We start from the raw sequence: 57,671 nt of genomic DNA on the forward strand, positions 1-57,671 counted from the left end.
CCAGATCCACAATCGATTGAATCAAGTGTTAGAAAGGGTCTGAAAGATATAGTTAGATCCTCAATTACAAGAATGGAAGATTGGAAAGTGAATCCAAGAAACAATCAGATATTGCATGAATTTTACTATGAGAATGGATTGAGTAATGAAGTTGTAGAAAGAATCGAGGACAAGATAAACGTTTCAATTCCATCATTTTTTGAAAGTGAAACATTCGAAGAAGTGATACTGGATGGTGGGACTAAGTTTGATATTGCTGAACGTTTTCGGTCATTTAAAATTTCAGGGATTAAAGTGAATCTTATGGTTGATTTGGCTTACGATTCTGAAACAGGCAATGTTAGAAAAGTAATCGATTGGAAGACAGGTTCAAAGTCATATGATGACCAATTACAACTAACTACCTATGCTTTGTACTACAATGACCTCTTTAGAATACCAGAAGAGAAAATTCAGGTGAAGAACGAGTATCTTTGTGACCCACAGGAACAGCTTACAACAAGAGGCTATCAAGTTTCAAAGGAAGACTTAGATAGAACAAGAGAGCTAATTATGGATAGCTTCCAGCAAATATATACGTTTTTAGTTGAAGAAGAAATTGAGAGTTTAGAAGATGTGTTGTTTATTGAGGGATGTTCTAATGAAAAAGTATGTTCATTTTGTAATTTTCGAGAGGTTTGTTTTAACCGAAAGACATTTTTATAATGGGTTGAATAAATCACTATCTATTTATCTATGATATAAGGTTCAAACGAACAAGGATTCTATTTAGAAATATCAACAGGTTGAATCATTCGATGGTTCTTTTGTTTAGGAGGAGATGTAATGAAAGAGTTAGGTGGAATTGGTTTGGAGGTTTCTGATGAATGGGGATTGCTTTTTAAGAAATATCGTGAGAGAAAGAATCTCTCTTTAAAGCAGTTAGAACTGTTAGTAGACATTAGCCCCTCATATATGAGCAGGATAGAACGCTCGGAAAAAAAGGAACTAAGTTTTGCCAAAGCGATTCGAGCGGCCACAATCTTAGAAATTCCATTCGATGTTTTAGTAAATACAGCATTTCGGTCATTGGAAGTTGGTGAAAATGATGGAAGTGTAGATGTTGTTGACTTACTTTTTCAAAATGAACTATCAGCGAATGGAGAAATATTAAGTAAGGAAGCAAAAGAGTGTATCATTACAATTTTAGAATTCATCTTTTCTATTAAATGGGATGAAAAAACAAAGGTGAAAGAACTTTGGCAGTTATCTGAAATGTTCGATGAACTAAAAACATATGCGTAATTAAGGAAGCGGGGGAGTAGTAATTTCTCCCTTGCTTTGTTAAGAAGGAGAGGATTGGTATGAGTAAGAATGGATCTGATAAAGAGAGGATATTTTCACTTAGTCAATTACATCAAAATGCTAAGGTTTTGACAGAGGTTATAGGATTCAAGTTACATGAAATAAGGTTAGAAAAGTCATTTGGAACAACAAAAGTAGACATTTATGCTATTGACCCTGAAAGAAAATTGGAGATATTTTGTGAATGTCAGGTGAATTCATCAGATGAAACTCACCTTCAAAAAATTCTTGATCTAATTGATGCGATGAAAGAAGGAATTATAGTTTGGTGTGTATTAAGTTTTAAAGATGAACATTTAAAAATAGTGAAAGATAAGGTTAGGAATGCTCGCCAAAAATACATTAATTTCTATGCAGTTAAAATAACAGAGGAAATAATAACGAAGTTAGAATGGTTAAATAGGCTATATAGATTACACGTTATTGAGAATTTAGGTGTACTAAACCATATTGAAAGACCACTCAATCTAATTGATAAGATTGAAACAATACCTACTACATTCGTTGGTGAAGCATGGTTAGGAGAGAGGCAGTACGATACTAATAAAAATGATGAAGTTATCGAATATATGCTGAATCGGTTCAGAGAGATAATCCCGTATTATCCAAATTTTTATTATGAGAAAAAACCACAACGATATGGGCCTAAGATTCATATCGGAGCAGGTATTTCAGGAGTAACTTATGTATGCTCGTTAAGGAGTAGAAGAAATGTTGCTTATGCTGAAATACATTTCGATAAAAGTAGGAAAGACTTATTTGAAGAATTTTCACTTCACTTACAAGCAATGCAAAAGTATATACATCCTGCTCTTCGAATAAAGGATAGGAAGATTGGGGTTTATTTCAGACCATTTAATAGTCATGATGAAACAATTGATCAAATTGGAAAGATATTAGGTAAGATGATTGAATACTTCTCTCCGTATACATTTAGGGGGAGTAGATAATTGATAATTTTAATATGTTTTTGTGAGGGAGTTACTTAATTAAATGTAGCTCTCTTTTTTGTCGATCTCTTTGCCTTTTTATTGAAGTAAGAATAAAATAAGAATAGAGTATAAAATGGTTTGTTTTTGAGGTGATAAAGTGGAAGTGAAATTATTTTACAAGACGCAAAGAGAGCTTGCGACTGCAATTAATTCAATTATTGATGCTTATTGGGAAAATCAGATAAATGAAGATGCTTTGATAAAAAATGTGACAAGTATCTATGAGAATAACGAAAATAAGGTATTAAAGGATAATAAATTTACAACTGTTTTAAAACAGCAATGTGGCAAGAGACGTTTGGAAGTAGTTGAAAAGGTATTAAATATTGGCAATATGATGGCAAAGTAGCCATTTGGAAAGGAATTACATATATGTCTAACGAATTAGAATATAATGCAATTATGACAGGTGCTTCTTTTTTGTTTTTTGAATTCAAACAAGTAATTAAGTTAAAGTTAGATGGATTAACTGAAACAGAAATTCGACAGAAGATAGTTTCAGATAATATCTTTCAATATGAGAAAACTTCAAGCTTAAAAAGAATGATTCCTTCGTTACTAAGACGAGTAGATGTCTTAGAACAATCCCTTATGAGTATGGTCTTAGAAGAGCCGTTAGAGGTAGGTAAAATAATTAATTTATATGCAATCATGAAAACAGATCGATTGTTTTTTGAGTTTATGAATGAAATTATTAAGGAGAAGCTTCAAGCGAATGAATATTTTCTTGAAAAGAAAGATCTTAATTCATATTTTACATATAAAGCAGAGCAAGATGAAAGTATAGCAAATTGGTCGCAATTAACAGTTAATAAACTAAAGCAAGTGTATTTAAAGATATTGCTTGAAACGGGTTTAATAAAGGACAAGAAATCAGGTGAATTAAATAGGTTGATTATAGATGGACAAGTAAAAGAACATCTAATAAATATCGGTGAGAAACAATATTTGCTGGCAATGGGTGAATGAGAGGTGATAGTATGGCGAATTTGAATGCAAGACTCGACAAAATAATTCCTAAGATAAAAGAAACTAAATTCATTGATGGTAGAGGTCTTGGAAATGAAATTAGCTTCTATGTATTCGATTACGAGCCAGAAGGAGAGCTTGTTGTACGGGACTACATTACACATATAAAAAAAGAGTTTGCCCATGAAGGCTCTAATAGAAAGATTATAGAGTTCGATCTATATAAAATGCTTATCGAGATCGCAAAAGAACGTCGAATATTCGATAGAATCTTTCAAATGGAAGAAAATCAAGGGAAAGAAGCTTTATTTAAAGCTATGGCAACATTTGCAAAACCTGATATTATCCTAAAGAAAATAGACCAACAGATTGGAGATCATAACGTTGTCTTTTTAACTGGAATTGGAAAAGTCTATCCGTTTGTTAGGTCACATAATATATTGAATAATCTGCAAGAAGTATTGGACAAGACACCTGTGATTATGTTCTTCCCTGGAAAGTATGATGGTCAATCTTTGCAGTTATTTGGGAAGTTTAAAGACGATAATTATTACCGAGCATTTCGGTTAGTGGATTAATCATTTATATAGGGGGATTATCATGCTGTTAAAAGAAATGTTCCAAAAAGATATAGAACGTGACATAAAAGGTGTTATTAAGGTTGCTCAAACAGATGAAGAGCATATTCATCAAGAGCTTGACGAGTATGTAGTGACCAGAGAATTAAACAAGCATCTGTCTAAATTCTATGAAAACTATCAAAAGGGAATAGATGGTAAGACAGATAAGATGGGTGTGTGGATTTCAGGATTCTTCGGGAGTGGTAAGTCACACTTCTTAAAAATCCTCGCATATCTACTTGAAAACAAAAATGTGCAAGGAAAGAAGGCAATCGAATTTTTTCAAGATAAGCTCCAAGATCCTATCATTTTAGCCAACATGAATAGAACGGCTGATATTGAAACAGAAACGATTCTATTTAATATCGACTCAAAAGCTTCGTTAGACAGTAAAGAGAAGAATGATGCAATTCTTCGTGTTTTTATGAAAGTTTTCTATGAACATCGTGGATATTACGGGGATATTCCTGGCGTTGCTGAAATGGAAAAATACTTAGATAATAATGGTGTGTTGGATCAGTTTAAAGCTGAATTTAAAGCATTAGCGGGAGAAGAATGGGTAGATCGCAGAAATACGTTCTACTTTGATGAAGACTATGTAGTGGGGGCTTTGACGAAAGTAACAGATATGTCTGAAGCGACAGCACGTAACTGGTTTGAAAATGGTGTAAACAACTTTGAAATTAGCATCGAGAAATTTGCTAAAGATGTAAAAGAATATATCAAGCAAAAGGGTAATAATTTTCACCTTGTATTCTTAGTAGATGAAATCGGACAGTTCATTGGTGACAGTCGAAACCTGATGCTTAACCTACAAACAGTAGCAGAGGACTTAGGGACTCATTGCGATGGGAAGGTATGGATTATGGTAACTTCCCAAGAAAGCATTGATAGCATAGTAAAAGTAAAAGGGGATGACTTTTCACGTATTCAAGGTCGTTTTGATACAAGGTTATCTTTATCTTCTATATCTGTTGATGAAGTTATTAAGAAGCGTATTTTACTTAAAAAAGATTTTGTATCCGATAAGCTTAGATTACTGTACCCTGAAAAAAGTGCGATCTTGAAAAATCTTATTAGCTTTAAAGAACAAACGGCTGATTTAAGAGGATATGACGATGCGGATGAATTTGCAAATGTTTATCCTTTCATTCCATATCAATTCAAGCTATTACAGAATGTATTTGAGCAAGTAAGGAAACACGGTTCATCAGGCAAGCATCTATCAGAAGGGGAACGCTCAATGCTATCTGCATTTAAAGAAGCAGGTCTGCAATATAAAGATGCAGATGAAGGTACGTTAATTCCTTTCTATGCTTTTTATGACACGATTAAAGAATTCCTCAATCCTTCTATTTCAAGGGTAATTGAAGGAGCATATGAGAATCCTGTCTTAAAAGATGATTCGTTTAATATGAACCTTTTGAAAGTGTTGTTCATGATTAAATATATTAAAGAATTACCTGCCAATATGGATAATATTGCAACCTTGATGGTCACACATATTGATGAAGATAAGTTGGAATTAAAAGAAAAGTTAAAAATATCACTTAGAAAGTTAATTTCTCAAACACTTATTCAAAAAAATGGTGATTATTATATTTTCCTAACTGATGATGAACAGGACATTAACAGGGAAATTAAATCCATGAATGTTGATGAAGAGATGGTTAAACGAGAGCTTGCCAATTACATTTTTCAGGATCTTTATGACGATAAGAAGTTCCGTTACTCTTCTCAATATTCATTCTCCTATAATCAGAAAATGGATGATAAAAACTATGGAAATCAAACGTCTGCGGTAGGAATTCATATTCTTTCACCACTATCAGATCATTACGAAAAATCAGAGCAACAATTATTGATGATGACTTCTGGTACAAGTGAAATGCTTGTGAAGTTAGGGGCAAGTGACTTATATGTTGAAGAAATGGAAGAAGTATTAAAGATAGAGGAATATCGAAAGAAAAAGAATATCACACAGCTTCCTGAAAATATTCAGAACATATTAAATAACAAACAAGTAGAAGTTCGTGAGCGTAGAAGACGAATTCGTGAATTGTTAGAGGATGCAATTAAAGGGAGCATATTTTACATCAATGGAGATAGAGCAGACGTTAAAGGCTCAACCGTAAAAGAGAAGTTGAATACAGCTCTTAAAGGTTTAGTTGATAATGTTTATACAAAGTTGGGCTATGTTGCTGACTTCTTAGAAAGCGAGCGAGAGCTTATCCCAATCTTATCTTATCAAAATGAGCAATTAACACTTGATACTGGCGAATCAAAGAGTAGAAATATTAGAGCAATAAAAGAAATGGAAGAGTTTATTAAGCTACAAGCTGATATAAATAAGCAAGTACGAGTGAAAATCTTGTTGGATCGTTTTTCCGACAAACCGTATGGCTGGAGAGCTTTAGAAATTGCAGGAATGATTGCACTACTTCTTAAAGAACAAAAAATTCGTATCCGTTTTAATGCAGAATACTTAGAGCCAGAAGTAAATACAAACACCATAGTGACTGTTCTTACAAAGTCTACTGATGCTGACAAAGCGATTATCATTAAGCGTATAAAAGTAGATGAACAACTGATACAAACGGCAAAACGTATATGTAGAGAGCTGTTTAATAAATCTGACCTGGCTGATGATGAAGATGGCTTAGTGAAAGATATTCGTGCTTTAATAGAGAAACAAATTGCTGAAATTATCGCATTGAAAGATCGCTATGAAGGTCGTAAATATCCAGGAATGAGTTTATTGGATAAAGGCTTAGAATACTTTGAGGTATTTAATAAAGGATTAGATAATGCATCATTTTTTATAAAACTTAAAGAAATGGAAGATGACCTGCTGGATTGGGAAGAGGACATTATCTATGTCAAAAGCTTTTTTGAAAATCAGAAAGACATTTTTGATAAAGGGTTATATGCATTAAAAAAATATGATGAAAACAAAGCTTATTTATCATCAGATGACTCACAGGAAGCTTTGAAGAAATTACAATCTATTCTCACAGACCCAATTCCGTATAGAAAGATTAAAGAAATACCTGAACTCGTGAATCAAATTGAAGAGAATATCGGGTCGGTTCTTAATGAGAAAAAAGCAAACGCCAAAGAAAAAATTAAAGTGGATCAAGACTATCTTGTTTTGTTAGCTAAGCAATATGGTGTAAATCCTGCAACTAAAGAGAAAGTAGAAGCTTATTATAATGACCTACAAGCGAGTGTGGATACATTTAAGGATATTTATAAGGTGGATGCTACAATATCGCAAAGTGCAAGCTTTAAAGAGAAATATGAAAGAGTGATCGACAACGAAATCAAAGAGTGGCAACGAAGAAAAGAGCAGGAAAAAGCACCAATCGGAAGAGAGACTGGTGAAACAGAAACTTCAACAACACCAGTTACAACAATACAAAAAGAAAAGGTAAAGGTTACACAAGTCTTAAATATACGTACATTAACATCGGAAGAAGATGTAGACCAATTTGTAAATACGCTCTCAACAAAGTTAAAACAAATAATCAAATCCAATAAACACATTGAGTTTATTGATTAAGTAGGTGTAATGGTTATGAATAAAACTGGATTGAAAAATTTTGCAATTAGTGCGAGGCAAGAGCTATTAAAGAAAGTACAATCCAAAGCGTTAAAAATAGGAATTTCAGCAGAAAACATTCAGAAAGCAAATATAGAAAGTTCGGATGCCGTCTTTATTGATGGCAGACAGCTTTCGCAGGAAGAGAGAATTCAAAGAGAGAAACTTATTGAACGTATTAAGTTAATCGGGTTTGATCGAGTTATGGAAGAAGTGGCATATACTTGGTTTAACCGTTTTACAGCACTTCGCTTCATGGAAGTAAACAACTACTTACCTACAAAAGTGCGTGTTCTTTCATCGGTTGATGCTAATAGTGCAGAACCAGATATGATGAAAGAAGCAATGAGTCTTGATCTGGACTTGGACAAAGAGTACATATATGACTTGAAGTTAAACAATAGTACAGAAGAATTATTTAAGTACCTTATCATTAAGCATTGTAATGATTTGAATCGTTATTTACCGTTTATGTTTGAAAAAATTGATGATTATACAGAAATCCTTTTTCCAGAGGGTTTACTTGCAAAGGATTCTTTTCTTCATGAAATGACGGATGTAGAAAAGATAACAGAAGAAGATTGGAGTCAAATTGAAATTATTGGTTGGCTATACCAATTTTACATTGCGGAAGAAAAAGATAGAGTATTTGCTAACCTAAAAAAGAATGTAAAAATATCGAAAGAAACATTACCTGCGGCCACTCAATTGTTTACTCCAAAATGGATAGTTAAGTATATGGTAGAGAATTCTTTAGGGAAAATTTGGGTTGAAGGAAATCCAGAAAATAACTTGAAATCACAATTGAAATATTTTCTTGAAGAAGCAACGCAAGAGGATCAGGTAAAAAAAGAGCTTCAAAAAATACGAGATTCACAAAAAAATCCAGAAGAGATTACATTTCTCGATCCGAGTTGTGGAAGCGGACATATACTTGTATATGCATTTGATATTTTTTATGAAATGTATATTGAAAAGGGATATATTCCACAGGAGATACCCAAGCTTATTTTAGAGAAAAATTTATATGGATTAGATATTGATGATCGTGCAGTGCAATTAGCCTCATTTGCAATAATGATGAAAGCGAGAGAGAAGTCCCGTAGAATATTTAAAGAGAAAGTACAGCTCAATGTCTGTGCCATACAGGAAACAAATTGGATTACAGAAGAAGTTATTGAATTTGTATCTAAAAATCAGATGATTGTTGGTAATGAAAGTGTTACAAATTCACTTAGAAACATTGCAGAGAAGTTTTGGGATGCAAAGGAATACGGGTCAATTATAAATGTTGGACCCATAGATTTAGATATATTGTATAAACTGATACATACTTTAGAGAATGTACCAACAGACCTCTTTGACTTATTGATTAAAAATAAGATAAAGGAAAATCTCCCCAATATTATTATGCAGTCGAAGATTTTAAGTAGCAGATATAGTGTTGTTTGTACAAATCCTCCTTATATGGGGCAAAGCGGTATGGGACCAAAGTTATCTAAATATGTGAAAGATAATTTTCCTGATTCCAAAAGCGATTTAGGCACAGTATTTATGGAAGTTTGCTCGAATTTAACGTGTGAGAATGGTTATTTTTCAATAATTAATATTCCTTCATGGATGTTTCTTGGTAGTTTTGAAAAGTTGAGAAGAAAACTGATAGAAAATACCACATTTTCATCACTATTACATTTAGGAAGAGGAATATTTGGTGCTGATTTCGGTACAACTGCGTTTGTAATTAGAAATTCAATTATTCAAGATTATGTAGGATCATACAAAAGACTATTTGAAAGTCAATCTGCTGTTGATAGTTTAGAGAAGAAAGAGAACAGATTCTTCACAGATGTGACATACACTAACAAGCAAAAGAACTACCTTCTGATTAATGGTTCTCCTATTACATATTGGGCAAAAGATATTGATTTAAAGATATTTAAAGAAAATAGTAAATTAGGTGAACTTGCAGAGCCAAAACAGGGATTGGCAACTGCTGATAATAATAGGTTTTTAAGACAATGGCATGAAGTCTCGTATGAGAAAATAGGATTAGGTTTTAAGAACAGTTTTGAGGCTCAAAAAAGTGAACTTAAATGGTTTCCCTATAATAAAGGCGGAGCGTTTAGGCGATGGTTTGGTAATAGTGAATATGTGATTAATTGGGAAAATGATGGTTATGAATTAAGGAATTATAAAAACTCTGTTATTAGAAGTCCTCAATTTTATTTTAAAGAAGCTTTAACATGGTCTAAAGTAACTATTGGAGGATTTTCAATAAGATATATTCCAAATGGATATTTATTTGACGTAGCAGGATGTTCAATTTTCTTTGATAAAGAATCCGAAGATAACATTTATTATTTCTTAGCACTTTTGAATAGTGTAGTAACAAAAAGGATATTGGCATTTTTAAGTCCTACAGTAAATTATGAAGTTGGTCATATTGCGAGTATTCCAATTAAGTATATAACTAATGAGAATGTGGTTAGTTTAAGTAAGGAATGTTTAGATTTAACAAAAAATGATTGGGATTCTTATGAAACTTCTTGGGACTTCCTACAACACCCTTTTTTAACTTACAGAAATAATGAAAACAAGATTAATTCAGCATACAAAAATTGGGTAAAGTATACTGATTATAGATTCAATAAAATTAAAAGTAATGAAGAAGAGCTAAATAAATTCTTTATTAGTATCTATGGTTTAGAAAGAGATGTTTCATCAGATGTTCAAGATAAAGATATAACGGTAAATACAGCAAATATAGAGAGAGATGTAAAGTCGTTTCTCTCATATGCAATAGGTTGTATATTTGGTAGATATTCCTTAGATGAGGAAGGATTGGTGTATGCAGGTGGAGATTTTGACATTAGTAAATATAATATAATTTCTGTTGATAAAGACAACATTATTCCAATATTACCTGGAGCTTATTTTGAGGATGATATAATTTCCAAAATAACGGAATTTGTTAAGGAATCATTTGGTGAAGGATTTCAATCAGAGAATTTAGAGTTCATTGCAGAAGCTCTTGGTAAGAAAAGGGGTGAAACTGCAAAGGAAACGATAAGAAGATATTTTCTAAATGATTTCTATAAAGATCATGTCCAAACATATAAAAAGCGACCTATTTATTGGTTGTTTACATCTGGAAAACAAAAAGCATTTAATTGTCTTATCTATATGCATCGCTATGATAAAACGACATTATCAAGAATTAGAACGGATTATCTTCATGAATATCAAACTCGACTTGATTCAGAGAAACAAGACCTATTACAATTAATTGAAAGTGATGCTTCAACAAAAGAAATAAGCAATGCTAAAAAAGAGTTAAAAACCTTAGATAAGAAGATTGAAGAATTGAAGGAGTATGATGAACTATTACACCATATGGCAGATATGCAAATGGAAATTGACTTAGACGATGGTGTTGCTGTCAATTATGAGAAGTTTAAAGGACTCGTAGCAAAAATATAGTAAAGTCATCAGGGGATATATTGGCTATGACAAGATGGCTGATATATCCTTATTTATATGAAGCATTTATAAGTAAAGGGGTGACGAATTTGAATATAGATCAAATCATCACGACATTAACGAATTATTTTAATGAACCATTAAAAGATGGTGAGCAAAGAAAGATTATCTTCTGGATAGATAAGGATTATGAGTTTACAGAAGAAGTCGAACAATTAGAAATAGAACAAGTAATTGTTCATAAATTAACTGATAGAAACCAATTTCATACAAAGTACATACTTGAAGAAGAAAACCCAACCTCAAATTATTTAATATATTCAAACCAAGAGTTATCAACAGAGGATAATTGGCTTGTTGATACAGTTCTATATTCAAAGGTTTTTTATGCTGATAAAATCTCCATGCTTTTAGGAGAGTTAAACGTTGAACCTTCATTAAGGGCTACTATAAAGAAATATGAGAAGTTCTTTAATAACAAAGACCGATTAAAGAAATTTAAAACTTATGATATTCAGCTTGATACAGTCGAGTCTATAGAAATATCTATTCTGGGAGTTTTATGTCAGACTAAAACGCCTGATGTTGAAGCGATTGTAAGAACAGTGCTTATGGACAGTATAGTTGATAGTGAAAACAAGTATATTGAACAAATGGAGAAGTTTTTTGATGTAAATGTGTTCTGGAACTTTGTTGCTAATAGGTATGGCTATCTTCGAGAAGAAAAGTCATTGAAGACATTGTTCATTCACCTAACTGTTACAGCATTGAGCCATTCTATTGATGATCAATATATCTCAAATCTTCAAAGTTATATTGCCGAGCGTAACAAATCAAATGGCTTAGTATTTATAGATCATTGGATGCATCATAAATCAGACTATGAAATTTACAATGAATATGCAGAGCTTGTAGAGAAAGATATACAAATTTCTGACCTTGTTAATCAAATTCCATTAGAAGTATTTAAACAAGCAGATATATTCCCGTACTTTGATAAAGCTATTATCATTTACATAGCCAATAGTCTATCCACAAATCTTGAAGATTATGAAGAGTACACAAAGCTTATCAAACTGCGTAGAGCAAAGCATTTTTATGAAACGTATCAACCTATTTATGAAGCTTTATTTTATACAGTAAAAATACATGAGTTTTATAAACAACATAGAAACGGCATTCCACAAGGACAAGTTTTTGATATGTTTACATCTTACGTAAACGAGTATTATGAAATGGATAGGTACTATCGTAAGTTTTACGTTGCGTATGATCAAGAAAGTAATAATGAGCTTATAAAGAAGCTAAAAACGATGGTAGAGAATATATATACAAACTGGTATATGGCAGAATTAAATGCAAATTGGTCAAAAGCTGTGAAAACAGAGTTAAAAGAGCAGTGGTCTTTACCAGGTGTTAATAATCAGCAACATTTCTACCGTAATAATATTGCATCAAGGATTAATAATGGAGAGAGAGTATTTGTTATTATTTCAGATGCGATGCGATACGAAGTCGGTGTGGAATTAAGTGAACGATTAAATTCTGAAACATTAGGAAGTTGCGAAGTTCAGAGTTTGCTTGGGGTTGTTCCCTCTGTAACAAAACTTGGTATGGCATCACTCCTGCCATATAAAGAATTAGATTTTGACGAAAACGGCCGAGTAATAGTGGATGGGAAGCACAGCTCTGGAACTGAAAATCGCCAAAAAATACTTGAATCAAAAGTAAATGATAGTGTGGCTGTTCATTTTCAGGAAGTTTTAGCGATGAACAAGTCAGGAAGAAGAGAGTATTTTAAAGGGAAGAAACTAATTTATCTTTATCACGATACGATTGATGCACATGGAGATAAGGCATCAACAGAGGTGTACACATTTAATGCTGTTGAAAAAGCTATGAATGAACTATATGACCTTATCAAAATCATTCGAGATGATTTAAGTGGGACAAACGTGTATATTACAGCAGACCATGGCTTTTTATATCAACGTGATGCTCTTGAAGAAAGCGATAAAATAAACCAAGTTGCTATGAATAAGGTTGAGGTAAAAAGGCGTTATATTCTTTCAAGAGATAAGCAAGAAGAACCTGGACTTCTTGATCTTGATTTATCTTCTATTGTAAAGAATGAACAGCAATTAACAGCTTATGTCCCTAATTCTACGATTAGATTCAAAATGCAAGGATCAGGCGTTAATTTTGTTCATGGAGGAGCAAGCCTACAAGAAATCGTTGTTCCTTTATTGGAGTTTAAAAACAAACGACAAGGACAAAAAGGTACGAAAGCCATCACTAAAGTAGATGTGAAGCTTACGAACACAACAAGGAAGATTACAAATAGCATCTTTAACTTATCATTCTTCCAAACGGAAAAAGTAGCAGATAAAACAATTGCAAGAACAGTTCTAATTTATATGGTCGATGAAGAGGGAGCAGTCATTTCTAATGAAGAAACAATTATTGCAGATAGAACATTCGATCAACCAGAAGATCGTACCTTTAAATTACGATTTGTATTGAAGTCTATCCCTTATGATAAAAGTAAAACGTATTATTTAATTGTCAAAGATACGGAGACGGATGTAGCGGTCGATAAGATTCCTTTTAATATAAACTTAGGGATCGTCAGTGATTTTGATTTTTAGAGAGGAGGCATGTGTATGGCAGAGCAGGAGTTACAACATATGAGTTCGGTTGAATTAGATAGAAAGCTAAATGATGTTTTTGCAGGGCGAGTAGTTAGAAAAGACTTAACAAAGCTCATAAAAGAGGGTGCTAACGTACCTGTATATGTCTTAGAGTATCTCTTAGGCATGTATGCGGCCACTGATGATGAAGAAAGCATTCAAGAGGGTGTACAACGAGTAAAGAAGATCCTTTCAGATAACTTTGTAAGACCTGATGAAGCTGAAAAGATTAAATCTCGTATCAGAGAGTTAGGGCAATATTCTATTATTGACAAAGTTACGGTTGTATTAAATCCTAAGGCAGACCAATACGAGGCGGAATTCTCTAATTTAGGATTAAAAGGTGTTCCTATACCTGCAAACTTTGTAAAGGAGTTTGATAAGCTTTTAGCAGGTGGAATCTGGTGTATGGTAAAGATCGACTACTACTATGACGAAGAATTAAAAAATGTAACCCCATTTAGTGTGAATGGCTTGAAACCTATACAGATGCCTAACATGGATATGAATGAGGTTTTTGAAGGGAGAAAGAGTTTCACGAAGGAAGAATGGATCGATGTACTCATTCGTTCGACAGGTATGGAGCCAACCCAATTAGAAGACCGAGTGAAATGGCATTTATTATTACGACTCGTACCACTTGTTGAAAACAACTATAATATGTGTGAGCTTGGTCCTCGTGGAACAGGTAAGTCACATGTGTATAAAGAAATTTCCCCAAATTCAATATTAGTATCGGGTGGACAATCTACTGTAGCTAATTTGTTTTATAATATGTCATCAAGGAAAATTGGATTAGTTGGTCTTTGGGACTGCGTTGCCTTTGATGAAGTTGCAGGGATTAAGTTTAAAGATAAAGATGGTATTCAAATTATGAAAGATTATATGGCATCTGGTTCTTTTGCGAGAGGGAAAGAAGAGAAAACCGCATCGGCATCGATGGTCTTTGTTGGAAATATTAATCAAAGCTTAGATTCTCTTATTAAAACCTCTCACTTATTTGCTCCGTTTCCAGAAGAGATGGCAAATGATACAGCGTTCTTTGACCGAATGCACTACTATTTGCCTGGTTGGGAGATCCCCAAAATGAGACCTGATTTCTTTACGGATCGTTATGGCTTTATAGTGGACTACATAGCTGAATTCTTTAGAGAGATGAAGAAACGCTCTTTCGCTGACTCTATTGATAAGTATTTTAAATTAGGAAACAACTTAAATCAGCGTGATACTGTAGGTGTACGTAAAACTGTTTCAGGTTTAATGAAGCTCTTGTATCCAAACGGAGAGTACACGAGAGAAGATATAGAAGAAGTGCTACAATACGCACTGGAAGGAAGACGCAGAGTTAAAGAGCAATTAAAGAAAATCGGCGGAATGGAATTTTTCGACATAAACTTCTCTTATATCGACAAGGACACTTTGACAGAAGAATATGTTAGTGTTCCAGAACAAGGAGGAGGGAAATTGATTCCAGAAGGTATTGGCAAACCAGGTCATGTCTATGTAGTAGGTCATGCTGATTCAGGTATGATAGGTGTCTACAAGCTTGAAAATCAAGTCGTGAGCGGTACAGGAAAGTTTGATAAATCAGGTCTTGGTTCACATAGAGGTGCAAAAGAGAGTTTAGATACAGCATTTCGCTACTTTACAGCCAATAGTAAGAGCATTAGTAACACCATAAGCACAAAAACAAAGGACTACTTAATGCATATTAGCGATTTACAGGGCATTGGGCTGACAGATGAACTTGCTATTGCAGAGTTAATAGGTTTATGTTCGGGAGCGTTAGAAAAGCCTGTGCAGGAGTCTATGGTAGTTATCGGTAATATGACAGTCGGTGGCACAATATCAAAAGTAGAGGAATTTGCTAACGTGCTTCAAGTCTGTGTTGATGCAGGGGCAAAGAAAGTCTTAATACCTGCTTCATCAGTTGTTGACTTGCAGACAGTACCATCGGATCTATTAGTAAAAGTACAACCTATTTTTTACTCTGATGCGACAGATGCAGTATTTAAAGCATTAGGGGTAAGTTAATTTATAATAAATAACAACAAAAAAGGATTGGGTGATGTATGCCAATCCTTTTTGTTTGTGTCTAAACAGGTTCAAAACAGATTTTTAATTAAATCAATATCTTCATCTCTTAGTTTTTGTTCAGTTTGATCATTTGAATCTGTTTGTTCCTTTTCAAAAACGGGTAAAGCTTGTCCATCTACTAATGCATTCAGTAGTTTTTCCAACTTTTCTTCAAGCCTTTGAATCGTCTCTTCATTTTCTAACTCCTTGTCTATTATTCTACATATATAATCACTCCGATTAGCTTGCTTTGATAAATGCTCATATACGTGCTTATACTCTTCTCTAAATGAAATAGATAATCGTAGTTTACTGCTTTTTGTCACCTTGTTTCGCCTCCAAAACTCTCTGGTAAGAAAGGACATTGGCGAATTGTGAATCAGAGTGAATAATGGCAGAAGGGAAGTGTTGAAGAAGGTATGGTTTTAGCAAGAGGCTACCACCACCAGTGAAGACAATATTTTGCATGGAGGAAATTGAAATCTTTCGGCTTTTAGCAAAGTTGGCAAGTTGCTTGACGTGTGCATGAATTAACTGCTCTATCAACTGTGTACTACCTTCTTGTTTCTGACCTTCGAGGTAAACGCACTTGTCATGAAGGATCTGATCTATATCATCATCAAAAAATGAGATTCCATATTCTGTTGTGAGTGTTTCTGCTATCTTTGCTTTTAAAATGTTAATGCCGAGTGTAGCAGTTAGCATAGTGTCGATTTGTGGGACAAGGTTATTTGCTTCAAGGAAACTAACATTTAGGCTTCCAATATCAGCAATTAGAACTCGTTTATTTCTATACTCGTTTGCGTTGTGATAAAGAGGAAGGCACTCTGGCAAAACGGTAATAGAGGAAATTCGGAATGAGAAAGCCTTGTTATTGACCTCTAACCCTATGACCTTAGCATCCTGTTGTATAAACTGTGCGTAGTTTTGCCTGTTCCTATTGTTTTTATAAAGTGAAGTAGGTGTGTTAATGGCAAGGTGAACATTTGCTAATGGTGAAGCTCCTACTTTATCAAGTACCTTTGCAATAGCAAGATAAATACATATTAGATGTTCGTTTGTTTGCTTCGTTAAGTCATAGTTTGTATGGTCGCTTGATAGTGAATCACCAACGATATAGGTTCTATCATTGTATTTAACAGAATCGCTATTAGAAAATAAGTCAGTTGTAACGTCTGATAGTTCAGCGACTTTTGTGTGGAAAATACCTTTCTCAATGATGTTATCTTCATTTCTCCAAGTAAATTTGCTACTACTTTTTCCGCTGTCAATCGATATTAAATAGTTGTTGTACATTAATTTCTACCTCCTAATATTGTTTTTATGTTATATGCGACAACGTGCGACATTATAACAGAATAATCAAAGAAGATTGCTTGATTTGGTCGAACAAATGTCAGATCATGCGATAAAGTCGGATAATGAACAAAGCTCGAACGTGGTAAAGCACAAACCTCGTTTTGTTCCTTCTCAAATTCTATTAATATGTGTTGTGTAAGAAAAATAAAAAACAAGGAGGCAACAAAAATATGATTCAACAAGATATGACAAAAGAATATTATTTTAAAGAATTAGAGGAAGTGATTCTAAACGAAGGAAATTGGAACCCTAATGTATTTGAGGTATTTAACCACGAAGCAGGAACAGGTAAATCGAGATTTGTACAGCAGTTGTTGGGGAAGATGTCAAAGTTAAATTCGTACAGAGTGTTTTATGTACAGCGTTTTGTAAGAGACGATGAACTGCTTCATACTGTTCAGAGAATAAACGAATTTGCAGAGAAAGAAGTTGCTATACCCACCAATAATTAAGGGATTCGCAAACGTAAATTGGAATTAAAACCTTCCATAATAGAGAGTAGATGTAAGGGCTAAGTAAAGGTATATTAGAAAAAAAAGGCGTGATTTTAGGGAAGGTTACTATTACAGATGAAAAGTGGGAAAAAGAAGTGGGAAAAGGCGTGAGACTTAGATGGAGAAGGGATTGAGGGGGATTAGAGATGGAATGGAACGATGGAAGAGTAATATTACGGCTATATACGTCGTTTAAGTAAAACAAAGGCGGATGCTTGCTTTAAATAAACCACCGGTATCCATTGATGCCGGTGGTTTTTCATTTTTCTTCACTATCAACCAGGGCAGTTCCATGACATCAACTACCAAGCTAACAGACATACAGCCTGTCATTATAAAACGTGGTCAATGGTATAATACTCTCATAATGAGTGAGGGTATTTATTACATACAAAGATACACTTGAGGAAAGGACTTTGCACAAGATGGACAATTATACTTTTAGAAAAGCAGAAGCAATTGATGTTGAAAATATAATACAATTGATAGAAAAGCGGATTAAGTGGATGGATACAAATAATATACAGCAATGGAACAAGACAAATTATTTTGACTCCTACCCAAGAGCCTATTTCTTTAAGAAAGTCACTGCAGGCGAGCTGTATGTCATGGATGATCAACTGACAGGCAAAGCGGCCGGTGCGGTTGTATTGCTGGAAGAAGATAAGCGGTGGGCACGGGATGGTTCCAATAGTCTTTATATACATAACCTTGTCAGTGATACAGGGGTATCAGGAGCAGGGCGTATGATGATAAAGAGCTGCGAACAGATAGCAATTGATAATGCTTATGATGCGGTCAGGTTGGACTGTCAGGCATCCAATATCAAGCTTAACGAATATTACAAAAAGCAGGGATATTGCTATTCCGGGGATGTGAAGGATGGCAATTATATAGGGAAGAAGCGGGAAAAGAAAATGGGGAAGTATTTATAGGAATTCAAAGCAATTACTGATTTAATTTGCTGGGTATTTGCCTGTTCTCAGTGTTTTCTTGGTGTAAACACCCTTGCTGAGATCTTTTACTGTTGTAAAATGAAGGAGAAAAGCCGTCACCCCGACGGCTTTTTTGTATTTGAAATGCCAACACGCTTCATCCATACTCAACAGTTACAGGGCGGCCCTGAATTAAGATATCAGTGATCACTTTTTTATTTTGCTTCAATCGGTTTGGGAATCACTCTATTAGAGAATAAGAATAGAAGTTAGAGAAACAATAGGTTTGTCATTACAGGTGCGACAAAGTTGACTTTCATCTTTATTGAAGGGGAGCAGATGTGTCATTTATGATTGAATAAGGTATTATTGCAATTTTTATTATTTATGATGAAAGGAAGTATATATATGGCTCAATCAAATGTAAAAGTTAGAGTGCAGAAGTTCGGTAACTTCCTGAGCTCCATGGTACTGCCGAATATTGGTGCTTTCATAGCATGGGGTCTGATTACAGCGTTATTCATCCCAACCGGCTTCTTTCCAAATGAAAGCCTTGCCAATTTAGTTGACCCGATGGTTAATTACCTGCTGCCTTTATTAATTGGTTATACGGGCGGTAAATTGATTTACGATCAGCGGGGAGGAGTCGTCGGTGCGATTGCAACAATGGGTGTCATTGTCGGTGCCCCTGAAACGCCGATGTTCCTTGGTGCGATGCTGATGGGTCCGTTAGGCGGATACGTCATCAAGAAGTTTGATCAGCTGATCGAAGGGAAAATCAGGTCCGGCTTTGAAATGCTCGTCAATAATTTCTCTGCAGGAATCCTCGGTGCCATCGTTGCGATATTGGCTTACCTCGGCATAGGTCCAGCAGTCGATGCTTTCACAGAAGTACTTGTGACAGGAGTTGACTGGCTGGTAGATGCAGGTTTGCTGCCTTTGACAAGTATTCTGATCGAACCTGGAAAGATCTTATTCCTGAACAACGCTATTAACCATGGTATTTTGTCCCCGATTGGTTTGGAACAATCTGAATCGACAGGGAAATCGATCATGTTCCTATTGGAAGCGAATCCTGGACCGGGTATTGGTGTCCTGCTGGCATTCATGTTCTTCGGGAAAGGTACGGCGAAACAGTCAGCGTCTGGAGCCGGAATCATTCATTTCTTCGGAGGGATCCATGAGATCTACTTCCCTTATATTCTAATGAAACCCAAGCTTTTCCTTTCCGTCATCCTGGGCGGAATGAGCGGTGTGTTCACTCTGGTATTGTTAGGCGGAGGTCTTTCTGCGCCTGCCTCACCGGGAAGCATTATCGCTATTACAGCTGTAACCCCTAATGATGGAATGGTTTATGTGGCAAACTATGCAGCTGTCCTTGTAGCAGCAGCTGTTTCCTTTGCGGTCTCTGCTGTGATACTGAAGACGAGCAAGGAAACAGATGAAGATATAGACAAAGCAACGAAGAAAATGGAAGAAATGAAAGGCAAGAAGAGTTCTGTTGCCGGCCATGTGTCAGGAGCACAAGCTCAAGGGACACTTCCTGAAGAAGTCAACAAAATCGTCTTTGCATGTGATGCCGGTATGGGATCAAGTGCAATGGGTGCTTCTCTCCTTCGCAAGAAAGTGAAAGAAGCGGGCTTGGATGTATCTGTTACAAATACAGCAATCAGCAGCATCCCTGCTGATGCTCAAGTCGTCATCACACAAGAAGAGCTGACGCCAAGAGCACAAAATAAGATGCCGAATGCCTATCATATTTCAGTGGATAACTTCTTATCCAGCCCTGAATACGACAAGTTGATTGCAAGCCTGCAGGATGGCATCACAGAGGAACAGGCTGAACTTGTTGAAGAGTCGGAAACAGATGCTGCCGGCACAGAGCCGAATGCAGATAAAGATGATGATCTTTTACTGGAGGAAAATATCTTCATCGGAAAAAAATTCGCCGACAAAGAAGAAGCCATCCGATTTGCCGGGGAGGCATTAGCGAAAGCCGGCTATGTGGAAGACAGCTATGTGGATGCCATGATTGACCGTGAAGGGATTACAACCACTTATATGGGGAATAACGTAGCAATCCCCCATGGTACGGAGGAAGCCAAGAAGGCGGTTCTTAAATCAGGCTTTACAGTCATTCAAGTTCCTGATGGTGTCGACTTTAACGGAGAGCAGGCGAAGCTGATCTTCGGTATTGCCGGGAAAGATGGTACACACTTGGAGATCCTGTCAGGGATTGCCGTCATCTGTTCTGAGCAGGAAAATGTCGACCAAATGGTCCAGGCGAAAACAGCAAAAGAATTGAAAGATATCATCAACAGTAAATAAGGATTACATGAGAAAGGCGGGGGTTACCTGCCTTTCTGTTCTGCGTTATGAAGGAATGGCTGGCAAGAAGGGAAGCTTATAGAAGAAATGAGTGGATAAAGATGCTGATTACCTCCAGGGAGAAATCCATCATTGATGTAATAATCAGGACTTCGGGTAAGCATACGGTCTCTACATTGGCAGATTACTTGAACGTCAGCGGGAGAACCGTACAGCGGAATCTGAAGTCGGTAGAGAAGATACTGAAAGAATATAACTTGGAGTTGAAACGGACCACAAGCGACGGCCTTTTTATTGATGGAACGAATGAACATATTTATAAGCTGATCCAAAAGTTAGCCGATATTGTCCCTACAGATGAAACACCTGAGGAAAGGAAGTTAAGCCTGCTGATCATTTTGCTTCACGAAGGGCCTTATTTTAAAAAGCAGGTGCTCGCGAGCCAGCTGGGAATCAGCCCGGCTACTCTTACTGCCTATCTTGATGAGCTGGCAGACTGGCTGAATAAGTTTTCCGTGACTGTGACGAGGAAAAGGGGAGTAGGTGTTGAGGTTACTGCTGAAGAGGCAAGTAAGCGGCACGCCCTTGCAAATTTCTTTTTGGTGTATTTTTATGAAGAGATCATTGAGAGTTTATATTTGCTGCAAAGAGGCAGACATCCGGCTGAACCGGTCCTGGGATACCTTCTTCCGGATATTATGGCGGCAGTTGATCAAACCGCATCTTCCATTCTAAGCAAAGAACAGATGAAATTGACCGACAGTGACTATATCAGGCTCATCATCTATATCTGTCTGACGATCCAAAGAACCACTAATCATTTTCTTCTGGACAATGTCCATAAGGAGGATAATGAGTACACAAGTGAAATCAGGTTGATGACGAGCATCATGGAAGAGCTGGAACTGAAATTCAGCACCCGGGTCCAAGGGAGTGACATCCATTTTTTGAGTTTGATTCTAAAGGGATCGAAAGTCCAAGCTTCAGATGCCATTGATTATGACAGCATCATCCTCGGGCAGTTGATCAAAAAGGTGATAGAAGATGTCTCATTGAAGCTTCATGTTGACCTGACAGACGATTTTTCTTTATACCAGGGATTGCTGGCGCACATGGAGCCCTCCATCTTCCGGCTGAAACAGCAGATGGAGCTCTTCAACCCTTTAACAGAAGAAATCAAGAAAAAGTATCCTGTCCTGTTCATGGCTGTTAAGAAAAGCCTGGAAAGTGAATTTGATGACATAGGGTTTCCCGATGATGAAGTAGCCTTCATCGTCCTTCATTTTGGTTCTGCATTACTTATGAATGAAGAAAAGGTGAAAATCAATGCAGTGGTGGTCTGTCCCACCGGGATCGGTACTTCCAAGATGCTCGCAAGCCGAATACAGAAAGAACTCCCGGAGATCAACACAGTCGAGATTCTTTCACTTAAAGATTTTCAAACCTCGGCCCTTAAGGACTATGATATTGTCATTTCGACGGTAAGGCTTCCCTTTACAGACATTGATTATACGCTGGTAAGCCCTCTGCTGAGTGATTCAGAGATCGGGTCCATACGGAATTACTTACAAAACAACTTAGAGAAGCTTACAAGGAACAAAAGATACTTACGGAATGAAGACCCCTCTTCCTCCTCTGTAAAAGAGGTTCAGCCAGGGGTGAGGGAGCTTTTACAGGAAATAAAGGATGTCCATGCAAGTGTTGAATCAATCCTCGATAATTTCCGTGTTTATCGCAAACATCATTCTGCCGGACACTCTGACGTATTGAATATGATGGCTGAACAGGCAGAAAAAGATGGCCTGCTTATTGATTCAAAAGAGGTTATGCGGGAATTGGAAGAGAGGGAGAAAAAAGGCGGTCTCGGAATCCCCGATACCAGCATGGGCTTGTTCCACTGCCGCAGCGGGAGTATACAGGAATTGATTTTTCAGGTAGCACATTTGGAACAGCCTTGCTTGATCAGGGGGATGGATGGCAGGGACATGTCCATGAAAAGCCTGTTGTTGATGCTTGCACCTGCCGACATGAGTAAGAGGGAACAGGAGATACTAAGCCTCATAAGCACAAGCATCATCGAGAACAAGATGTCGATGATGATTTTCTCATCTTCCAATGAGGCGATGATTCGAAAAAAACTAGAAGAACTATTCTTGGATTATCTGCAAAATAATTTAGTAAAGGAATGATGACAATGAAAAAAGCAGTTCATTTCGGTGCCGGAAATATCGGCCGGGGATTTATAGGCGCCCTCTTTTCACAATCCGATTATCATGTAACTTTCATCGATATTGCGGAGCAAATCATCAATAAGCTGAATGACGAAAAGCAGTATAATGTTGTGCTGGCAACAGAAGCAAAAGAGACCGTAACAATTGAGAATGTATCAGGCTTGAATAATCTTCATCAGGAAGATGAAGTCATCAATACGATTGCTGAAGCATCGTATCTGACAACCGCCATCGGACCCAATATCCTGCCAAGAATTGCCCCATTGATTGCCCGCGGGATTGCCAATCGTGTTGCATCCACCGATGAAAAACTATTTGTAATCGCATGTGAAAACCAAATCGGAGCAACAGATATCCTTAAAGGACATATCCTTGATAACCTGGATGAAGAAACAAAAGGTAAGCTCGATGGACGCGTTTACTTCTTCAATTCAGCAGTGGACCGCATCGTTCCGATCCAGGATCAGGATTCACTGGATGTGCTTGTTGAGCCTTATTATGAGTGGGTTGTAGAAACAACAGAAGAAATTCCGCCTGTAAGCGGCATGACGATTGTAGAAGATCTTGCTCCATTCATTGAGAGAAAATTATTTACGGTTAATACCGGCCATGCTGTCATTGCCTATTTCGGCTATCTTCAAGGAAAAGAAACGATTGACCAAACTCTTGCCGATGAGCAAATTGCGAATCAGGTAAGGGATACCCTGAAAGAAACGGGTGCTTACTTAGTGAAGCAATACGGGCTGGATGAAGACGAACATATGGCATATATTAATAAGAATATCGAACGATTCAAAAATCCTTATTTAAATGATGGAGTGACAAGGGTCGGCCGTGCGCCTATCCGTAAATTGGGACCGGAAGACCGGCTGGTGCGCCCGACTACAGAAGCGCAGAAAGCGGGGCTGTCCTATTCCAATCTTGCAAAAGCAATAGCGGCTGCGCTGCTGTTTGACTACGAAAAGGATGAAGAGGCAATGGAAATCCAGAATATGATCAAGGAATCTGGAGTTGCAGGGGTCCTTAAAAAAGTGAGCCATCTGGATGAAGAAAGTGAAATTACACGTGAAGTCATTAAGCAATATGAATTATTGAAGAAATAGCAGAATAGCTTTATTCAGCTTGCAGAAAAGGCAGCCAGCCATTCTGCAAGCTTTTTTGTTTTCCGTTTTTTTTATGACGGCCCTTGACAAAGAATTAAATCGCCCTTATAGTTACTTTAACACATAAAAGCATAAAAGCGTTGAAGCGTTGAAGGGTTTAAGTGCTAAAGTTTAATTTTATATCTTCAGCTTGTGGAAGGAGTAGCTGATAAGTGCGCAGCAGTCAGAGACTGGATGGAAGGTGAAAGTCCAGGCAGCTTATCTAAGTGAATTACACCACAGTGAATGGCTGATGAACAATACAAGTGGATGAGTCTTTACGGATTCGTCAACAAGGGTGGTACCGCGGAGCTTCTTCGTCCCTTATTGGGGAGAAGGGCTTTTTTTTATTGAGAAAAATAAGCACAGTCCTTACTCCCACACGTTATGCCTTAAAGGCACAATACCAGAACGCGAATAACAAAATGCAGGAGAGGATGAGTTGTATGAGCACCACGTTAGCAAAGGAAATTCCACTTCATCTTAGAGAGTTTGTTTCGACACAAAATTACGAGGACTACACGCCTTCCGACCATGCGGTTTGGCGTTATGTCATGAGGCAGAACCATGCCTTTTTGGAAGACAGGGCGCATCCTGCATTCGTTAAAGGGTTAAAGGGGTCGGGAATAGCGATTGAAAAGATCCCTGAAGTCAGTGAAATGAATGAAGCACTGGGGAAAATCGGCTGGGGAGCGGTGATTGTGGATGGATTGATTCCAGGAACTGCATTCTTTGATCTTCAGGCACATGGAATCCTTCCGATTGCCACAGACATCCGCAAAGTTTCCAATATTGAATACACACCTGCTCCGGACATTTTACATGAAGCCGCAGGCCATGCGCCGATCCTGTTTGATTCCACTTACTCCGCATTTGTGAAGAAAATCGGCGCTGCAGGGGCTAAAGCTTTTGCAACAAAAAAGGAGCACGAGGCTTTTGAAGCTGTCAGGATCCTTACGATTGTTAAGGAAAGCCCCGACTCGACAAAAGAGGAAATTCTGGAGGCAGAACGAAACGTCAGGGAAAAGCAGGCATTGGTAGAGCAGGATTCCGAAGCAGAACAGATTTCCCGTTTGTTCTGGTGGACAGTGGAATTTGGATTGATAGGTGAACTGGAAAAGCCTATGGTCTACGGAGCAGGTCTGCTGTCCTCGGTAGGGGAAAGCAAGGCATGCCTGTCTGATAAGGTCAGGAAGATTCCTTTCAGTATAGAAGAATGTATAAAGACATCCTACGACGTCACGACAATGCAGAAGCAGCTGTTTGTATGCAAAAGCTTTGAAGAATTAATTCAGGCTGTCGAGGAGTTTTCCGCATCCATGGCATACCGGACTGGTGGTGCTTCTGCTGTACAGAAAGCAATCAAGTCGGAAAAACTTGCAACAGTAGAGTTCAATTCAGGACTCCAGGTTTCTGGTGTCTTCAGTGAAATGATGAAAAATGAAGAGGGGGAGCCAACATTCATCAGGACAACCGGGGAAACCGCCCTGGCAGTTCATAACCGTGAATTAAAAGGGCATTCGAAGATGACCCATCCCGATGGTTTCGGAGCTCCCGTCGGGCCGCTTGAAGGGGATGTCTTCCTTGAAACACTAAGCCAGGATGAGATGAGGCATGCGGGAGTTGAAATTGGGAATGAAGTCCACTTAACGTTCAAAAGCGGCATCACATTGGAAGGCGGGATTACCGGCATTATAAGGGAAGATGGCAAGACAATATTGCTGTCCTTCACAAATTGTACTGTTAAGCAAAGGGACGAAATCCTTTTCCATCCTTCATGGGGACCATTTGATCTGCCGGTGGGAAGCAGCATTCGTTCGGCATATCCCGGGGCTGCTGACCACTCCTCTTTCTTATCAGATGAGAATCCAGAGGTCGAAACTGCCTCAGCCAACACAGAGCTGGGCGAGCTTGAGATCCTGTACCAGGCAGTCAGGGAAATAAGGGAAAATGGGCTGGGAGCAGAACCTGAAACCAGAAGACTACAGGAGATAGCAGCGGAATTAAGAGCACATCATCATGATGAATGGTTATTAAGGCTGGAAATTTTAGAGCTTTTAATAGAAAGTGGCCTTCTTCCAGAAGAAGCAGGTGAATTGCAGGATGAACTGGTGCACCTCGCCGAAACCCCTCAGTTTAAGAGGTTGATAGAAAATGGTCTGGCTTTGATTCCGGCAGCCGTTCAGGAGGTCAGTTCATGAAAAGAGCAAGCGAGAAAGAGGCGTTGACTGCTCTGCAGGATATAGCGTGCTGGAAGCGTAAGGACGAAAAATGGATCGAACGCCGCTTCAAGTTTCAGGAGTTCATGGAAGGTATCGGCTTTGTGGACAGGATAGCTGAGATAGCAGAGGATATGGAGCATCACCCTTTTATCTCTATTCAATACAAGGTCGTGACTTTAAGCTTAACTTCCTGGAATGAAAGGGGATTGACAGCCCTCGATTTCGAAGCTGCTTTTAAATACAACCAGATCTATGACACCATGAAGTAGGGAGAAAGGGCATATCAGCTTTGATATGCCCTTTCTATAGTTTTTTTAATTGTTAACGCTGCTGCTGCATACTCCGGATTTCAAAAGATTTTTTTCCGAAAGCAGAAATGAACTATCATCCATTCTTTTAAATAGAGGTGTCTATTTCCAGAGGGGATAAATTCCAAATGAAAAAGTGATCAATATCCCTTTTTATAGTCGACCAGGTTAATTGCGGGCTCTTTTCCTTCAAGGAAATTCTTAAGGTTTGGAATGAAGATATCTTCAATGACCCGTTTATTATATAACTCAGTCGATCCGGCAGTATGAGGAGTAATGATGACATTCTCCATTTCCCAAAGAGGGCTGTCCTTTTCAAGCGGCTCTTTTTCAAAAACATCAAGCCCCGCTCCGGCAATTCTCTTTGTTTGCAATGCGTCAATCAGCTCCTGCTCTTTGATTGTCTCTCCACGGCCGATATTGATGAGAAAAGCGGACTCTTTCATAAGCTGGAATTCCTTTTTGCCAAACATTTCCCGGGTAGCTTCTGTGAGCGGGACGGTGATGACTATGTAATCACAACGCGGCAGAATATCGTGAAGCTCATCGGTACGGTACATCTCGTCAACATATTGAGCTTCCCTTCCAGAATGGCGGACACCGAGAACGGTCATTCCGAAAGCTTTGGCAATTTTGGCTGTTTCTTTCCCGATGGCTCCTACCCCGATGATCCCTATGGTCTTTCCGTGAATCTCGAGTTTAAGCCCGGAGTGAGCCCATTCTTTTTGTTCCTGATTTCGCACATAGGCATTGATTTTTCTTGTAAGGCCGAGCATCATGGCAAAAATCGTTTCTGATATTGGATAGGCATGGACTCCGTTGGCACTTGTAACCATGATTTCCTGAGATTCCATTTCCTTTAAGGGAAGGCTGTCGACACCTGCACTCCAGGTTTGGATCCACCGCAGCGGTGTGGTGCTCCGCAATGCTTTTTCTTCCATGCTCTTCTTCCAGCCTGCAATGACCTCAGCTTCTGCCAAGTGATCCTCCCAGTTGTCCGGTTCCTTGCCGGCAATGATTTCCCAGCCAGGTGCTGCCTGCCGGATACTCTCCATTTGTCTCTCTTCGATATCTTGTGCAATGATCAGCTTTTTCATCTTTGCTTCCTCCCATCGTTTCTCCTGATATAATAATATCAAAATTATCTGAACAACAGTAAATAATGGGTTTTTACTAGTATAATGGATAAATCACCATGACTAGACAGAAAGAGGGAAAGATTCATGAATGGAACAGCACATATGATCATCGGGGCAGGTGCCGGCTTCCTGGCAGCTAATTATATACAGGCAGCACCTGCCGAAACAATTGCTTTGATAGGGGCAGGCGGGGTGTCCGGTCTGATTCCGGACCTCGATGTGGACGGCAAACTTCGGAATACCTTTACATCTTCCTACCAGTTCTTGATGACTCTGGCTCAAGTAATTGGGGTTGCGGTCATCATCTACAGCTGGTGGGCCGGTACAGGCCAGGAGATGTGGAAGGGAATTGCAGCCGGGCTGGGGATCATGCTCGTATCCACATTTATAAAGAAGCGGCATTTGTTGACAGTTGCCGGGGCGGGGGCTTTTGCCGGCGGATTGTTCCTCGGTGAGAATTGGCTCTTACTGTTCGGCATCTATATCATCATTGCCTCACTCGTTTCACACCGGACCTACACCCATTCTTTGATAGGACTGGCTTTTTTTGCAATAATCGCTTACTATCTGCAGCAAAGTGTAAGGACAGAGGGGATTCTGATTGCTTGTGCAGGAGGATATGCCAGCCATTTGGCAGCTGATATGAAATGGCTTCCTTTTAATAAAAGAGGCGTCAAGCTTTTGTTGCCTTTATCCCGGAAAGAAATCTAAGCTTAAGGGCTGAATGCCTTTAAGCTTTTTGTTTTTTCCTGGTGCCAGGCACACCTCGGAATTTGTCGAAAGAGTACCAATTTCTACTAAGCTTAAGTTGAAGGAAAACCGGGTAAAGGAAAATACTATAAATAACGAGTTAGAAGGTGTGCCATACGTGAATTTACCACTTTTCCTTGGGTTGTTTCTATTAACTTTATTTCTTACGGCTTACTTCGGCACGAAGATCCTGCGCATACCTGATATTGTCATATACATACTCCTGGGGGCAGGCATTTCGCTTGCCGGACTTCTTGATGAAGTCAAAACAATAGAAGTGGCAGGGGAAATTGGCTTGATTCTTCTATTCTTCCTGCTTGGCATGAAGTACCCCTTGAAAGAAATCGGACCAAAAGGAAGAAGGGTATGGAAGCCGGGGGTCCTGGACATTGTACTTGGGGTGGGTGTAACAGCCGGGATTTGCGCATTGTTCGGGCAGGGGCTTTTCAATTCCCTGTTAATAGGCGGCCTGGTGTATGCAACCAGTTCATCCATCACCATCAAGCTGCTTGAACATAATAAAAAGCTGGACAGGAAGGAATCAGGTTATGTCCTGAGCCTTTTAATATTTGAAGATATGGTCGCGCCGATTTTGATCACCATCCTGATTGGGCTAAGCGGGGAAGGCTTCAGCCCGGTGGACTTTGTGCTGATCTTCCTGAAAGTGGCACTCCTTATAGGTCTTGCTGCGGCAATCAGCCACTATACTCAAAAAAAGGCATATACCCTTGTTGAAAAGTTCCTTCATGAAGATTATCTACTCGTTTACATCATCGGACTGGCTTTGGCTTATGGAGGTTTTGCGGTATGGCTTGGTTTATCTGAGGTCATAGGAGCATTTCTTGCAGGACTGATGTTTGCCGGAACTAACTTTAAAGACAAAATTCATGAAGTGGCCCTTCCGGTGAGAAATTTATTCCTGCCTTTCTTCTTCCTCAACTTTGGCCTCTCCCTTGAGTTCACGAGTGAGATACCTGCTTTTGGGCTCTTATTTACGATTCTCCTTTGGTCAGTTGTCCACAAATTGATTGTTGGATACATAGGCGGCCAATGGTATGGGTTGAGCAGGCAGGAGTCCTTCGAAACAGGGTTCTCATTGGCGCCCCGAGGAGAATTCTCCGTCATCATTGCCGGTCTTGCATCGGGGGTTTTGCAGATTTTTGCCGGAGTATACATCCTTGCTGCAGCATTGCTGGGGATGCTGTTATGCCAGCTGTCTTCCAGGATAGGCGGAAGAGTATACAGGAAGGAGAAGAATGCTTAGAATTCGGGTGCAACATAGTTGAAAAAGGGAAAATGGTTCTCCTCACAGAACAAGCGGGAACATCGGAATGTAAAAAAGCGGGCAAAGGTATCGATAACCTTGCCCGCTTTGCTTCTATTTAATATACTTTATCGCCGTTGAAGATTGAGTTTTTCACAACTACATAATCCACATGGCGGATGGCGTCAAGTGTGCTGCCTCCCGCATAAGAAATGGAAGACTGCAGATCCTGCTCCATTTCTGTCAAAGTGTCGATCAAGGAACCTTTGTGTTCCACGAACATTTTCTTTCCTTCAACGTTTTTCTTTTCACCTTTTTGAAACTCAGAAGCAGAACCGAAGTACTCTTTAAAAGCTTTCCCGTCTCTTTCGACTGTTTCCCCAGGTGATTCTTCATGTCCGGCGAATAAAGAACCGATCATGACCATGGAAGCACCAAATCTGATGGACTTGGCAATATCTCCGTGAGTGCGGATCCCGCCATCAGCAATGATAGGCTTGCTTGCTGCTTTTGCACACCAGCGAAGGGCTGCCAGCTGCCAGCCTCCAGTACCAAATCCTGTTTTGATCTTTGTAATACAAACTTTGCCCGGTCCGATGCCGACCTTCGTTGCATCCGCACCGGCATGCTCCAATTCCCTCACTGCTTCCGGAGTCCCGACATTACCTGCAATGACAAAGCTGCCAGGAAGATGTTCCTTTATGTGTTTAATCATGTTAATGACAGCATTGGAATGGCCGTGTGCAATATCGATTGTAATGAACTCAGGGGTAACACCCTCTGCTGCCAACTGTTCAACAAATCCGTATTCCTCTTCTTTCACACCTACACTGATAGATGCGATAAGCTCTCTTGCGTGCATATCTCTTACAAAATTAAGTCGTTTTTCCGGCTGAAAGCGGTGCATGATATAGAAATATCCATTCTCCGCTAAATAAACTGCAATATTTTCATCTATGATTGTCTGCATGTTTGCAGGTACCACTGGCAATTTAAACGAATAACCGCCTAAAGTAACGGTTGTATCACACTCAGAACGACTATCCACTACACATCTAGCAGGAATTAATTGAATATCTTCGTAATCAAACACGTTTTCCATTTATAACACTCCTAAAAACGAATATTATTTTTGTATTAGTTAATAAATGTTCGTACATTACGAATTTACCTTATTTTATTACTTATGTCAAAGTATTTTGCGGCAAGGGAAAATATGTAAAAGTATTCCAACTTATTGTATTATTGGATGTGCTTGGTGGGTATTCAGAAAAAGGAGATGGTTATATGAATAATGCTGTTTCACTCAAGCTCGGTACTGTATTCTTGACGCTGGTCCTGTTATTCGGCCTGCCATTTTGGGCATTTTTGAAAACCGGCCGTCCATTCCTGGAATGGACACTGTTGATTGGTATTTTCATGACAACAGCTATATTTTATTGCCACGGCCCCGGATACAGACCACTTGCCGGGGAAAGAAAGAATAGATTCCATCAGTCCATCCCTTTTTGGCTATCCTTCTCTTACACTATAGCCGCATCTTTTCTTACATATCTATTTTATGGAGAGTACTTTTAAAGTTGAGGTAAGATTCGGGTTTCAAGGATAAATGGCTTTAGAGTTTACCCTGAGAGAAACGGCCGAAATGAAGGAAGCATCCAGAAATGAATATTGATGAGAGACATGCTATCATGGAATCAAATAGATCTTTAAGGGAAGGTGAGAGAATGGCTGAGATTCTGCAGGAACCGTTTAGTGCTGACAGGCCTTTTGAGGAAATCATACAGGGAAAAAGAAGCCTTGTGGTGTTTGTCAGACACCCTGGCTGACCAGTGTGCAGATCATTTCTTGCGCAGTTGCGTGAGCATTATGACCAGTTGACGGAAGGCGGGGCACAAGTCATTGCCATTGCTCCTTCGAATCGTTCGCTGCTGGAGCGCTTTACAAAGGAGTTTGGACCGTATCCATTTACGATTTATGGAGATCCCGAGCGAAATTTATATAGAAGTATGGGGCACAAGACGATGGCTAAATGGAAGCTGATCGCGAAAGCTGGAAAAGCTTTTCTTAAGGGTGGAAAGAAGGCATTTCTTCCGGAAGATGAAGGAAAGAGGGAAGTCGTACAAGAATCTCTCAGTACCCAGGACATATATATTCAAGGCGGTTCGTGGATCTTTAATGAAAAGGGAGAAGTGGTATGGAGCCACATAGATGAATCCCCGGAAGACCATGCATCCATCAAAGAACTTCTAAAACAGCTGAATTGAAAAAAACCCCCTTTTCGACAGGAAAAGGGGGTTTTTGCTATTAAAGAGGAGTAATTTTGTGCCGGGTATAAAAATTCTGGTAACGATAGAATAGTTCGACTTGTATATTCTGTCCTTCCAGAAAGAAGGTGTAATAGGTCTGAATGGAAGTAGAGTCTTTTTCAAACTGAATGGATAAAGTTTCAGCTTTGGATTCAATATGATCTTCTAATTCATTCCTTTTAATTGTAGCGGGTTGTTCACTTTGCTGTTGAACTTTTTCAATATAGTTATCTATGGCAGACAGAAGTTCTTGTTCTCTCTGTGGTAAATGGTTGATGTTCATTCTACGATATCCTCATCCTTTATAAAAGTTTAGATAAACCAATATATGGAAATTAAAAAAGTCAGAAAAGAAGGCATTCCCTCCTCTTCTGACTTATGTCCGGTTCTATGCCCATTTCATTGCTATCAGAATAAGATTTTTCTGTTGAGATCAATCATTTCTTCTAATAATAACATGAATGGCATGATTTTAATAGGGTCTATTTGGAAGGTGAGAGGTTAAAAAGGATGACACTTCTGTCCTTTTCGAAGTTCCAGTCAATAAAGAAATCAGTGAGTTCGGCCTCCAGACTTTCTTCAAATAGTTCTTTTGATTCTGCGATAAGTTGCTTTTCAAGATTCCGTTTTGCAATTCTTAAGGTTTCTTGAAACCCAAGCCTGATAAGTTCTTTTTCCAGGCTGATGAATATCCCTTCCCGAATAATCAGTAAATTACGTGAATCGATCATTATTGAGTAGGTGTTTTCAGGTGTCTTTTGTACTTCTTTACTTAGCCTGTTGATTTCCTGAATGACTATGCCGCTGTTTTTATATTGATTGACAGGCGTGGAAGGATGTTCATCATTAGAAGAAGACAAGAGGGCAATCATCATGCCTGTTTGGTTCTGAAGCTCCCAATCATAGTAGAATTCTTCCACGGATTGACCGGAGTTCAGTTCAATGAAGGATGTAATGTCTTTGACCAGGCCATCCACCATCAGGTCCCTGATTTTCTCCACATAAACTGTCTGGTCGTTATTGATGAGCGACTTTTCCATTGAGGAAAGGAAGCTGGTCATATGAACAACGACATACTGGCCGGACACCGTACAGATAACATTTCCCGGCCCGCGGCCAAAATGATCTCGCAGCAAGCGGCCGATATAGCTGGATATATTCTTTTCTAAATTGGTTTTTACCATAAATTACCTCACTATTTAAATTATTCCTTATTCTTTTCCCTTAATTAAATAAAATAAAACCGTCCTATGTCCTTAGAATGGGCAGATTGGGAAGTTTGATACTTTATTTTCAATATTGATTTCTTTTATAATGAACTCATTAACTAACAGATTATGGAGAAAGTGAACGAACTTTAAAGGAGGTGGTGGAGGTGACAGAGATGAGGTCTGTGTCAGATTCTGCAGCGGCTCATGCAAAGCCTGTTAGTGGAAAGGCGATACTTTGCATGGGGTGAGAAGCGTTTCAATAATCGCCCGGGCAAGCTTTCACATTTCTGATTAATCGGGCTTTGCACCTTATTTATTTTTACAAAAAAATTATAAGGGGCTGGCTGAATTGAAAGCTGCAAAAGCTAATGATCTATTACCTGAGCACCTGCTCAAAGAACTTCAGAAATATGTTCAGGGAGAAACAATCTATATTCCCAAACCACGATCTTCTTATCAAAAGTGGGGTTCCCGGTCAGGCGGAAGAAAGCGGTTCAAGGAACGGAATTCCGCCATTAAGGAAGCATTCAAAAGCGGATGCGGAATTGAGAAGCTGGCAGAGGAATATTTTCTTTCTCCTGAAACGATAAAGAAAATTGTATACACAAAATGACAACTTGGAAAGCACTGCAGAATCATCCGCAGTGCTTTTTGTATGGCAGATATATTCTATAAACATTCTCGGTATATTCACAACACCAGGGGATACTTTACAATGGAAGTGAAGTCTTTAAAAGGAGTAATGAAAATGGAACCTTTTATCAAAAATGATCAGTATAACTTCATTAAAGCGCAGACGAAAATTTTGATCAATGGACATTCGGCTGCTAGTGACCCGAATGTCCTTAAAGCTTTGAAAGCTATGGCATTGGAGAAGGTGATGGGTCTTGTACCGGGTCTTTCCCAGGATCACAAGGATTTGCTGGAACCGATCATCACGATTAAAGATAAACAAGAAGCGGAGATGTTTCTTGCTAAGGTAAGACCGTATGTAATTCCTTTCCGTGACATCTCTGAAAAAACATTGCAAAAGCTGTTTCCGAAAGTAAAAAAATTGAAGCTTCCCGACCTTGAAAATACAGACTTTAGAGCGATTACGTATCTTGGCTGGAATGACATCGGCCAGGAAAGAAAGTATATAGTATTTGAAAGGGATGGAAAATTGACCGGTGTCAGAGGCAGATTCAAAAATCACAGTCAAAAAGGGGTATGCTCGATCTGCAACTCCATTGAAAATGTTGGGATGTTCATTACCGAGTCCAAAGCTGCAGCAGACGGCACCTTTAAAAACCGCGGCAACTACATCTGCCAGGACAGCCATGTGTGCAATCGGAACCTTCAAAGTGAAGAAAAGTTCCAGGAGTTCATGGAGCATTTGCAGAACATGTAGCCAGGGGTTGGATAGTACAAACAAAGAACGCACTCTCAGGAGCGCGTTTTTTTGTTGTATATGTGCAGTGGCGGAGTCGTGTCGAATTGCCTCGCTTTGCTGTTACCATGACTCTCCACCACTGAAAAAGCGATGCACCCTTAGGGAACATCGCTAAATACCTCACTATGAATGTTCTGCTGCCAATTCGACCTTTTTCGGGTCGTGCCTGTCACCGGCAAGGAGTTTCAAGGCGACGAACAGGAATGCCAGGGCTCCCATCATCCGGACAGAAGCTGTAAGAATCATCGCGCTGCCCATCCCGAACATATTCAGGAGCAGGACGCCGAACTGCGGTGCAAGGAATCCAATGATCGCCAGCAGGAAATTATAGTTTGCGATATAGGTTGTCAGGTGTTTCTGAGGCGAAGAATTAAGAAGCTGGTTGAACAACAGAAGGTTCGTACCCGCTACAAAAATCCCGATCCACAGGTTGATGATGGTGATATAGTAAAGGTTCGTTGAAACGATCATCAAGGCGGGAGCTGTCGCCATTCCGGCAGCTGCAACGAAAAGCATCATCGTGTTGCCGTATTTGTCGGCGAATCTTGCCCACCATTTAATGCTGACAATCTGAGAAAGCTGGTTTGTAACAGAAAACATACTGAACCACAGGGCTGTTGCATTGGCTTCCTTGATCTGATAGATACTGAAAATCGACCAGCCCATCTGTGCCCCGAAGTTGAACAGCAGAGCACAGATGATGAAAGCTACATAAGGCTTATGTTTGAATACTTCCCATGAGAATCTCTTTTTTTGACCTTCTTTTTCCTCTGGTAAGGTCTGTTCCACAGGTGATTCTTTATGTTTGATCAAATAAAAAACTTCAACCAAGGCAAATCCAAATCCGGCAATAAACAGGACCTGATAAGGGAATACACTGTCCTCATTAAATTGCTCCAAAAAGAAACCGGTTGAAAATGTGACAATCATTGCAGTGATCGTAGTCCATCTGTTCCTGGAGCTGAAGAAGTTTCCTCTTCTCTCCTCAGGGACAAGATCGCCTATCATCGACTGCCAGGACAATCCTGAAAGTGCCCCGGGAAAGTTCATTAAGGCAATCAGTCCGACCAGGGCCCAAGGGGCAGACTGGGGAGACAGGAACGGGACGAACAAAATCAGCATGAACAACAGTCTCGTTGCAAACGTTGAGGCAACCGCAAAATTTCTCTTGCTTTTTACCCGGTTCAGCCACATGGCACCTGGAATCAAGGCAAGCATTCCGATGATCGAGGGAAGTGAAGTGATCAGCCCCATCTGCGTGTTAGTCGCACCCAGGACACCAATGGCAAACAACGGGATATATCCATTCACAGCATTTGTCGAAACGGTAGAAGCGACTCCGTTATAAACACTGAGTTTTTCATTACTATTTAATTTCAAGCGTACAGCTCTCCTCTTTTCACTTTATAAAGGAATAAATCAGCCAGGCGCCGTCCGCTTGTATAAGCCGGGAATCGATCCTAACGAAATATCCTGATTGATTGTACTTTTTTGCTTTTCAGCTGACAAGATGATTTGTAAAAAACAGTCAAATGGATTTACCTTCTCAATTGAGAAGGAGGGTAATATGGACTAGGTTCTAAAGTCGGATAAAATTCGACAAATATCGAGGTGAGCCAGGCGCATGAGCTGTTTATTCCCGGTATAAAGAGAGAACCTCATACTAAATGATGATAGGAGTGGACGGCAGCCAGTATGTTGGCAGGGAACAAATACATTGCTGATGGCCCTTCAGGGGGAACATTACATAGGATACAGGCGGTGGTGAATTTTATTGGTGCAGATACTTGCAGGGCCTTATCCTTCGAATAACCCGGAAGGATTGGGAAAACCTAATACCAACAAACTAAAAGGGGGTATTAGGTATGGTGAAACACAAGTCAAACAATAGAATGAAAGAGCAGCTGAAGTCCGTTATAAACGAAACGGATAATCCTGCGATAATAAATGACGTTATCGATACAGAGCTTGGTGCCATGCCGGATGTGGCATCAGATGAACTGACGACAGCGGAACGGTACTCTGTACGGAATTCGACAGACGGCAAGACGTGGAACAGCTCAGATGACCATCGATAATGAATTACAGGTCCTTAATAGGGCCTTTTTTTTGCGGAAGTTAACCCCTTCGGTAGTATGAAATAGGCCAAATTACAAATAGTAATCTCAGAGAGTTTAGTAAAGGAGATACGCTTATGTATAAGATTGAAGTCAACAACCTCACGAAAGTCTTCGGATCGAACCCTAAGGATGGACTTAAACGATTACAGGAAGGGCAGGGAAAGGAAAAAATTCTAGAAGAGACAGGGATGACCGTTGGAGTGAATAATGCCTCATTCCAAGTAAAGCCGGGTGAATTCTTCGTCATCATGGGACTTTCCGGAAGCGGTAAATCAACGCTTATCCGATTGGTGAACAGATTGATTGAACCAACCGCAGGCGAAGTGCTGATTGACGGCCATAACATTACTGAAATGACCAAGACAGATCTTATGCTTACCCGCAGAAAAAAACTTTCAATGGTCTTCCAGAAGTTTGCATTATTTCCTCACAGGACTGTCCAAGACAATGTGGAATACGGTTTGGAGATTCAGGGGATTGCCAAGGAAGAGCGGGCTAAAAAAGCTCTGCAATCCATCCTTGACGTTGGACTGAAAGGATATGAAGACAGCTATCCAGATCAACTAAGCGGCGGAATGCAGCAAAGGGTTGGGCTTGCGCGTGCTCTTGCCAATGACTCCGACATCCTGTTGATGGATGAGGCCTTCAGTGCACTGGATCCCCTAATCAGGAAGGAAATGCAGGATGAGCTTTTGCACCTTCAAAGCAAGCTTGGAAAAACCGTTCTATTTATCACTCATGATCTGGATGAGGCGCTGAAGCTCGGTGACCGGATTGCCATCATGAAAAACGGTTCGATTGTCCAAATCGGCACTGCAGAAGAGATCCTCGAAAATCCGGCAAATGAATATGTCTATAACTTTGTGGAAGATGTTGACCGCTCAAAAGTGCTGGTGGCTGAAAACGTCATGAAAAAACCGGACGTTGTGACAACTTGGAAAGATGGTCCGCGAATGGCTGTTAAAAAAATGGAGGATGCCGGCCTTTCCAGCATATTTGTGGTGGATAAAGATAAGAACCTGAAAGGAATCTTGACAATTGACTCTGCGATTCAAGCCTATAAGGAAAATAAATGGGTGGAAGATGTACTGGAGCAGGATTATTTCACAACAACCCTTGAAACGCCGTTGAGTGACCTTATTGGGGTAGCGGCAGAATCCAAATATCCGATTGCCGTGGTGGAGGACAATAAGCTGATGGGCATCATCGTCAGGGTGTCGATTCTGTCAGGTCTGGTACTCGGTAAAGATCAAAGTGAGGTGGCGGCAGAGTGAATTACTTTACATTGCCTTTGGAAGAATGGACAAATGATTTTGTGTATGAATGGCTGATTCCGGTATTGGGCGGTTTCTTTGAAGCTATCAGCAATATTATCTCGTTTTTCATCAATGGAGTGGCAGATATTTTTACCTGGATTCCCCCCGAGGTCATGTCGGTCATCCTTATTCTCCTTTCTTGGCGGCTCGCAGGCAGAGGGGTGGCGGTGTTTACACTGATAGGCGTGTTCTACCTCGGGTCAGTCAATCTTTGGGAGGACGCCATGCTGACATTGGCAGTCGTTGTGGTCGCGACGCTGTTTTCGATCATCATCGGGGTGCCCCTCGGGATTTTGTCAGCCAAATCGGAAACGCTGGACAAAGTGGTGAGACCGATTCTCGACTTTATGCAGACTCTGCCAAGCTTCGTTTACCTTATACCGGCCATCCTCCTGTTCGGTTTGGGTGAAGTGCCGGCTGTCATATCCACCTTCGTCTTTGCTACACCGCCTGCAGTCAGGATGACCAGTCTTGCAATCAGACAGGTACCCGCTGATATGGTGGAAGCTGCCAAAGCTTTTGGTTCCACCTCGTGGCAGATGCTGACAAAGGTGCAGCTCCCGGTTGCTGTTCCAACCATCATGGCAGGAATCAACCAGACGATCATGCTTGCCTTATCCATGGCGGTCATCGCTTCGATGATTGGAGCTCCGGGCCTGGGTTCAACTGTCCTCGCCGGGATTTCAAGTGTAAACGTCGGTCTGGGACTTGTCGGTGGTTTAGGGATCGTTGTGTTGGCGATTATTCTTGACCGGATCACACAGGGACTTGGCCAGAAAAATTGAGAATGGAGATGAATGGCATGAAAGGGTGGAAAATCGGCTTCACTATGCTGGCGGCAGTAATTATGCTGACCGCCTGTGGAACGGGTGCAAATGATGAAGGAGAAGATAATGCAAAGCAAAATGGAGGGAACAATGAGGGAATCACCATAAACTTTGGTGTCACACCTTGGACAAGCACTGTGCCGCCTACCAAAACTGCCAAGTTGATTCTCGAAGACATGGGCTACACGGTGAATGAAACGAAAGCGGATGCCGGCGGTGTATATACCGGGATGGCAAGAGGAGACTTGGACGTGTTCATGGATGCCTGGCTTCCTGATATGCATGCAAACTATATGGAAAAGTACGGCGATAAACTTGATGATACGGCAGTCAGCTATTCTGAAGGCGAACTGGGCTGGGTGATTCCGACCTATGTAGAAGGGGTTGAATCCGTCGAGGATATTAAAGGGAAAGAAGATTTGTTTGGCGGAAAAATTTATGGAATTGAAGAAGGTGCCGGAATGACGGTAACCTCAAGGGAAATGATTGAAAAGCTGGGACTGGATCTGGAATATGTCGCCTCGAGTGAAGGCGGGATGCTCGCCCAGGCCCAGAGGATGATGGAAAATAAAGAGCCTGTATTGTTCCTGGGCTGGCGTCCGCATCCAATGTTCGTTAATTACGATTTGAAAGTGCTGAAGAGCCCGGATGATTACTTCCAAACATCTGAAGTCCATGTCATCACAAACAAGGAACTGAAAGATGACGCAGCGGAGGCTTACGAATTCCTGAGCAAATGGAAGATGCCGGTTGAAGATATCGAAGAAATGATCGTCAAGATTGACGAAGGACAAGAAGCTGAAAAAGTGGCCAGGGAGTGGATTGATAACCACCAGGACCAAGTCAAGGAAATGAAAGGCGAATGACCAAGAGGACCTTGCCCTTTGGGGCAAAGTCCTCTTTAGTCCTTTAAAGCGGCAGGGGACTGTCCCCTGCTGCTTTAAAGGGGTAAAGTACTAGTAAATCTTCACATCTCCGCTTGTGATCGAAACATCGATCTCATATTTTCCTGAGCCGTGGGTACCAGAGATGTCCCCGCCATCGGTTTTTTGATTGGAAAGCGGGAACTCAGTGGAAATGCTCCCGCTGGTTGCTTCACCCGCCAGCTTGAAGTCTGCATCATCAGGGAGGTCCAGCTCAACATCTCCTGAGCTAAGATCGAAGCTTATATCGCCTTTCAGTTCCTTGATTTCAACTTCCATTTCACCTGATGAGAGCTCCCCATTCAGGGGTCCGGTATAGTCATAAAGCTCGACATCGCCAGAACTGATATCGATGATTCCTTCTTTAGTGATAAAACGATCGGCTGTCAGGCTGCCCGATGATCCATTGTGAATGAATTTCTCTGATTTGATATCCGCCAAATCAAGATCCCCGGAACTCATGTCTGTTCTTAGAGTATGAAGTACCATCGGTTCAGAAGAAGAAGGTCCGGAAAACTCAAGGCTTCCTGAACCAATATTGATATCCATGTCCCGGTCGTAATCTTCAGGGATATAAACCGTCAATTCCGACTCTTGGCTGAAGGATAACCAGCTGAACCATTTCCGCTTGACTTCCACCCGGATATCATCACCCCTGGCAATGATGATCAGGTTTCCTTTCCCTTTCAGCTCTGCCTCGACATCATCTCGTTTTTCCGGAATCACCACTGTATCGCTGCTGGCGACATCGATTTCTATTTTGTCTATGTCATTGCCAACAGCGATACTGTTTTCCCCGGTCCGTTTCCCGGAAGCAAACAAAGATGTATTATCATTGAGAATGATGAGTACCGAACCGACCACCATGGCTGCTATGATAATCGCAAACAAATTTTTCATGTGTATCCCTCGTTTCCAGTATCGTTATCTATATCTCCATCTTATTGTGTTTACCAGGTTTATACAATGACACCGGCGATTTATTTTGCAGTAAGACCAGAGACGTAGAAGCCGATTTTACCGAAAATGCAGGAACGGGTTATAAAAAGTGCCTGTGAGTGGCAGAATGGAAGCTAAAACGGGAGAATGTGGCGATGTATCTACTCCTTGTGGTAATTGTCTATATACTATTTGCGGTTATTTTTGTGGATTGGACGCGGTGGAAGGATTATTATCCCACCGTCCAGTATTATTTGATCTGCAATCTTACCTATAACTTCTTATTCTACAACCATACATTATGGAAGTATAAGGCTGTGACCGTTGGCTGGTTGAACCATACCCTGATCGAGCTGACGTTCTCGTTTTTTATCCTGCCGGTCGTCATCATGATTTACTTGCGCTTCTTGCCATTGGCGAAAAAGAAACTCCTTGTTTATGTAATAATATGGATTGCTTACTTTACTTTTCTCGAGTATCTCTTTTTCAAACGCGGCCTGTTTGTTTATGAAAATGGCTGGAACGTAGTTTGGTCGCTCATTTTTAATATCATCATGTTTGTCATGCTCAGGCTTCATTTTAAAAATAAGCTGCTTGCTCTGATTATTTCCGTTCCGCTCATCACTGTGTTGCTTCTGATTTTTCATCCGTCACTTGAGGACATGAAATAGAAGGTGTGCTGTATGTCAATCTTGAGTCTCCCGGTATTTCTCGTTTTATTAATAGGTACCTATATTTTGATGGGACTGTATTTAAAAAAGCAAAAAGACAAAACAAAATAAAAAACTTCTTGTATTTCCCAACTGTATTCGTTAAACTATTTCTAATTTAATTTACAGCATTGACAGGAATAAGTAGCAGATCATCTCCCTATTTCAGAGAGCCGGCGGCTGGTGGAAGCCGGTATACAGGTGAATGTGAATTACCTCCTTGAGCTTTCTTTGTGAACAAGTGCCAGTAGCAAAGGACGGGTGAACCGTTATATCTTAGAGTGGAAGAGCGATCTTCAATGAGGGTGGTACCGCGTGCAGAACCACGTCCCTTTTCAGGGATGTGGTTTTTTATTTTGGAAAAATTGAAGGAGGAGATCAGGATGGCGGATTGGATGAAGAATCTGAATGAAGACCAGTTAAAAGAAGTGGAAAGGCAGTTCACAATCTATGCCGGCGGTGCCCAGGAAGTCATCCCGGAAGCCGGACTCAAGCAGAAGATCGCAAAATCGATTGTGACCAGGTTGCCGCTGAAGATCAAGCTCGGACTTGATCCGACAGCACCGGACGTGCATATCGGCCATACAGTGGTTTTGAATAAAATGAGGCAGTTTCAAGAGAATGGCCATATCGTCCAGTTGATCATTGGCGATTTCACAGGGAAAATCGGGGATCCAACCGGAAAGTCGACAGTGAGGAAGCAGCTGACGGATGAAGAGGTGAAGCATAACGCCCAAACGTACTTCGAGCAGTTTGGGAAAGTGCTTGATCAGGAGAAAGCGGAGCTGTTCTATAACTCGAAGTGGCTCAAGAACCTCAACCTGGAAGATGTCATCCGTTTGGCTGGCAGCATCACAGTGGCAAGGCTGCTCGAACGCAATGATTTCTCAGAAAGACTATCTGCCGGAAAGCCGATTTCCCTTCACGAATTCTTTTACCCTCTGATGCAGGGATACGATTCAGTCTTCCTTGAAAGTGACATCGAGCTGGGAGGGACTGACCAGCATTTCAATGTGTTGATGGGCCGGGGACTTCAGGAGCATTTCGGAAAAGAAAAACAGGTCGTGATGCTCCTTCCGCTGCTCGAGGGCCTGGATGGGAAAGACAAGATGTCAAAATCCAAGCATAACTACATTGGCATCGATGAGGACCCACATGAGATTTTTGGCAAAACAATGTCCATTCCTGATGAACTGATGGTAAAATACTTTGACCTCGCCACAGATTTGCCGTTGGAAGAGAAAAAAGATATCGGTGAAAATCTTGAAAATGGCAGCCTTCATCCCCGGGATGCAAAAATGCTGCTGGGGCGCACTCTCGTCAGGATGTACCATGGAGAGGACGCTGCAGAAAAAGCGCAGTCTCAATTCAAGTCCGTTTTTCAAAAGGGAGCCCTTCCCGATGATATCCCTGTTGTTCAATGGGAGAAGGCCGAGGAAATTTCCGTTGTGGACCTGCTGGTTGAGCTGAATATGCTGAGCTCTAAAAGTGAGGCGCGCAGGATGATCGGAAACGGCGGGGTGAAAATCGATGGAAGCAAAGTGGAGGACCCCGCTCTTAAGGTCGTCCTGACAGATGGCATGATCATCGGAGTCGGCAAGCGCAAATTCAACCAAATCAAGCTCTAACAAAAAAAATAAAATAATTTTGGTAAAACATGTTTAATGCGGGACCTGTTGGGTATAATAAATTAAGTAAAATACTATAACGAAATGTTTGTTTTGTTAGACATTAGGAGGAAAAAGAAAAATGGAACAAGGTAAAGTAAAATGGTTCAACAGCGAAAAAGGTTTTGGATTTATCGAGCGCGAAGGCGGAGATGATGTATTCGTACACTTCTCAGCAATTCAAGGTGAAGGCTACAAAAGTTTAGACGAAGGCCAGGAAGTTTCTTTCGACATCGAAGAAGGCCAACGCGGACCTCAAGCTACTAACGTCCAAAAACTATAATTAAGAATGAAATTTATAAAACAAGTCCTCTTCATTGAGGGCTTGTTTTTTTGTGGAGAGCAGCCGATGAGATTAGGGTGCGTCATGGAGGCTGCAGATGCGACTAACCAGCCAAAAGTTGATAGAAAGAGAAAATTCGACGATAGAAAGGACAAACTCGTTGATAGAACCCCCAAACTCGTTGATAGAACCCCCAAACTCGTCGATAGACCCTACAAACTCGTTGATAGAACAACCAAAGTCGACGATAAGAATCTGCGATCCCCACAGAAACCCTCCTGACAGATATTTCAAGCCGAAGCCGGTGTCAGCGAAAACCAAACAGGGTATTAAAACGGAAAAAAGGCGGTGTCCATATGTTTGAATTACAGTACTTCACTCCAGATGACTTTGACCAGATGATCGGCTGGTTCGACTCAAAACGTGAATATATCCAGTGGGGCGGAGGCGGCTTCGGCTATCCGCTGACCCGCAGCAAGCTCCATTCTCATATAGAAGGCGCGAACCAGGAGGGCAGTAAAAAGTTCATTTTTAAATTGGTTGAAACGGAAACCGGAAAAGCGGCAGGCCATATTTCACTGGAGAGCATTGACAGGGAGAATCGTTCTGCCCGTGTCTGCCGGGTGCTGGTTGGCGATGATTCGATGCGTGGGAAAGGTATCGGGCAGGCCATGATGGATGAAATCCTGAAGACGGCCTTTGGGGAACACCAACTCCATCGCGTAAGTCTGGGTGTCTATGATTTTAACTATTCTGCCATAAAGTGCTACGAGAAGGCAGGTTTTCAAAAGGAAGGGCTCAAACGTGACGTCCAAAGGTATGAAGACGAGTATTGGAACCTATGGGAGATGAGCATCCTGGAGGATGAATGGAAGAAAAAAGTAGACATATATCAGAGTTAAAGTGATATGATGTTCCTGTAAGCTATCTTTTTTGAAAAAGGAGAACTAATTGAATGAAGAAGCAATGGAGTAAAATCGCTTTAATTCTTGCAGTCTTTTTTGGTCTAGTGGTAAATAGTACAGTCATGGCAGCCGATAATGAAACGAACAAGGATAGTATAAATGAAAAATTCGGGCTTCCAATTGTGGTCCTGGGAGAATCCCTGTCTGATGCCCAAAAGGAAGAAGTCAGGAAAGCCCTTGAGGTGAACGACCCTGAAATGGTTGAAGAAATTACGGTGACAGGAGAAGATCTTGCCCGTTATATACAAGGTGAGGACAGAAATGCGAGAATGTTTTCATCTGCTAAAATCACCCGGAAAGAAAAAGGGGAAGGCCTGGTCATTGAGCGCGCAACTCCAGGAAATATCACGGAAGTAACTGATGAAATGTATGCGAATGCGTTATTGACAGCCGGAGTGGAGGATGCCACAGTCATTGTCGCTTCCCCTATCAAGGTCAGCGGGCATTCCGCACTTACTGGAATTTATAAAGCCTATGAAGTCAGCGGGGAGAAGCTGGACTCCGTCCGAATGGAAGTTGCCAATGAAGAGCTGGGCCTTGCAACAGAATTGGCAAAAGAGGAAGGGATGAGTCAGGAGAAGGTCAGTGAACTCCTTACAGAAATCAAAAAGGAGATTGCTGAACAGAATCCGGCTACAAAAGAAGATGTTGAGCGGATCGTCAGTGAACAGCTGGAGAAGCTGAATCTTGAATTAAGTCCTGAAGACCGTCAATTATTGATCGACTTGTTTGATAAAATGAGAAATCTTGATATTAATTTTGATAATGTAAAAGGGCAGCTGGAAGATATCTCAAAGGATATCAAACAGAGATTGGAAGACGTGGTCGGTGAGGAAGGAAAAGGATTCTTGCAGGGAATCCTGGACTTTTTCAAAAACCTGTTTCAAGCAATAGCCGATATATTTAAATAAAATTTGTTGAATCCGGGAGGTTACCTCCCGGATTTTTTTGTTGCTTTCAGAAAAATCCCAGGTGCCGGATTTTTCCCCTGTATTCAAAGGTTTTACTTTTTCGAAAAAGAACGAACAGCTCTTTTCTCCCTGCTCACCGGGGTTTTTACGGCCATTTACCAGGGATTTATTTGAAATTTATAAGGAATAGCAACAAAGTTTACGAAATGAGCCTTGTCAAAAGAACTTTTGGTTTATGGCGGGAACTCTCTAGTGACGGTGAGGGGCTGATTTCCAAAGACTCTTATGAGGAGGTTGATTGGTGGGCGTGCGAAACCCATGTGGTCATAGAGGGTGTATGGGGTGGTGGAATCGACGTGTGAGGGAGATCGATGTGGTTATAGAGGGTGTATGGGGTGGTGGAATCGACGTGTGAGGGAAATCGATGTGGTCATAGAGGGTGTATGGGGTGGTGGAATCGACGTGTGAGGGAGATCGATGTGGTCATAGAGGATGTATGGGGTGGTGGAATCGACGTGTGAGGGAAATCGATGTGGTCATAGAGGGTGTATGAGGTGGTGGAATCGACGTGTGAGGGAAATCGATGTGGTCATAGAGGGTGTATGGGGCGGTGGAATCGACGTGTGAGGGAAATCGATGTGGTCATAGAGGGTGTATGGGGCGGGGGAATCGACGTGTGAGGGAAATCGATGTAGTCATAGAGGGTGTATGGTGTGGTGGAATCGACATGCTAGGGAAATCGATGTAGTCATAGAGGGTGTCTGGGTGGTGGAATCGACGTGTGAGGGAAACCCATGTGGTCATAGAGGGTGTATGGGGTGGTGGAATCGACGTGTGAGGGAGATCGATGTGGTCATAGGGGCAAACAAAAAACGGTGGACATCCTTATAGGCACAACCTCCTCCTTTGTGTAAATTAAATTTAGAATTGAATAAATTTTACAAAAATATTACAATATTTACGAAAGGGAGGGTGGGTATGAAGAGCAGGTTATATTTTTTATTTAAGATTCCATTCTATTATTTTCTTGGAATTTTGGGGATCATTTTTGTCAGTATAGCTCCCCAGGCATTCAAGGAGAGAGGGATATATAACGGGATCGGTTACTTGGAGGAGTTCTTCAAGTTTGCGGTTTCACTGCCGAAGAAAGAAACGTGGTTTTATATGTACAAGGGGTACGAGGTCGATGTCATAGATATGCTGCTCGAACCTTATTATTATTCTTTGCAGATTTTGTTTGGCGCTCTGGCAGCAGGGCTTGGACTGGCTTTGGTCCTTACATATTTCACGGTGCTGATGCCAAAATGGCTGATGTCGCCTATCAAGAAATCGCTGGGATTCCTTGAAACGGTTCCGGACTTGATGGTTGCGTTCCTGCTGCAATTGTTCATCGTCTTTTTTTACAAAAAGTTCGGTATGGAATTAATGATGTTTACGGCTCTGGGCGAAGAAAAAGTATATCTTGCCCCGATCATTACACTGTCCATCATCCCGATGCTGTCATTCTACAGGATTCTTCTTCTCGTTACGGAAGAGGAATTACTGAAAACGCACATCGAGTTTGCCCGGAGCAAAGGGATGGGGAAAACGAAGATTCTCAGATCTTATGTACTGAAAAATATCTCTCCGAGTGTTTTCTACCATGGCAAGATCATTTTGTGGGGTATGTTATCGAGTTTGTTCATCATCGAAACCGTTTTTAACATGAGGGGAATCACCTATTATATTGTCGAGGACTTCAGGCCGATTACCGTGGCTGCTGCACTCATCATGATTTACACACCATTCTTCCTCCTTTATCAGCTTATCTATACATGGCTGAGGACGGAAGACATTGAAGATCATTCAAAGTATAAAAAAGATCGTTCTCCGATTACGGAGTGGAAAATATGGGGACATATTGCAGTGCTTTGGAGGCTGCTGCGCCAGCATATGAAAAATCCGAAGTTTGCAGTCGGTTTCCTCGCTCTATTCGGAATGATCACCTACAGCCTCCTTTATACAATCTTTGCAAAAGTACCGGTTGAACAAATCGTCTGGCTGCGGGACGATAAGGGGAAGCTGATCAGTGCGCCTCCTCATAAGCCCTCGGGCCTAATGATCCTGGGGTCAGATTATTTCGGTTACAGCATCATGGACCAATTGATCGTCGGTGCGAAATATACATTGATTTTTGCACTGATTGTTGCATTGCTGAGAGTGCTTATGGGATTCTATCTATCAGTCTATTATCATTTTTATCTTAATGGATACAGAAAGAACTGGATGACCAGAATCGTCGATTCGATTCATTTTCTGCCATTGAGTATCATAGCGTACTTATTATTGAGGCCGGTGCTGTGGCAGGATCCGTTCTCGGATATCCAATATTCGATGATGGAGAAGCTTTTGTTCGAAGCTTTTATTTTGACGATCCTTGTCATTCCGTTGACGACTGTGTTAATCGGCAATGAAATGAAGGAACTGTCTAAGAACGAGTTTATCCTGAATGCCAAGCTCATGGGGGGAAGCAACAGGCATATTCTTTGGACACATCTCTTTCCGCACCTGGCCCCAAGGCTGTTCATCCTGTTTGGCCAGCAATTCATCCAGGTGTTGTTTATACTTGTCCATCTTGGCCTCTTTCACTTATTTCTCGGCGGGACGATTGTCACTAGAGGGGATATGCCGGATCCTCCCAAAACGTCCACCTTTGAATGGTCCGGGTTGATCAGTTCCACAAAGAATGCGTTGATGACGGGTAACTACTCGATTGTCCTGGCTCCTTTAGCAGCGTTCATGATTTCCATTATTGCAATGCAGCTGATCGTACAGGGAGTGAAGGAAATCCAGCAGAAGAAAGTGGGGGTAAATGTGCTCCAGCGTAAACGGAAGAAAGAAGAAGCCGCGAATCCGGCTGCAGTGCAGCCCCAGCCGGCAGACTTTGTCCTTGCACCTTCAAAGGTGGTTGACCACTGAACAAATCCCGCTGGTTCCTTAGGAGCAGCGGGATTTTTGTCATTTATTTATTCTTCTGAGGGTTCTTCATCTGGGTCCGGCTCTTCCGGATCAGCATCTGAACCTTCATCATCATCAAAATTGTCTTCCTCTGCGCCAGGTTCATCCTGATCGGTACCATCATTGGAATCTATTTCTTCTTCGACTTCATCGACCTCCGGCGGCTGTTCTTCAATGTCCCTGCAGCCGGAAAGCAGGAAAGAGAAACAAAGCGGAAAGGCCAGGAGCAGCGCGCGAACCTTCTTCAAAGAATCACCACTTTCATAGAAATTAGTCTTTACGTGATTTTTACCCCTTAAAAATATGCTTAAACGAATGGGTACAGGTGAGTAAATTTACTATGATTAACAGCGATTTTACTTTAAAATGAACATAAGACTTTTTTCCTATTAAATCTGATTGGGGGTGAAGTGTTGTTAGCCAGTTATGGAGTGCTTATACACTTTTTTCTTTGGAGCGTATTTTTCTCGGTCATTAATGGTTACTTTATGATTCAGTCAGTCCAGAAGGGATCACTCTTCAACAGATTGGTCCGCTCGAACTTGCAAAAGGCCGTCCTTATCGGCTCGACTTTCTTTTTGACCAACATGTTCGTTGTGCTGGCACTTGACCTTCCTTATAATAAAACCCAATTTGCTGTTTATATCATTACTTTTTTACTGAGCTGTATAGCAGGTACATATTTTGCCATGGGACTGGCAGTGAAAAAGACTGCGGAAATGCGGTACTACCTTCTTGGAGGGCTCACGCTGACTCTGGTGATACTCATTTCTGATTATACTGCTGTCTTCATACTGTTCCATTCCATCATTGAAGTGAAACCGGTCATGGTCTTTATGACGTTTCTATTAACATTGGGCATTTCCTTTTATTCTCTTAGGTTCCTCCTTCAGATCAGCAGGGAAACCCAAAAGGGAGACACAAACCTTTGGGTCCTCGTTGGCTCCGTTGCAGCAGGGATTGCATTAGCCGGTTTACCGTACCTTACAGCCATGTCAATCCTGCGGGTGATCAATGAAGAGAATCCCGATCTCCATCTGTCCATGCTGCCATATGCAGTGGAAATCCTGATGGTATGGGTGCTTTCAGTCATCCCTGATATGTTTGGCGAACAGCGTAATCTCGAGAATCTATCAAAGGTAAAGGTGAGCGAACAGCATTTTCAATCCTTGTTCAATCATAATCCGGATGCCGTTATTTCATTCACATTGGATGGGCGCTTCTTGACGGCCAACCAAGCTGCAGAGGAAATCACAGGCTATACCCGAAATGAGCTTCTCGGCATGTCCATACAAGATCTCGTGGCCCCGGGCGAGCTGCCGCAGACCCTTAAGAAGTTCGAACAAGTGAAAAATGGAAAGTCACAGCAGGCGGAAATCAGCCTCATAAAAAAAAATCAGTCGGTTGGCATTGTGAGTGTCACAGGTGTCCCTATTGTGACGGATGACGGCATTGAAGGGGTCTATGCGATAACCAAGGATATTACGGAAAGCAAAAAACAGTCCAATACCATTGATTATCTCTTTCACTATGATGAGTTAACCGGGCTGCCCAACAGAAGAAAATTCATTTCCGAAGTGGAGGAAGCTGTCCGGGAGCAAAGGCCGTTTGCTTTATACAGCTTGGATTACGGAAGGTTAAGGACCATACGGGATGTATTCGGCTTTAAGGTCGGCGACCAGGTATTAAAGGAATTATCCCTACGATTATTATCCGTCCTGCCGAATGGAAGTGCTGTTTCAAGATTCGGAGGGGATGAAATCTACTGTCTGGTGCCGCAGGTGAATGCAGAACACGAACTTAAACCAGCGTTGGAGCGGCTGCACGGTATCCTGGGCACTTCCTTTTTTGTCGAAGGCCATGAGATCTTCATGGAAATGAAAGCGGGAATTGCGTTCTTCCCTGAAAACGGTCTGGAGCCTGAGTTATTAATCAAGTGCGCAGATACAGCAAGGGCCTCCATTCCGGAAAATTCCTTCTATAATTATGCTGTTTACCAGAATGAAATTGTCCAAAGCAACATTGAGAAAATTGTTATTGAGAATGATCTCAAAAGAGCCATTGAGCACGATGAATTGACACTCCATTATCAGCCGAAAATCAATTCCCTGCATAATGAGCTGGTGGGTTTCGAAGCTTTGGTAAGGTGGAAGCATCCGGTAAAAGGTTTGATTTCCCCGGGTGTCTTCATACCGGCAGCAGAGCAAACGAATCTTATCGTTGCTCTGGAAGACTGGGTACTGAAGAAAGCTTGCAGTCAGATTCGGGAATGGCAGGAAACGGATTTGAAAGGGCTGCCCGTATCGGTGAATATTTCGCAGCGGTCTTTTGCCAATCCAGCCTTTATAGATAATGTGGTAAGGGTTTTAAGATCTTACGATATCGCTGCTCCCCTCCTGGAAATCGAAATAACAGAGAGTATGACGATGTTCAATGAAAATGTCACGATTGAAAAATTAAACCGTATAAAAGAACTTGGCATCAGCATCAGCCTCGATGATTTTGGAACGGGCTACAGTTCTCTCAGCTATTTAGACAAGCTTCCAATTGATACTGTGAAAATTGATAAGTCATTCATCGATGATCTGAGAACCGATCAATCAGCAATGGTCTCCACCATCCTTGCTATTGCCCTGCATAATGGCCTGGGTGTGATTGCAGAGGGAGTGGAACATAAAGAGCAAGTCACTATGCTGCAAAGCCTGGGCTGTGATAATATCCAGGGCTATTTCTTCAGCCGTCCGCTTCCTCCGGAGGAAATCGGAGAGAAATATTTTGCGAAAGCCGGGTGAATTTTTATATACTCAGAAAAAAGGAGTGATTGTCATGGTGTATGCGATTATAACAGGAGCCTCCAGGGGACTTGGCGCTGCCGCCGCAAAACAGCTGCTTGCTGAAGCGAATGTGATTTCCGTTTCACGGGCGGAAAATGAAGACTTAAGGAATTTGGCGGAGAATAGCGATAGAGAATACATACATTATACTTGTGACCTTGCTGACAGCTCGGAAGTTCAGTCAGTGTTCAAAAAAATTGCGGACTCGGTCTTCAAACAGGAGCCGGATGCAATCTATCTAATCAATAATGCAGGAATGGTAGACCCTATTGAAACAGCAGGAAATCTGGATGAAGAGAAGACAGCGGCAAGCGTGAATGTAAATCTTCTCGCCCCGATGATCATCAGCAACATCTTCCTTGAGAAAGCTGAGGCATCGGATGCCAGATTGGTGATTGCCAATGTGTCCTCAGGGGCAGGGAGCAGGCCCATCCAGGGGTGGGGCGTCTACTGCAGCACCAAAGCGGGAATCAATATGTTCACCCAGACGGCGGCTTTAGAATTGGAGAACAGGAGCAGCCGGCATAAGATTTTCGCTTTCAGTCCGGGGGTGATGGACACCGACATGCAGTCGACAATCCGTTCCGCCTCCAAGTCAGCCTTCAACGACATCGAGACCTTCAAGAAGTATAAAGAAGAAGGCATGCTCCGTGATGCCGATACAGTTGCGGGAGCTTTGATAAAAGTTTTAAGGAGCGAAACCATCGAGAACGGAAAAATCTATCAAATCAATGCTCTCTTATAAGGAAAAGCCGGCTCTTTATGCCGGCTTTTTTTTAATGGGTAATACAGAATGCCTTACTGGACCAGTCAGATAGCCGCTTTTTGACCAAGAATGCTCATTTTGATGCAGCAGTCTGTTACTAACAGCTTTTGCAGAAGTGAAATAAAGGAATTATGATGTTTTAGGGCTAATAATATAGGTTATGAGTCTAAACGAAATTTGGGGGCGGATGGCGTGAAAGGGCAAACAGGACTCCTATTGGCGGTCTTTGTTCTTCTGCTATCGGGATGCGAAGCTGCAGGGGGCCGAAGCACTCTTACCATTGAACCTTATTCATTAAGCGAAAGTGAGCAGGAGCTCATCAGCAGGACCGGAGTGGATGGCATTCAATTTTTTAAGCTTGACGGAAAGCTGGCAGAGAAAGAAGATCTTCAGTTTTCCATGGAAATCTATAAGGATGGGAGATTAACAGATGATGTGGTGTATACAAGGGGACAAGTGGAAAAGGAATTCAATCAATCATTGGTTTCCTATGGGATAAACCAGGGAGATGAGCAAATTACCTTTTTAAATGGAATCAATGGAGGAATGATGGAACAGGTCGAAAGCATTGAGGGGGTCCGGGGGTCATCATTCACCTCGTTTATCGACGAAAAAACAGAACTGGTTAAAGACGAGGCGGTTTACCTGACAGCCTGGACCGGGACAAAAGGAAGTCTTCTCGAGGGGGTATCCCTTAATGATGAGGGAACGCTGGATGGCATGGAACACATAGATACCGGATATGTGTTTAAAATGACTTGGACCAATGGTATGGAAGAATGAAGGAGGGTGCATCATGAAACTGTTATTGCTTGGTGGAACATCTTTTTTAGGAAAGCATATTGCCGAGGCGGCACTTGCCAACGGGCATGAAGTGACTTTGTTCAATCGCGGCAAAACCAATCCCCATCTGTTTCCGGAAGCTGAGAAGTTAACAGGCGACCGTGAAAAAGGTGAACTGGACGCCTTAAAGAAAGGCCAATGGGATGCGGTCATTGACACATCCGGATATACTCCGGGTAAAGTAGAGCAGAGTGCCTCGTTGTTAAAGGGCAGGATAAACCGATACATATTCATCTCTTCCATATCGGTTTATAAGGATTTTTTGACTGGAGAGGCTCAGGAAGAGGATGAAACGGGCACTCTTGATGAACCGGAGACCGAAGAGGTGAATGGTGAGACATATGGTCCGCTGAAGGCTTTGTGTGAACAAAGACTGGAAGGGGTCCTCCCTGGTAAAACCCTGAACATCAGACCTGGATTGATTGTCGGTCCGGATGATACCACAGACAGGTTCACCTACTGGGTCCAGCGTTTCTCGGAAGGCGGGAAAGTGCTTGTTCCAGGAAGTAAGGAAAGGGTCATCCAATGGGTTGATGTACGTGACCTCGCCCAGTGGATCATCCTCATGGCAGAAGAACGGGAAGCGGGGACTTATAATGTGACTGGCCCCCGCCAAAGATACAGTATGAAAGAGTTTGTGGAAGATTTGCTTTATATAGCGCCTCAAGATACAGAAACGGCATGGGTGGAGGATGCCTTTTTGGTGGATCGCAAGGTTGGTCCATTTGTGCAGCTTCCCTTATGGATACCGGTAAATGAGCAGTACCCAGATGGCTTTATCTTAGCTGATTATTCCAAAGCTTTAAAGAAAGGGCTTGTTCTCCGTAATCCGAGGGAAACCATTAAGGATACACTGAGTTGGATAGGCGCAAGAGGCAAGGTGGATTTGAAGGCGGGATTGACCCGTGAGGAGGAGGCAGACCTTTTAAGCAGATGGTCTGTAGTTGAACAGTAGTATATAAGTAACAACTCCCGCAACCGGTTATAGTAAAGGTTGCGGTTTCTCTTTCTTGTTTTTTAGAGAAAGCATTTTATTACCTTCTTTTTACATTATAGAGATATAATAATAGGGAAGATTTACTTATTCCCAAATAGGGTAATAAAGAACTAAAGGCTGATTTTGAAAGGAGAATTTTTGATGGACTATAAAAATATCACTGTAGCTGGAAGCGGTGTTTTGGGAAGCCAGATCGCCTTCCAAACAGCATTCAAAGGTTTTAATGTTTCGGTCTATGATATCAGTGATGAAGCAGTAGAAAAGGCAAAAGACAGAGTTGAAGATCTTAAGCCGAGATATCAGGAAGACCTTGGTGCATCACAGGAGGAACTGGATGCGGCCGTTGAACGGATGTCCTTCTTTTCTGATTTAGGGAAAGCTGTGGAGGACGCAGACTTAGTGATTGAAGCGGTTCCTGAAGTAGTGAAGATCAAGACTGACTTCTATGAAAAATTGGGGCAAGCTGCACCGGAAAAAACAGTATTTGCGACAAATTCCTCTACATTACTGCCCAGCCAATTTGCTGAAGCAACTGGACGCCCGGAAAAGTTCCTGGCGCTGCACTTCGCGAATGAAATCTGGAAGAACAATACTGCTGAGGTCATGAAGCATCCAGGTACAGATAAGGATGTCTTCAATGATTTGCTGGAATTTGCCAAGGCAATCGGAATGGTCGCCCTGCCTTTACACAAAGAGCAGCCGGGATATATCTTGAATTCTCTATTGGTGCCTTTCCTGGAAGCGGGACAGATGCTGCTTGTTAAAGAGGTGGCAGATCCCCAAACCATTGATAAGACCTGGATGATAGCCACAGGATCCCCGAAAGGTCCATTTGCAATCCTGGACATTGTCGGCATTACCACGGCATATAACATTTCAAATGCCAAAGCAGAAGCAACGGGGTCTGAAGAATTCGCCAAGCTTGCTGCTGTCCTGAAAACAGAGTATATCGACAAAGGAAAACTCGGCAGGGAGACAGGGGAAGGGTTCTATACTTACCCAAATCCTGCCTATGAAGACCCTGATTTTCTGAAGGGGTAATAAATTGAAAGAGGCATGCCCTGGTGGCTGCCTCTTTTATGTTGGCATATTCGCTTTAGCGCTTTAAAGCAGGCGGGGACTGTCCCCGGCTGCTTTAAAGCGCTAAAGGCTGCCTTTTGATTTATAAGATTGGAGATAATAGCCTGGAAATCGATTCTTTGAAACGGATCCATAGCGGCCGTTTTAAGTATTCTTCCGTGCTGAGTTCCCTCGATAGATGAATATCTTTGAGGAAGATGGAACCCAGCTCCCTTGAAAGCTCGATATCGTAAATGAAGGCATTGACTTCAAAGTTCAGCCTGAAACTGCGGACGTCGATATTCGCGGTGCCCACAGAAGAAATCTTACTGTCGACGACAATCGTTTTAGCATGGATGAAGCCGTTCTCGTAGATATAAATCCTGGCACCTGCTTTCAGCATTTCTCCAATATATGAGAATGTTGCCCAGTAGACGAACATATGGTCAGGCTTATTGGGAATCATGATCCGGACATCGATTCCGGAAAGAGCTGCAATTCTCAGTGAGTCCAGAAGACTGGCATCTGGAATGAAGTAGGGTGTCTGGATGTAGATGGATTCCTTCGCAGAAGAAATCATTTTGATATAGCCATTCTTGATCTGCTCCCATTCTGAATCCGGTCCGCTGGTGACAATCTGCACCCCTGCGTTTCCAGTGAACTTGGCCGTCGGGAAGTACCTGTGCTCCAAGTGGATATCCCTTGAAGCTGAAGCCTGGTTCCAATCGAGGATGAACCTGGTCTGCATGGCGAGGACCGCGCTGCCTTCCAGTCTCAAATGAGTATCCCGCCAGTAACCGAATCTCGGGTTCAGTCCCAGATATTCGTCCCCGACATTAAATCCGCCGACATATCCAATGATTCCATCGATGATGACAAGTTTCCTGTGATTCCGGTAGTTCAAGCGCGGATTGATATATGGAATCCTTGATGGGAAAAAGACTTCCACTTCCCCGCCGGCTTGGATCAACTCACGAAAGAAACGCTTATTCAATGTCCGCGATCCCATTTCATCATACAAAACCCGGACCTTTACCCCCTGCCTTGCTTTTTCCGTCAGGGCAGTCAGGATTCTTTTGCCGAGCGCATCCCTGCGCAGTATATAATATTGAAAATGTATGTGGTTTTTAGCAGCTTTTATATCTTTTAACAGTGCATCGAATTTGTCTTCCCCATGCGTATAGACTGTAATGTCATTATCCTGGGTCAGGACTGCTTCGTTATTCATCAAGTGCATATAAATCATCTCTTTATTCGTGCCGATGGTGCTGTCCTTGAAGGAAAACGAATCGCCTTTGATTTCATTGACTTGTCTCGAAATCAGCTCTTCTATGCCGATTTTCTTCATTTCATCCCACTGAAACAAGCGTTTCCTCGTGAGATTCTGTCCAAACACCAAGTACATGATGAACCCCAGTACCGGTATAAACACCAAGACCATCAGCCAGGCCCAGGTAGCACCGGCATCCCGTCTTTCCAAAAAAACGACGACACAGGCGAAGGCAATATTCAGCACTAAAAAGATTCCAAGCAAAATAGACAGGATATCCATATAATTCCCCTCTGAACTTTGTAATAGGATGTTTTCGTATTAATTGCTGCTTTCGGAAAAATCGCTGGAGCCGTATTTTCCCCCTTCGATACTATAAGATTTATTTCTCATAGGGACTACAGCTCTTTTCTTTCTTTACAAGGCTCTTTTCGCAAATTGCTGCTGTCGGGGAAATCCCAGGTGCCGGACTTTCCCCTGCATTTCGAATTTCTTACTCGAAAAAGGGAAAGCAGCTCTTTTCTTTCAAACATACCAGGGTTTTCTTCGGTGAATTACCAGGAGATCTGTTCTGGATAGATATCAAATAGCAACAAAGTTTACGAAACAAAAAACTTTTGAAATTTATATTAACAGTAGCAGAGTTTATGATAAGAGCCCTGAATCATGGTGATTGCTTATACATAGTCATTCTATCATAACGGATGGTGTAATTCCGTTTCCTTCCATGTAAACTTTTCCTATAGTACTTATACGATTTAAGACCCTTAGTATATTCCCTTCCCATTGTCCTGATAACATACAATAATAATTTCCTACATATGATGTAACAGCAGCGGACATTCGCTGTTTTATTGAATACCACACTACCTGAGGGAGGGAAGGGAATGGACAGTTTAGCTTTGCTTGCCAATATTGCAGCTTTTCTCATCATTGCAGGCATCCTCTTTTATATGCAGAAAAAACACCTGTCTTTCTCCAAGAGAGTCTTTGCAGCCTTAGGCTTGGGGATTGTTTTCGGATTTGCCCTGCAGTGGCTGTACAGTCCCGGCGATGAAACCCTGGCACAGTCCATCGATTGGTATAACATTGTCGGCATCGGTTATATCAAGCTTTTGCAAATGGTTGTCATGCCTCTTGTCTTTGTATCGATTCTTTCTGCTTTTACCAAGCTTAAGCTCGGGAATAACCTGGGGAAAATTGCGGCTCTGATCATTGGGCTCCTGGTCGGGACAACGGCCATTGCAGCGGTCGTCGGTATTGCCGCTGCGCAGGGATTTGGACTTGAAGCCATTCAAATTGAGCAGGGAGATGCAGAGGCAGCCAGGGGACTCCAGCTGGAAGAGCG

51 protein-coding genes and 1 other annotated feature (1 of these 52 running past the window's edge) are annotated in these 57,671 nt (G+C 41.2%); of the genes, 41 read left to right on the forward strand and 10 right to left on the reverse strand.

The window, feature by feature from the left end; all coding sequences use genetic code 11:
- The 10 genes from D3H55_RS12375 to brxL form a co-directional block, all read left to right on the forward strand.
- Nucleotides 1-705 (forward strand): PD-(D/E)XK nuclease family protein (locus D3H55_RS12375; protein ID WP_136035701.1); only part of this gene is annotated, 705 nt, incomplete at its 5' end.
- A gap of 120 nt (nt 706-825) precedes the next feature.
- Nucleotides 826-1,284: a helix-turn-helix domain-containing protein gene (locus D3H55_RS12380; protein ID WP_119547233.1), complete on the forward strand. Its 459-nt coding sequence runs from the start codon at nt 826-828 to the stop codon at nt 1,282-1,284.
- Between the two features lie 59 nt (nt 1,285-1,343).
- Nucleotides 1,344-2,294, forward strand: a complete 951-nt coding sequence (locus D3H55_RS12385; RefSeq protein WP_119547234.1) for a hypothetical protein — start codon at nt 1,344-1,346, stop codon at nt 2,292-2,294.
- A 139-nt stretch (nt 2,295-2,433) separates the two neighbouring features.
- Complete coding sequence (locus D3H55_RS12390; RefSeq protein ID WP_119547235.1) at nt 2,434-2,685, forward strand: TIGR04540 family protein; 252 nt, start codon at nt 2,434-2,436, stop codon at nt 2,683-2,685.
- A 23-nt stretch (nt 2,686-2,708) separates the two neighbouring features.
- Entirely contained in the window at nt 2,709-3,305 is a 597-nt protein-coding gene (locus D3H55_RS12395) for a DUF1819 family protein (protein ID WP_119547236.1), read from the forward strand.
- A gap of 11 nt (nt 3,306-3,316) precedes the next feature.
- Nucleotides 3,317-3,883, forward strand: coding sequence for a DUF1788 domain-containing protein (locus D3H55_RS12400; RefSeq protein ID WP_119547237.1), 567 nt, complete (start codon nt 3,317-3,319; stop codon nt 3,881-3,883).
- A gap of 22 nt (nt 3,884-3,905) precedes the next feature.
- Complete coding sequence (gene brxC, locus D3H55_RS12405) at nt 3,906-7,487, forward strand: BREX system P-loop protein BrxC (protein ID WP_119547238.1); 3,582 nt, start codon at nt 3,906-3,908, stop codon at nt 7,485-7,487.
- 15 nt (nt 7,488-7,502) lie between these two features.
- Nucleotides 7,503-11,006: a BREX-1 system adenine-specific DNA-methyltransferase PglX gene (pglX, locus tag D3H55_RS12410; protein ID WP_119547239.1), complete on the forward strand. Its 3,504-nt coding sequence runs from the start codon at nt 7,503-7,505 to the stop codon at nt 11,004-11,006.
- A 26-nt stretch (nt 11,007-11,032) separates the two neighbouring features.
- On the forward strand, nt 11,033-13,654 hold the full coding sequence (gene pglZ / locus D3H55_RS12415; RefSeq protein ID WP_338067939.1) for a BREX-1 system phosphatase PglZ type A: 2,622 nt from the start codon (nt 11,033-11,035) through the stop codon (nt 13,652-13,654).
- A 15-nt stretch (nt 13,655-13,669) separates the two neighbouring features.
- On the forward strand, nt 13,670-15,730 hold the full coding sequence (gene brxL / locus D3H55_RS12420; protein WP_240628563.1) for a protease Lon-related BREX system protein BrxL: 2,061 nt from the start codon (nt 13,670-13,672) through the stop codon (nt 15,728-15,730).
- 71 nt (nt 15,731-15,801) lie between these two features.
- Here brxL and D3H55_RS12425 read toward each other — a convergent pair whose 3' ends face one another.
- Nucleotides 15,802-16,098: a hypothetical protein gene (locus D3H55_RS12425; protein WP_119547240.1), complete on the reverse strand. Its 297-nt coding sequence runs from the start codon at nt 16,096-16,098 to the stop codon at nt 15,802-15,804.
- A complete protein-coding gene (locus D3H55_RS12430) occupies nt 16,082-17,068 on the reverse strand; it encodes a ParM/StbA family protein (RefSeq protein ID WP_119547241.1) in 987 nt (328 codons plus the stop codon). The genes D3H55_RS12425 and D3H55_RS12430 overlap by 17 nt, the downstream gene beginning before the upstream one ends.
- Nucleotides 17,069-17,301: 233 nt before the next feature.
- Between D3H55_RS12430 and D3H55_RS12435 the strand changes: the two genes are divergently transcribed.
- From D3H55_RS12435 to D3H55_RS12465, 7 genes are all read left to right on the forward strand, one after another.
- Complete coding sequence (locus D3H55_RS12435; protein WP_119547242.1) at nt 17,302-17,583, forward strand: hypothetical protein; 282 nt, start codon at nt 17,302-17,304, stop codon at nt 17,581-17,583.
- A 467-nt stretch (nt 17,584-18,050) separates the two neighbouring features.
- Nucleotides 18,051-18,560 (forward strand): GNAT family N-acetyltransferase, encoded by a 510-nt coding sequence (locus tag D3H55_RS12440; protein WP_136035703.1) that lies wholly within the window; start codon nt 18,051-18,053, stop codon nt 18,558-18,560.
- Between the two features lie 408 nt (nt 18,561-18,968).
- Nucleotides 18,969-20,888 carry a PTS mannitol transporter subunit IICBA gene (locus tag D3H55_RS12445; protein ID WP_119547244.1) on the forward strand — a complete coding sequence of 640 codons (1,920 nt, stop codon included), beginning with the start codon at nt 18,969-18,971 and terminating at the stop codon, nt 20,886-20,888.
- A gap of 101 nt (nt 20,889-20,989) precedes the next feature.
- On the forward strand, nt 20,990-23,077 hold the full coding sequence (locus D3H55_RS12450; protein WP_119547315.1) for a BglG family transcription antiterminator: 2,088 nt from the start codon (nt 20,990-20,992) through the stop codon (nt 23,075-23,077).
- A 5-nt stretch (nt 23,078-23,082) separates the two neighbouring features.
- Nucleotides 23,083-24,222, forward strand: a complete 1,140-nt coding sequence (locus tag D3H55_RS12455; RefSeq protein ID WP_119547245.1) for a mannitol-1-phosphate 5-dehydrogenase — start codon at nt 23,083-23,085, stop codon at nt 24,220-24,222.
- 485 nt (nt 24,223-24,707) lie between these two features.
- Nucleotides 24,708-26,462, forward strand: a complete 1,755-nt coding sequence (locus D3H55_RS12460) for an aromatic amino acid hydroxylase (protein ID WP_119547246.1) — start codon at nt 24,708-24,710, stop codon at nt 26,460-26,462.
- Complete coding sequence (locus tag D3H55_RS12465; protein ID WP_119547247.1) at nt 26,459-26,752, forward strand: 4a-hydroxytetrahydrobiopterin dehydratase; 294 nt, start codon at nt 26,459-26,461, stop codon at nt 26,750-26,752. The genes D3H55_RS12460 and D3H55_RS12465 overlap by 4 nt, the downstream gene beginning before the upstream one ends.
- Nucleotides 26,753-26,931: 179 nt before the next feature.
- On the opposite strand, the gene D3H55_RS12470 is transcribed toward D3H55_RS12465, so the two are convergent.
- Entirely contained in the window at nt 26,932-27,888 is a 957-nt protein-coding gene (locus tag D3H55_RS12470) for a D-2-hydroxyacid dehydrogenase (RefSeq protein ID WP_119547248.1), read from the reverse strand.
- A gap of 126 nt (nt 27,889-28,014) precedes the next feature.
- Between D3H55_RS12470 and D3H55_RS12475 the strand changes: the two genes are divergently transcribed.
- Both D3H55_RS12475 and D3H55_RS12480 read left to right on the forward strand, forming a co-directional pair.
- A complete protein-coding gene (locus tag D3H55_RS12475) occupies nt 28,015-28,641 on the forward strand; it encodes a metal-dependent hydrolase (protein WP_119547249.1) in 627 nt (208 codons plus the stop codon).
- A gap of 157 nt (nt 28,642-28,798) precedes the next feature.
- Nucleotides 28,799-29,944 (forward strand): cation:proton antiporter, encoded by a 1,146-nt coding sequence (locus tag D3H55_RS12480; protein WP_119547250.1) that lies wholly within the window; start codon nt 28,799-28,801, stop codon nt 29,942-29,944.
- Nucleotides 29,945-30,062: 118 nt separating this feature from the next.
- Here D3H55_RS12480 and guaC read toward each other — a convergent pair whose 3' ends face one another.
- Nucleotides 30,063-31,046 (reverse strand): GMP reductase, encoded by a 984-nt coding sequence (guaC, locus tag D3H55_RS12485; protein ID WP_119547251.1) that lies wholly within the window; start codon nt 31,044-31,046, stop codon nt 30,063-30,065.
- 185 nt (nt 31,047-31,231) lie between these two features.
- On the opposite strand from guaC, the gene D3H55_RS12490 reads away from it, so the two are divergent.
- The 3 genes from D3H55_RS12490 (at nt 31,232) to D3H55_RS12495 (ending at nt 32,211) form a co-directional block, all read left to right on the forward strand.
- The gene (locus D3H55_RS12490) at nt 31,232-31,522 is read left to right on the forward strand and encodes a hypothetical protein (RefSeq protein WP_119547252.1); all 291 of its coding nucleotides are present in this window, start codon (nt 31,232-31,234) and stop codon (nt 31,520-31,522) included.
- An 86-nt stretch (nt 31,523-31,608) separates the two neighbouring features.
- Nucleotides 31,609-31,773 (forward strand): hypothetical protein, encoded by a 165-nt coding sequence (locus tag D3H55_RS24280; RefSeq protein WP_168413060.1) that lies wholly within the window; start codon nt 31,609-31,611, stop codon nt 31,771-31,773.
- Nucleotides 31,774-31,776: 3 nt separating this feature from the next.
- Nucleotides 31,777-32,211: a peroxiredoxin-like family protein gene (locus D3H55_RS12495; RefSeq protein ID WP_119547253.1), complete on the forward strand. Its 435-nt coding sequence runs from the start codon at nt 31,777-31,779 to the stop codon at nt 32,209-32,211.
- A 40-nt stretch (nt 32,212-32,251) separates the two neighbouring features.
- On the opposite strand, the gene D3H55_RS12500 is transcribed toward D3H55_RS12495, so the two are convergent.
- Nucleotides 32,252-32,536, reverse strand: a complete 285-nt coding sequence (locus D3H55_RS12500; protein WP_119547254.1) for a hypothetical protein — start codon at nt 32,534-32,536, stop codon at nt 32,252-32,254.
- Between the two features lie 199 nt (nt 32,537-32,735).
- The gene (locus D3H55_RS12505; RefSeq protein WP_119547255.1) at nt 32,736-33,437 is read right to left on the reverse strand and encodes a Na-translocating system protein MpsC family protein; all 702 of its coding nucleotides are present in this window, start codon (nt 33,435-33,437) and stop codon (nt 32,736-32,738) included.
- 376 nt (nt 33,438-33,813) lie between these two features.
- On the opposite strand from D3H55_RS12505, the gene D3H55_RS12510 reads away from it, so the two are divergent.
- Together D3H55_RS12510 and D3H55_RS12515 are read left to right on the forward strand one after the other, a co-directional pair.
- Nucleotides 33,814-34,077, forward strand: a complete 264-nt coding sequence (locus D3H55_RS12510) for a CD3324 family protein (protein ID WP_119547256.1) — start codon at nt 33,814-33,816, stop codon at nt 34,075-34,077.
- A gap of 135 nt (nt 34,078-34,212) precedes the next feature.
- Nucleotides 34,213-34,854 (forward strand): FusB/FusC family EF-G-binding protein, encoded by a 642-nt coding sequence (locus D3H55_RS12515; RefSeq protein WP_119547316.1) that lies wholly within the window; start codon nt 34,213-34,215, stop codon nt 34,852-34,854.
- A gap of 165 nt (nt 34,855-35,019) precedes the next feature.
- Here D3H55_RS12515 and D3H55_RS12520 read toward each other — a convergent pair whose 3' ends face one another.
- Entirely contained in the window at nt 35,020-36,276 is a 1,257-nt protein-coding gene (locus tag D3H55_RS12520; RefSeq protein WP_119547257.1) for an MFS transporter, read from the reverse strand.
- 485 nt (nt 36,277-36,761) lie between these two features.
- Between D3H55_RS12520 and D3H55_RS12525 the strand changes: the two genes are divergently transcribed.
- From D3H55_RS12525 to D3H55_RS12540, 4 genes are all read left to right on the forward strand, one after another.
- Nucleotides 36,762-36,974, forward strand: coding sequence for a hypothetical protein (locus tag D3H55_RS12525; RefSeq protein WP_119547258.1), 213 nt, complete (start codon nt 36,762-36,764; stop codon nt 36,972-36,974).
- 116 nt (nt 36,975-37,090) lie between these two features.
- Nucleotides 37,091-38,290 (forward strand): quaternary amine ABC transporter ATP-binding protein, encoded by a 1,200-nt coding sequence (locus D3H55_RS12530; protein WP_119547259.1) that lies wholly within the window; start codon nt 37,091-37,093, stop codon nt 38,288-38,290.
- Nucleotides 38,287-39,117, forward strand: a complete 831-nt coding sequence (locus tag D3H55_RS12535; protein ID WP_119547260.1) for an ABC transporter permease — start codon at nt 38,287-38,289, stop codon at nt 39,115-39,117. Before D3H55_RS12530 ends, D3H55_RS12535 begins: the two co-directional genes overlap by 4 nt.
- 17 nt (nt 39,118-39,134) lie before the next feature.
- A complete protein-coding gene (locus tag D3H55_RS12540) occupies nt 39,135-40,025 on the forward strand; it encodes a glycine betaine ABC transporter substrate-binding protein (RefSeq protein ID WP_119547261.1) in 891 nt (296 codons plus the stop codon).
- Nucleotides 40,026-40,115: 90 nt separating this feature from the next.
- Here the strand turns inward: D3H55_RS12540 and liaG are convergent, their stop codons facing one another.
- Nucleotides 40,116-40,982: a LiaG family protein gene (liaG, locus tag D3H55_RS12545; RefSeq protein ID WP_119547262.1), complete on the reverse strand. Its 867-nt coding sequence runs from the start codon at nt 40,980-40,982 to the stop codon at nt 40,116-40,118.
- A 158-nt stretch (nt 40,983-41,140) separates the two neighbouring features.
- Here liaG and D3H55_RS12550 point away from each other — a divergent pair, with 158 nt between their 5' ends.
- The 7 genes from D3H55_RS12550 to D3H55_RS12580 all read left to right on the forward strand — a co-directional run bounded on the left by D3H55_RS12550 (nt 41,141) and on the right by D3H55_RS12580 (nt 48,515).
- Nucleotides 41,141-41,692 (forward strand): CBO0543 family protein, encoded by a 552-nt coding sequence (locus tag D3H55_RS12550; RefSeq protein ID WP_240628564.1) that lies wholly within the window; start codon nt 41,141-41,143, stop codon nt 41,690-41,692.
- Nucleotides 41,693-41,853: 161 nt separating this feature from the next.
- Nucleotides 41,854-42,067: a binding site (T-box leader), on the forward strand.
- Between the two features lie 47 nt (nt 42,068-42,114).
- Nucleotides 42,115-43,359 carry a tyrosine--tRNA ligase gene (gene tyrS / locus D3H55_RS12555; protein ID WP_119547264.1) on the forward strand — a complete coding sequence of 415 codons (1,245 nt, stop codon included), beginning with the start codon at nt 42,115-42,117 and terminating at the stop codon, nt 43,357-43,359.
- 121 nt (nt 43,360-43,480) lie between these two features.
- Nucleotides 43,481-43,681 (forward strand): cold-shock protein CspD, encoded by a 201-nt coding sequence (gene cspD, locus D3H55_RS12560; RefSeq protein WP_119547265.1) that lies wholly within the window; start codon nt 43,481-43,483, stop codon nt 43,679-43,681.
- A 6-nt stretch (nt 43,682-43,687) separates the two neighbouring features.
- A complete protein-coding gene (locus D3H55_RS24285) occupies nt 43,688-43,963 on the forward strand; it encodes a hypothetical protein (RefSeq protein WP_168413061.1) in 276 nt (91 codons plus the stop codon).
- 74 nt (nt 43,964-44,037) lie between these two features.
- On the forward strand, nt 44,038-44,583 hold the full coding sequence (locus D3H55_RS12570; RefSeq protein WP_119547267.1) for a GNAT family N-acetyltransferase: 546 nt from the start codon (nt 44,038-44,040) through the stop codon (nt 44,581-44,583).
- A 53-nt stretch (nt 44,584-44,636) separates the two neighbouring features.
- The gene (locus D3H55_RS12575; protein WP_119547268.1) at nt 44,637-45,557 is read left to right on the forward strand and encodes a DUF1002 domain-containing protein; all 921 of its coding nucleotides are present in this window, start codon (nt 44,637-44,639) and stop codon (nt 45,555-45,557) included.
- A 978-nt stretch (nt 45,558-46,535) separates the two neighbouring features.
- Nucleotides 46,536-48,515: an ABC transporter permease subunit gene (locus D3H55_RS12580; protein ID WP_119547269.1), complete on the forward strand. Its 1,980-nt coding sequence runs from the start codon at nt 46,536-46,538 to the stop codon at nt 48,513-48,515.
- Between the two features lie 47 nt (nt 48,516-48,562).
- On the opposite strand, the gene D3H55_RS12585 is transcribed toward D3H55_RS12580, so the two are convergent.
- On the reverse strand, nt 48,563-48,802 hold the full coding sequence (locus D3H55_RS12585) for a hypothetical protein (RefSeq protein ID WP_119547270.1): 240 nt from the start codon (nt 48,800-48,802) through the stop codon (nt 48,563-48,565).
- 240 nt (nt 48,803-49,042) lie between these two features.
- Here D3H55_RS12585 and D3H55_RS12590 point away from each other — a divergent pair, with 240 nt between their 5' ends.
- From D3H55_RS12590 to D3H55_RS12610, 5 genes are all read left to right on the forward strand, one after another.
- The gene (locus D3H55_RS12590; RefSeq protein WP_168413062.1) at nt 49,043-51,346 is read left to right on the forward strand and encodes a putative bifunctional diguanylate cyclase/phosphodiesterase; all 2,304 of its coding nucleotides are present in this window, start codon (nt 49,043-49,045) and stop codon (nt 51,344-51,346) included.
- Between the two features lie 34 nt (nt 51,347-51,380).
- Nucleotides 51,381-52,133 carry a (S)-benzoin forming benzil reductase gene (locus D3H55_RS12595; protein WP_119547317.1) on the forward strand — a complete coding sequence of 251 codons (753 nt, stop codon included), beginning with the start codon at nt 51,381-51,383 and terminating at the stop codon, nt 52,131-52,133.
- 213 nt (nt 52,134-52,346) lie between these two features.
- Nucleotides 52,347-52,937, forward strand: a complete 591-nt coding sequence (locus D3H55_RS12600) for a YgaN family protein (protein WP_119547272.1) — start codon at nt 52,347-52,349, stop codon at nt 52,935-52,937.
- A gap of 13 nt (nt 52,938-52,950) precedes the next feature.
- A complete protein-coding gene (locus tag D3H55_RS12605; protein ID WP_168413063.1) occupies nt 52,951-53,952 on the forward strand; it encodes an NAD-dependent epimerase/dehydratase family protein in 1,002 nt (333 codons plus the stop codon).
- A gap of 183 nt (nt 53,953-54,135) precedes the next feature.
- A complete protein-coding gene (locus D3H55_RS12610) occupies nt 54,136-55,035 on the forward strand; it encodes a 3-hydroxyacyl-CoA dehydrogenase (protein ID WP_119547274.1) in 900 nt (299 codons plus the stop codon).
- A 121-nt stretch (nt 55,036-55,156) separates the two neighbouring features.
- Here the strand turns inward: D3H55_RS12610 and cls are convergent, their stop codons facing one another.
- Entirely contained in the window at nt 55,157-56,605 is a 1,449-nt protein-coding gene (gene cls / locus D3H55_RS12615) for a cardiolipin synthase (RefSeq protein WP_119547275.1), read from the reverse strand.
- Between the two features lie 605 nt (nt 56,606-57,210).
- Here cls and D3H55_RS12620 point away from each other — a divergent pair.
- Nucleotides 57,211-57,671 carry the 5' portion of an L-cystine transporter gene (locus tag D3H55_RS12620; protein ID WP_119547276.1) on the forward strand. It continues 922 nt past the right edge of the window, so the window shows 461 of its 1,383 coding nt (coding positions 1-461); its start codon is at nt 57,211-57,213; the stop codon falls past the right edge of the window.

Origin of the sequence: Bacillus salacetis (assembly GCF_003581585.1) — a bacterium.
GTDB lineage: Bacteria > Bacillota > Bacilli > Bacillales > Bacillaceae_B > Rossellomorea > Rossellomorea salacetis.

Excerpts from the sequence above, each read along its gene's own strand:
- D3H55_RS12430 (WP_119547241.1), bottom strand. The coding sequence starts at position 17,068 with ATGTACAACAACTATTTAATATCGATTGACAGCGGAAAAAGTAGTAGC.
- tyrS (WP_119547264.1), top strand. The coding sequence starts at position 42,115 with ATGGCGGATTGGATGAAGAATCTGAATGAAGACCAGTTAAAAGAAGTG.
- D3H55_RS12395 (WP_119547236.1), top strand. The coding sequence starts at position 2,709 with ATGTCTAACGAATTAGAATATAATGCAATTATGACAGGTGCTTCTTTT.
- D3H55_RS12515 (WP_119547316.1), top strand. The coding sequence starts at position 34,213 with ATGGAACCTTTTATCAAAAATGATCAGTATAACTTCATTAAAGCGCAG.
- D3H55_RS12605 (WP_168413063.1), top strand. The coding sequence starts at position 52,951 with ATGAAACTGTTATTGCTTGGTGGAACATCTTTTTTAGGAAAGCATATT.
- D3H55_RS12505 (WP_119547255.1), bottom strand. The coding sequence starts at position 33,437 with ATGGTAAAAACCAATTTAGAAAAGAATATATCCAGCTATATCGGCCGC.
- pglX (WP_119547239.1), top strand. The coding sequence starts at position 7,503 with ATGAATAAAACTGGATTGAAAAATTTTGCAATTAGTGCGAGGCAAGAG.
- D3H55_RS12500 (WP_119547254.1), bottom strand. The coding sequence starts at position 32,536 with ATGAACATCAACCATTTACCACAGAGAGAACAAGAACTTCTGTCTGCC.
- cspD (WP_119547265.1), top strand. The coding sequence starts at position 43,481 with ATGGAACAAGGTAAAGTAAAATGGTTCAACAGCGAAAAAGGTTTTGGA.
- cls (WP_119547275.1), bottom strand. The coding sequence starts at position 56,605 with ATGGATATCCTGTCTATTTTGCTTGGAATCTTTTTAGTGCTGAATATT.
- D3H55_RS12465 (WP_119547247.1), top strand. The coding sequence starts at position 26,459 with ATGAAAAGAGCAAGCGAGAAAGAGGCGTTGACTGCTCTGCAGGATATA.
- D3H55_RS12595 (WP_119547317.1), top strand. The coding sequence starts at position 51,381 with ATGGTGTATGCGATTATAACAGGAGCCTCCAGGGGACTTGGCGCTGCC.
- D3H55_RS12455 (WP_119547245.1), top strand. The coding sequence starts at position 23,083 with ATGAAAAAAGCAGTTCATTTCGGTGCCGGAAATATCGGCCGGGGATTT.
- D3H55_RS24285 (WP_168413061.1), top strand. The coding sequence starts at position 43,688 with ATGAAATTTATAAAACAAGTCCTCTTCATTGAGGGCTTGTTTTTTTGT.
- pglZ (WP_338067939.1), top strand. The coding sequence starts at position 11,033 with ATGACAAGATGGCTGATATATCCTTATTTATATGAAGCATTTATAAGT.
- D3H55_RS24280 (WP_168413060.1), top strand. The coding sequence starts at position 31,609 with ATGAATATTGATGAGAGACATGCTATCATGGAATCAAATAGATCTTTA.
- D3H55_RS12475 (WP_119547249.1), top strand. The coding sequence starts at position 28,015 with ATGAATGGAACAGCACATATGATCATCGGGGCAGGTGCCGGCTTCCTG.
- D3H55_RS12590 (WP_168413062.1), top strand. The coding sequence starts at position 49,043 with ATGATTCAGTCAGTCCAGAAGGGATCACTCTTCAACAGATTGGTCCGC.
- brxL (WP_240628563.1), top strand. The coding sequence starts at position 13,670 with ATGGCAGAGCAGGAGTTACAACATATGAGTTCGGTTGAATTAGATAGA.
- D3H55_RS12400 (WP_119547237.1), top strand. The coding sequence starts at position 3,317 with ATGGCGAATTTGAATGCAAGACTCGACAAAATAATTCCTAAGATAAAA.
- D3H55_RS12470 (WP_119547248.1), bottom strand. The coding sequence starts at position 27,888 with ATGAAAAAGCTGATCATTGCACAAGATATCGAAGAGAGACAAATGGAG.
- D3H55_RS12380 (WP_119547233.1), top strand. The coding sequence starts at position 826 with ATGAAAGAGTTAGGTGGAATTGGTTTGGAGGTTTCTGATGAATGGGGA.
- D3H55_RS12530 (WP_119547259.1), top strand. The coding sequence starts at position 37,091 with ATGTATAAGATTGAAGTCAACAACCTCACGAAAGTCTTCGGATCGAAC.
- guaC (WP_119547251.1), bottom strand. The coding sequence starts at position 31,046 with ATGGAAAACGTGTTTGATTACGAAGATATTCAATTAATTCCTGCTAGA.
- D3H55_RS12580 (WP_119547269.1), top strand. The coding sequence starts at position 46,536 with ATGAAGAGCAGGTTATATTTTTTATTTAAGATTCCATTCTATTATTTT.
- D3H55_RS12435 (WP_119547242.1), top strand. The coding sequence starts at position 17,302 with ATGATTCAACAAGATATGACAAAAGAATATTATTTTAAAGAATTAGAG.
- D3H55_RS12540 (WP_119547261.1), top strand. The coding sequence starts at position 39,135 with ATGAAAGGGTGGAAAATCGGCTTCACTATGCTGGCGGCAGTAATTATG.
- D3H55_RS12490 (WP_119547252.1), top strand. The coding sequence starts at position 31,232 with ATGAATAATGCTGTTTCACTCAAGCTCGGTACTGTATTCTTGACGCTG.
- D3H55_RS12450 (WP_119547315.1), top strand. The coding sequence starts at position 20,990 with ATGCTGATTACCTCCAGGGAGAAATCCATCATTGATGTAATAATCAGG.
- liaG (WP_119547262.1), bottom strand. The coding sequence starts at position 40,982 with ATGAAAAATTTGTTTGCGATTATCATAGCAGCCATGGTGGTCGGTTCG.
- D3H55_RS12525 (WP_119547258.1), top strand. The coding sequence starts at position 36,762 with ATGGTGAAACACAAGTCAAACAATAGAATGAAAGAGCAGCTGAAGTCC.
- brxC (WP_119547238.1), top strand. The coding sequence starts at position 3,906 with ATGCTGTTAAAAGAAATGTTCCAAAAAGATATAGAACGTGACATAAAA.
- D3H55_RS12575 (WP_119547268.1), top strand. The coding sequence starts at position 44,637 with ATGAAGAAGCAATGGAGTAAAATCGCTTTAATTCTTGCAGTCTTTTTT.
- D3H55_RS12385 (WP_119547234.1), top strand. The coding sequence starts at position 1,344 with ATGAGTAAGAATGGATCTGATAAAGAGAGGATATTTTCACTTAGTCAA.
- D3H55_RS12460 (WP_119547246.1), top strand. The coding sequence starts at position 24,708 with ATGAGCACCACGTTAGCAAAGGAAATTCCACTTCATCTTAGAGAGTTT.
- D3H55_RS12445 (WP_119547244.1), top strand. The coding sequence starts at position 18,969 with ATGGCTCAATCAAATGTAAAAGTTAGAGTGCAGAAGTTCGGTAACTTC.
- D3H55_RS12610 (WP_119547274.1), top strand. The coding sequence starts at position 54,136 with ATGGACTATAAAAATATCACTGTAGCTGGAAGCGGTGTTTTGGGAAGC.
- D3H55_RS12440 (WP_136035703.1), top strand. The coding sequence starts at position 18,051 with ATGGACAATTATACTTTTAGAAAAGCAGAAGCAATTGATGTTGAAAAT.
- D3H55_RS12570 (WP_119547267.1), top strand. The coding sequence starts at position 44,038 with ATGTTTGAATTACAGTACTTCACTCCAGATGACTTTGACCAGATGATC.